This window comes from Leclercia sp. UBA5076 (assembly GCF_002416465.1).
In the GTDB taxonomy this organism is placed as follows: Bacteria; Pseudomonadota; Gammaproteobacteria; order Enterobacterales; family Enterobacteriaceae; genus Enterobacter.
Genome location: NZ_DIAO01000003.1, coordinates 344496 through 401368, shown reverse-complemented (window position 1 = coordinate 401368; position 56873 = coordinate 344496). Strand labels below are relative to the sequence as shown.

At 55.2% G+C, this 56873-nt stretch carries 53 protein-coding genes and 1 tRNA gene (2 of these 54 cut by a window edge); 27 read left to right on the top strand and 27 right to left on the bottom strand.

The features are described from left to right. The 4 genes from ridA to B3X29_RS03535 all read right to left on the bottom strand — a co-directional run. Positions 1–207, bottom strand: partial view of a 2-iminobutanoate/2-iminopropanoate deaminase gene (ridA, locus tag B3X29_RS03550; protein WP_103178039.1) — the 5' portion only. The gene continues 180 nt to the left of window position 1, outside the view; only the first 207 of its 387 coding nucleotides appear in the window; it begins with the start codon at positions 205–207; the stop codon falls past the left edge of the window. Positions 208–275: 68 nt separating this feature from the next. After that, positions 276–737: an aspartate carbamoyltransferase regulatory subunit gene (pyrI, locus tag B3X29_RS03545; protein ID WP_039030593.1), complete on the bottom strand. Its 462-nt coding sequence runs from the start codon at positions 735–737 to the stop codon at positions 276–278. Between the two features lie 12 nt (positions 738–749). Next, positions 750–1682, bottom strand: a complete 933-nt coding sequence (gene pyrB / locus B3X29_RS03540) for an aspartate carbamoyltransferase (protein WP_159340176.1) — start codon at positions 1680–1682, stop codon at positions 750–752. A gap of 34 nt (positions 1683–1716) precedes the next feature. Next, on the bottom strand, positions 1717–1821 hold the full coding sequence (locus B3X29_RS03535; RefSeq protein ID WP_103178041.1) for a pyrBI operon leader peptide: 105 nt from the start codon (positions 1819–1821) through the stop codon (positions 1717–1719). Positions 1822–2024: 203 nt separating this feature from the next. Here B3X29_RS03535 and B3X29_RS03530 point away from each other — a divergent pair, with 203 nt between their 5' ends. From B3X29_RS03530 to B3X29_RS03510, 5 genes are all read left to right on the top strand, one after another. Further along, complete coding sequence (locus B3X29_RS03530) at positions 2025–2477, top strand: YhcH/YjgK/YiaL family protein (protein WP_103178042.1); 453 nt, start codon at positions 2025–2027, stop codon at positions 2475–2477. A 188-nt stretch (positions 2478–2665) separates the two neighbouring features. Then, positions 2666–3574, top strand: coding sequence for a dihydrodipicolinate synthase family protein (locus B3X29_RS03525; protein WP_159340175.1), 909 nt, complete (start codon positions 2666–2668; stop codon positions 3572–3574). 14 nt (positions 3575–3588) lie between these two features. After that, positions 3589–5556, top strand: coding sequence for a YjhG/YagF family D-xylonate dehydratase (locus B3X29_RS03520; RefSeq protein ID WP_159340174.1), 1968 nt, complete (start codon positions 3589–3591; stop codon positions 5554–5556). A gap of 239 nt (positions 5557–5795) precedes the next feature. Next, positions 5796–7178 carry a glycoside-pentoside-hexuronide (GPH):cation symporter gene (locus B3X29_RS03515; RefSeq protein ID WP_290503562.1) on the top strand — a complete coding sequence of 461 codons (1383 nt, stop codon included), beginning with the start codon at positions 5796–5798 and terminating at the stop codon, positions 7176–7178. A gap of 12 nt (positions 7179–7190) precedes the next feature. Beyond that, positions 7191–8804, top strand: a complete 1614-nt coding sequence (locus B3X29_RS03510; protein ID WP_159340172.1) for a glycoside hydrolase family 43 protein — start codon at positions 7191–7193, stop codon at positions 8802–8804. A 4-nt stretch (positions 8805–8808) separates the two neighbouring features. Here B3X29_RS03510 and B3X29_RS03505 read toward each other — a convergent pair whose 3' ends face one another. Next, on the bottom strand, positions 8809–9567 hold the full coding sequence (locus tag B3X29_RS03505; protein WP_114316039.1) for an IclR family transcriptional regulator: 759 nt from the start codon (positions 9565–9567) through the stop codon (positions 8809–8811). A gap of 253 nt (positions 9568–9820) precedes the next feature. Between B3X29_RS03505 and B3X29_RS03500 the strand changes: the two genes are divergently transcribed. Beyond that, positions 9821–10180 (top strand): hypothetical protein, encoded by a 360-nt coding sequence (locus tag B3X29_RS03500; RefSeq protein ID WP_103178048.1) that lies wholly within the window; start codon positions 9821–9823, stop codon positions 10178–10180. A 64-nt stretch (positions 10181–10244) separates the two neighbouring features. Here B3X29_RS03500 and argF read toward each other — a convergent pair whose 3' ends face one another. Together argF and argL are read right to left on the bottom strand one after the other, a co-directional pair. After that, positions 10245–11249 carry an ornithine carbamoyltransferase gene (argF, locus tag B3X29_RS03495; protein ID WP_103178049.1) on the bottom strand — a complete coding sequence of 335 codons (1005 nt, stop codon included), beginning with the start codon at positions 11247–11249 and terminating at the stop codon, positions 10245–10247. Beyond that, a complete protein-coding gene (gene argL, locus B3X29_RS22565; RefSeq protein WP_371816481.1) occupies positions 11219–11524 on the bottom strand; it encodes a putative translational regulatory protein ArgL in 306 nt (101 codons plus the stop codon). Before argL ends, argF begins: the two co-directional genes overlap by 31 nt. On the opposite strand from argL, the gene rraB reads away from it, so the two are divergent. The 4 genes from rraB to B3X29_RS03475 all read left to right on the top strand — a co-directional run bounded on the left by rraB (position 11414) and on the right by B3X29_RS03475 (position 13595). After that, on the top strand, positions 11414–11836 hold the full coding sequence (gene rraB / locus B3X29_RS03490) for a ribonuclease E inhibitor RraB (RefSeq protein ID WP_103178050.1): 423 nt from the start codon (positions 11414–11416) through the stop codon (positions 11834–11836). The genes argL and rraB overlap by 111 nt on opposite strands. A gap of 45 nt (positions 11837–11881) precedes the next feature. Next, positions 11882–12640, top strand: coding sequence for a tRNA isopentenyl-2-thiomethyl-A-37 hydroxylase MiaE (gene miaE, locus B3X29_RS03485; RefSeq protein WP_114316036.1), 759 nt, complete (start codon positions 11882–11884; stop codon positions 12638–12640). Between the two features lie 34 nt (positions 12641–12674). Beyond that, positions 12675–13406, top strand: coding sequence for a topoisomerase II (locus B3X29_RS03480; protein ID WP_159340171.1), 732 nt, complete (start codon positions 12675–12677; stop codon positions 13404–13406). A gap of 104 nt (positions 13407–13510) precedes the next feature. After that, a tRNA-Leu gene (locus tag B3X29_RS03475) sits at positions 13511–13595 on the top strand. Positions 13596–14028: 433 nt separating this feature from the next. Here B3X29_RS03475 and B3X29_RS03470 read toward each other — a convergent pair. The 6 genes from B3X29_RS03470 to hsdR all read right to left on the bottom strand — a co-directional run bounded on the left by B3X29_RS03470 (position 14029) and on the right by hsdR (position 23707). After that, complete coding sequence (locus tag B3X29_RS03470) at positions 14029–14943, bottom strand: hypothetical protein (protein WP_159340170.1); 915 nt, start codon at positions 14941–14943, stop codon at positions 14029–14031. 928 nt (positions 14944–15871) lie between these two features. Continuing rightward, positions 15872–16609, bottom strand: coding sequence for a hypothetical protein (locus B3X29_RS03465; protein WP_159340169.1), 738 nt, complete (start codon positions 16607–16609; stop codon positions 15872–15874). Between the two features lie 208 nt (positions 16610–16817). Beyond that, positions 16818–17921 carry a nuclease gene (locus B3X29_RS03460; RefSeq protein WP_159340168.1) on the bottom strand — a complete coding sequence of 368 codons (1104 nt, stop codon included), beginning with the start codon at positions 17919–17921 and terminating at the stop codon, positions 16818–16820. A gap of 10 nt (positions 17922–17931) precedes the next feature. Beyond that, positions 17932–19722 carry a restriction endonuclease subunit S gene (locus tag B3X29_RS03455; protein ID WP_159340167.1) on the bottom strand — a complete coding sequence of 597 codons (1791 nt, stop codon included), beginning with the start codon at positions 19720–19722 and terminating at the stop codon, positions 17932–17934. Beyond that, on the bottom strand, positions 19722–21194 hold the full coding sequence (locus B3X29_RS03450) for an N-6 DNA methylase (RefSeq protein WP_134349499.1): 1473 nt from the start codon (positions 21192–21194) through the stop codon (positions 19722–19724). The genes B3X29_RS03455 and B3X29_RS03450 overlap by 1 nt, the downstream gene beginning before the upstream one ends. 71 nt (positions 21195–21265) lie before the next feature. Then, positions 21266–23707 (bottom strand): EcoAI/FtnUII family type I restriction enzme subunit R, encoded by a 2442-nt coding sequence (hsdR, locus tag B3X29_RS03445; RefSeq protein WP_159340160.1) that lies wholly within the window; start codon positions 23705–23707, stop codon positions 21266–21268. Between the two features lie 322 nt (positions 23708–24029). Here hsdR and B3X29_RS03440 point away from each other — a divergent pair, with 322 nt between their 5' ends. After that, a complete protein-coding gene (locus B3X29_RS03440; RefSeq protein ID WP_159340159.1) occupies positions 24030–24689 on the top strand; it encodes a hypothetical protein in 660 nt (219 codons plus the stop codon). A 141-nt stretch (positions 24690–24830) separates the two neighbouring features. On the opposite strand, the gene B3X29_RS03435 is transcribed toward B3X29_RS03440, so the two are convergent. Both B3X29_RS03435 and B3X29_RS03430 read right to left on the bottom strand, forming a co-directional pair. Next, positions 24831–25409, bottom strand: coding sequence for a class I SAM-dependent methyltransferase (locus B3X29_RS03435; RefSeq protein ID WP_159340158.1), 579 nt, complete (start codon positions 25407–25409; stop codon positions 24831–24833). Then, positions 25409–26422 carry an HNH endonuclease domain-containing protein gene (locus B3X29_RS03430; RefSeq protein WP_159340157.1) on the bottom strand — a complete coding sequence of 338 codons (1014 nt, stop codon included), beginning with the start codon at positions 26420–26422 and terminating at the stop codon, positions 25409–25411. Before B3X29_RS03430 ends, B3X29_RS03435 begins: the two co-directional genes overlap by 1 nt. Positions 26423–26651: 229 nt before the next feature. Between B3X29_RS03430 and B3X29_RS03425 the strand changes: the two genes are divergently transcribed. Both B3X29_RS03425 and B3X29_RS03420 read left to right on the top strand, forming a co-directional pair. Beyond that, positions 26652–27680 carry a hypothetical protein gene (locus B3X29_RS03425; RefSeq protein ID WP_114316028.1) on the top strand — a complete coding sequence of 343 codons (1029 nt, stop codon included), beginning with the start codon at positions 26652–26654 and terminating at the stop codon, positions 27678–27680. Positions 27681–28205: 525 nt separating this feature from the next. Further along, positions 28206–29876, top strand: coding sequence for a DnaJ-like cysteine-rich domain-containing protein (locus B3X29_RS03420; protein WP_159340156.1), 1671 nt, complete (start codon positions 28206–28208; stop codon positions 29874–29876). A gap of 105 nt (positions 29877–29981) precedes the next feature. Here the strand turns inward: B3X29_RS03420 and symE are convergent, their stop codons facing one another. Then, on the bottom strand, positions 29982–30314 hold the full coding sequence (symE, locus tag B3X29_RS03415; RefSeq protein WP_159340155.1) for an endoribonuclease SymE: 333 nt from the start codon (positions 30312–30314) through the stop codon (positions 29982–29984). A 219-nt stretch (positions 30315–30533) separates the two neighbouring features. Between symE and B3X29_RS03410 the strand changes: the two genes are divergently transcribed. Both B3X29_RS03410 and B3X29_RS03405 read left to right on the top strand, forming a co-directional pair. Further along, positions 30534–30866, top strand: a complete 333-nt coding sequence (locus B3X29_RS03410) for a DUF1493 family protein (RefSeq protein ID WP_159340154.1) — start codon at positions 30534–30536, stop codon at positions 30864–30866. Between the two features lie 100 nt (positions 30867–30966). Next, a complete protein-coding gene (locus B3X29_RS03405; protein WP_159340153.1) occupies positions 30967–31305 on the top strand; it encodes a helix-turn-helix domain-containing protein in 339 nt (112 codons plus the stop codon). 92 nt (positions 31306–31397) lie between these two features. On the opposite strand, the gene csiR is transcribed toward B3X29_RS03405, so the two are convergent. The 5 genes from csiR to glaH are packed head-to-tail and all read right to left on the bottom strand — an operon-like array spanning position 31398 to position 37142. Beyond that, positions 31398–32066 (bottom strand): DNA-binding transcriptional regulator CsiR, encoded by a 669-nt coding sequence (gene csiR / locus B3X29_RS03400; protein WP_159340152.1) that lies wholly within the window; start codon positions 32064–32066, stop codon positions 31398–31400. Between the two features lie 45 nt (positions 32067–32111). Beyond that, entirely contained in the window at positions 32112–33395 is a 1284-nt protein-coding gene (gene gabT / locus B3X29_RS03395) for a 4-aminobutyrate--2-oxoglutarate transaminase (RefSeq protein ID WP_159340151.1), read from the bottom strand. A gap of 17 nt (positions 33396–33412) precedes the next feature. Then, complete coding sequence (gabD, locus tag B3X29_RS03390) at positions 33413–34861, bottom strand: NADP-dependent succinate-semialdehyde dehydrogenase (RefSeq protein WP_159340150.1); 1449 nt, start codon at positions 34859–34861, stop codon at positions 33413–33415. Between the two features lie 23 nt (positions 34862–34884). Beyond that, positions 34885–36153: an L-2-hydroxyglutarate oxidase gene (gene lhgO, locus B3X29_RS03385; RefSeq protein WP_159340149.1), complete on the bottom strand. Its 1269-nt coding sequence runs from the start codon at positions 36151–36153 to the stop codon at positions 34885–34887. Between the two features lie 11 nt (positions 36154–36164). Then, positions 36165–37142 (bottom strand): glutarate dioxygenase GlaH, encoded by a 978-nt coding sequence (gene glaH / locus B3X29_RS03380; protein ID WP_103178071.1) that lies wholly within the window; start codon positions 37140–37142, stop codon positions 36165–36167. A gap of 347 nt (positions 37143–37489) precedes the next feature. Between glaH and B3X29_RS03375 the strand changes: the two genes are divergently transcribed. Continuing rightward, entirely contained in the window at positions 37490–38971 is a 1482-nt protein-coding gene (locus B3X29_RS03375) for an APC family permease (protein ID WP_159340148.1), read from the top strand. Between the two features lie 33 nt (positions 38972–39004). After that, the gene (patD, locus tag B3X29_RS03370) at positions 39005–40429 is read left to right on the top strand and encodes an aminobutyraldehyde dehydrogenase (RefSeq protein ID WP_159340147.1); all 1425 of its coding nucleotides are present in this window, start codon (positions 39005–39007) and stop codon (positions 40427–40429) included. A 96-nt stretch (positions 40430–40525) separates the two neighbouring features. On the opposite strand, the gene mcrC is transcribed toward patD, so the two are convergent. Continuing rightward, positions 40526–41629 (bottom strand): 5-methylcytosine-specific restriction endonuclease system specificity protein McrC, encoded by a 1104-nt coding sequence (gene mcrC / locus B3X29_RS03365; protein ID WP_103178074.1) that lies wholly within the window; start codon positions 41627–41629, stop codon positions 40526–40528. After that, positions 41626–43521 (bottom strand): AAA family ATPase, encoded by a 1896-nt coding sequence (locus B3X29_RS03360; protein WP_159340146.1) that lies wholly within the window; start codon positions 43519–43521, stop codon positions 41626–41628. The genes mcrC and B3X29_RS03360 overlap by 4 nt, the downstream gene beginning before the upstream one ends. Before the next feature lie 180 nt (positions 43522–43701). On the opposite strand from B3X29_RS03360, the gene B3X29_RS03355 reads away from it, so the two are divergent. The 5 genes from B3X29_RS03355 (at position 43702) to B3X29_RS03335 (ending at position 46180) form a co-directional block, all read left to right on the top strand. Beyond that, a complete protein-coding gene (locus tag B3X29_RS03355; protein ID WP_103178076.1) occupies positions 43702–43986 on the top strand; it encodes a hypothetical protein in 285 nt (94 codons plus the stop codon). Between the two features lie 11 nt (positions 43987–43997). Continuing rightward, positions 43998–44393 (top strand): hypothetical protein, encoded by a 396-nt coding sequence (locus B3X29_RS03350; protein ID WP_103178077.1) that lies wholly within the window; start codon positions 43998–44000, stop codon positions 44391–44393. 232 nt (positions 44394–44625) lie between these two features. Further along, positions 44626–45324, top strand: coding sequence for a hypothetical protein (locus B3X29_RS03345; RefSeq protein WP_159340145.1), 699 nt, complete (start codon positions 44626–44628; stop codon positions 45322–45324). After that, a complete protein-coding gene (locus B3X29_RS03340; protein WP_233210514.1) occupies positions 45321–45749 on the top strand; it encodes a hypothetical protein in 429 nt (142 codons plus the stop codon). Before B3X29_RS03345 ends, B3X29_RS03340 begins: the two co-directional genes overlap by 4 nt. 5 nt (positions 45750–45754) lie before the next feature. Beyond that, positions 45755–46180: a FosA8 family fosfomycin resistance glutathione transferase gene (locus tag B3X29_RS03335; protein ID WP_159340144.1), complete on the top strand. Its 426-nt coding sequence runs from the start codon at positions 45755–45757 to the stop codon at positions 46178–46180. Between the two features lie 81 nt (positions 46181–46261). On the opposite strand, the gene B3X29_RS03330 is transcribed toward B3X29_RS03335, so the two are convergent. From B3X29_RS03330 to B3X29_RS03315, 4 genes are read right to left on the bottom strand one after another with little or no spacing between them, the layout of a single operon-like run. Then, the gene (locus tag B3X29_RS03330; RefSeq protein WP_159340143.1) at positions 46262–47083 is read right to left on the bottom strand and encodes an alpha/beta fold hydrolase; all 822 of its coding nucleotides are present in this window, start codon (positions 47081–47083) and stop codon (positions 46262–46264) included. Between the two features lie 30 nt (positions 47084–47113). Further along, positions 47114–48724, bottom strand: coding sequence for an MFS transporter (locus B3X29_RS03325; RefSeq protein WP_159340142.1), 1611 nt, complete (start codon positions 48722–48724; stop codon positions 47114–47116). Next, positions 48721–49131, bottom strand: a complete 411-nt coding sequence (locus tag B3X29_RS03320; RefSeq protein WP_159340192.1) for a DoxX family protein — start codon at positions 49129–49131, stop codon at positions 48721–48723. The genes B3X29_RS03325 and B3X29_RS03320 overlap by 4 nt, the downstream gene beginning before the upstream one ends. A gap of 5 nt (positions 49132–49136) precedes the next feature. Beyond that, complete coding sequence (locus B3X29_RS03315; protein WP_159340141.1) at positions 49137–51008, bottom strand: amidohydrolase; 1872 nt, start codon at positions 51006–51008, stop codon at positions 49137–49139. Positions 51009–51242: 234 nt separating this feature from the next. On the opposite strand from B3X29_RS03315, the gene B3X29_RS03310 reads away from it, so the two are divergent. The 5 genes in view from B3X29_RS03310 to B3X29_RS03290 are tightly spaced (at most 59 nt apart) and all read left to right on the top strand, a layout consistent with a single transcriptional unit that may run on beyond the window. Beyond that, the gene (locus tag B3X29_RS03310) at positions 51243–51935 is read left to right on the top strand and encodes a hydrolase (RefSeq protein ID WP_103823317.1); all 693 of its coding nucleotides are present in this window, start codon (positions 51243–51245) and stop codon (positions 51933–51935) included. Between the two features lie 59 nt (positions 51936–51994). Further along, positions 51995–52204, top strand: coding sequence for a DUF1427 family protein (locus B3X29_RS03305; protein ID WP_032616311.1), 210 nt, complete (start codon positions 51995–51997; stop codon positions 52202–52204). Next, positions 52201–52458: a DUF1427 family protein gene (locus tag B3X29_RS03300; RefSeq protein WP_159340140.1), complete on the top strand. Its 258-nt coding sequence runs from the start codon at positions 52201–52203 to the stop codon at positions 52456–52458. Before B3X29_RS03305 ends, B3X29_RS03300 begins: the two co-directional genes overlap by 4 nt. Before the next feature lie 26 nt (positions 52459–52484). After that, positions 52485–52853, top strand: a complete 369-nt coding sequence (locus B3X29_RS03295; RefSeq protein ID WP_159340139.1) for a response regulator — start codon at positions 52485–52487, stop codon at positions 52851–52853. Between the two features lie 58 nt (positions 52854–52911). Further along, positions 52912–56873 carry the 5' portion of a trifunctional serine/threonine-protein kinase/ATP-binding protein/sensor histidine kinase gene (locus B3X29_RS03290; RefSeq protein ID WP_290503561.1) on the top strand. 1642 nt of this gene lie beyond the right edge of the window, so 3962 of the gene's 5604 nt are visible here — the first part of the coding sequence; the start codon lies at positions 52912–52914; the stop codon falls past the right edge of the window.

Below are 56873 nucleotides of genomic sequence, written 5' to 3'. Positions count from 1 at the left end.
GCCCACTTTCAGGCCAGCGGATTCAACGATCGCTTTGACGTTTTCCAGCGACTGGCGCGCCTGAGCGGAGACATCTTCTGGCACATCACCGGTTTTTGGGTTCACCGGGATCTGGCCGGAGGTGATGATCATGCTGCCAAGATCAACGCCCTGAACGTAAGGGCCAATAGCTGCAGGTGCATTTTCCGTCGCGAGTTCTTTGGTCATGATTTCTCCTGAATAAATACAAATAGTCCCGGCCATTATAGAAAGCCAGACATGCATTGCCACCTCAATTAGTTGGCCAGCACCACATTATGCGAAAACTCTTTTTCACAATATTTGCATTTAAGTGCGATATCATCCGCGCGTTTTTTCACTGCAAAACTGGAGTTTACCGGCTCAGCATGGCTGATGCAGTTGCTGTTCGGGCAGACCAGCACGCTTTCAATGCGCTCCGGCAGGCTGGGGCGCGATTTGCCCACCACTTCGTAGTCGTCAATGCGGTTAACGGTCGCTTCCGGGGCATAGAGGGAGAGCTGGTTTACCTGCTCGTCGGTCAGGAAGGTGTTCTCAATTTTAATCAGATCTTTGCGGCCCATCTCGCCGGAGGGCAGGTTCAGGCCGATGGTGATGCGCTGGTCGGTTTCGGTCAGTTTGAACAGGGTCAGCAGCTTAAAGCCCACCTGCGCAGGGATGTGGTCAATTACGGTGCCGCGCTTGATGGCTTCGACCTGGAGTTTGTTATCGTGTGTCATTGTCATTTCCCCTTACAGAGCTAAATCGCGATTCAGAACCAGTGCCAGTAACGCCTGACGGGCGAAGATGCCGTTTCCGGCCTGCTGGAAGTACCAGGCGTGCGGCGTCTTATCGACATCGGTGGTGATCTCATCGATGCGCGGCAGCGGGTGCAGCACCTTCATGTTGCTGCGAGCGCCTTCGAGGTCGCTGGCGCGCAGGACGAACTGCGCCTTCACGTTGGCGTACTCCGACGGATCCAGGCGCTCTTTCTGCACGCGGGTCATATAGAGAATATCCACGTCGCCCATCACCTCTTCGATGCTGGCGTGCAGGCTCCACTGAATCTTTTTCTCATCGAGCATATCGAGGATGTACTGCGGCATCGCCAGCGCGTCCGGGGCGATAAAGTAGAAGCGGTTGCCGTTGAACTTCGCCAGCGCCTGGGTCAGGGAGTGGACGGTACGGCCATATTTCAGGTCGCCGACCATGGCGATGTTCAGCTTCTCCAGGCGGCCCTGGGTCTCCTGAATGGTAAACAGATCCAGCAGGGTCTGGGTTGGATGCTGGTTGGCGCCGTCACCGGCGTTCAACACCGGAACACCGCCGGAAAACTCGGTCGCCAGGCGGGCTGCACCCTCCTGAGGATGGCGCATGACGATGGCGTCAACGTAGGTGCTGATGACCGAGATAGTGTCCGCCAGGGTTTCGCCTTTTTTGCCGAGCGAGGTGTTGCTGCTGTCGGAGAAGCCCACGACGCTCGCCCCCAGACGGTGGATAGAGGTCTCAAACGACAGGCGGGTACGGGTGGAGGCTTCGAAGAAGCAGCTGGCGATCACCTTGTGCTTCAGCAGCTCCGGTTGTGGATTGGCTTTCAGTTTTGCCGCGGTTGCCAGAACCAGCTCCAGCTCTTCACGGCTGAGGTCGTTGATGGAAATGATGTGTTTTTGATAAAGCGGATTCATTTTTATCTCCTGACGCCGGGCAAAAAAAAGCCCCTCAAATGAGGGGCTTCTGGAATAGGGATCGCAAAGGGAAGAAAAACAGCAGGCCAGCGTCTGCTTTAAGACGCGCTGGGGCACTCTGTCGAACATGTTTGAGCATGCTTCCTCCTGGCAAATTGTGGGGCATTATACGCAGCCTGACCCGCGGATCAAGCGAATAATGCACACTTTACGCAGCGAAAACGGTTGGGCGTGCATGGTTATGCGCAAGTGCAAATCCCGGGCAAAAAGTGGTGGTATGGCAGCTAAAATTCTCGTATAAAAGTTTAAAATGAAACGTTGTTTTATATTGAGGATTACATCATGATCGTTGGCAACATCCATAACCTCCAGACCTGGCTGCCGCAAGAGCTGCGCCAGGCGATCGAACACGTTAAAACCCATGTGTCCGATGCTACCCCGACCGGTAAACATGATATCGACGGCAACAACCTGTTCTATCTGGTTTCCGAAGATATGACCCAGCCCTTCGCCGAGCGTCGCGCCGAGTACCACGCCCGTTATCTGGACATCCAGATCGTCCTGAAAGGCCAGGAAGGGATGACCTTCAGCACCCTGCCAAACGGCACGCCTGAGACCGACTGGCTGGCGGATAAAGATATCGCTTTCCTGCCGGAAGGCGAGCAGGAGAAAACCGTGGTGCTGAGCGAAGGCGATTTCGTGGTCTTCTATCCCGGCGAAGTCCACAAGCCGCTGTGCGCGGTGGGCAACCCGGCGCAGGTGCGCAAAGTGGTTGTGAAGATGCTGGTGGCCTGACGCCTTTCCCCTCTCCCGTCGGGAGAGGGAGTTTCATCCTTTCATTCCGTTCTGTGATCAAGCTTAAAAAACCGACACACCCTCGTGTTACCTGATTGTCCTTCGCTTTCTTCGCGTTCTAGTATAAAAGTTAAATAAACGAACGCTGTTCTATAATGTAGAACAAAATGAATCAGCAAGGAGATCGCATGCAGCAGACTGTACAGTTCTCGGGCATTATTCCCCCTGTCTCCACCCTCTTCACCGCCGACGGCAAGCTGGATGAGCAGGGCAGCGCCGCGCTTATCGACCATATGATCGATGCCGGGGTCGATGGCCTGTTCTTTTTAGGCAGCGGCGGGGAGTTTTCCCAGCTCAACACCGCAGAGCGCAAAGCGATCGCCGAATTCGCCATCGCTCACGTGAACGGTCGTGTGCCGGTGCTGATCGGTACCGGGGGCACCAACGCCCGGGAAACCATCGAGCTGAGCCAGCATGCCCAGCAGGCCGGTGCCGACGGCATCGTGGTGATCAATCCCTATTACTGGAAAGTATCGGAAGCGAACCTGATCCGCTACTTTGAGCAGGTGGCCGACAGCGTTACGCTGCCGGTGATCCTCTATAACTTCCCGGCCCTGACCGGGCAGGATCTGACCCCGCAGTTGGTTAAAACCCTGGTGGACTCCCGGGCCAATATCGTGGGCATTAAAGACACCATCGACTCGGTGGCCCATCTGCGCAGCATGGTCCTCACCGTCAAAGCGGCGCACCCGCACTTTGTAGTGCTGTGCGGTTACGACGATCACCTGTTCAACACCCTGCTGCTGGGGGGCGACGGGGCAATCTCCGCCAGCGGTAACTTTGCCCCGCAGGTGTCAGTCAACCTGTTGCAGGCTTTCCGCGACGGTGACCTGGCCCGGGCGGCGCAGTATCATCAGACCCTGCTGCAAATCCCGCAGATGTATCAGCTGGATACGCCGTTTGTGAACGTGATCAAAGAGGCGATTTCCCTGTGCGTGCGCCCGGTCTCCACCCACGTGCTGCCGCCTGCCGGGCCGCTGGATGACGCGCGCAAGGCGCAGCTGAAAACGCTGCTGCAACAGCTCAAGCTCTGCTGAACCGGAAGGTCACGATGTCGATAGAAACCATTTTTACCCCGCAGGATGACGCCTTCTATTCGGTGATCACCCACGCGGCGGGGCCGCAGGGGGCGCTGCCCCTGACCCCGCAGCTGCTGATGGAATCCCCCAGCGGCAATCTGTTTGGCATGACGCAGAACGCCGGGATGGGCTGGGATGCCAATAAACTCACCGGCAAAGAGGTGCTGATTATCGGCACTCAGGGGGGGATCCGCGCCGGGGATGGCCGCCCGGTGGCGCTGGGTTACCACACCGGTCACTGGGAGATTGGCCTGCAGATGCAGGCGGCGGCGAAAGAGATCACCCGCAACGGCGGAATACCCTTTGCCGCCTTTGTCAGCGACCCGTGTGATGGCCGCTCCCAGGGCACCCACGGGATGTTTGACTCCCTGCCGTACCGCAACGATGCGGCCATCGTGTTTCGTCGTCTGATCCGCTCCCTGCCCACGCGCCGGGCGGTGATTGGCGTCGCCACCTGCGACAAAGGGCTGCCAGCCACCATGATCGCCCTGGCCGCGATGCATACTCTGCCGACCATTCTGGTGCCGGGCGGGGCCACGCTGCCGCCAACCTTCGGCGAGGATGCCGGCAAGGTGCAGACCATCGGGGCGCGTTACGCCAACCATGAACTCTCGTTGCAGGAGGCTGCCGAGCTGGGCTGCCGCGCCTGCGCCACACCGGGCGGCGGCTGCCAGTTCCTCGGCACGGCGGGCACCTCCCAGGTGGTGGCCGAAGCCTTAGGCCTGGCGTTGCCCCATTCGGCGCTGGCTCCGTCGGGGCAGGACGTGTGGCTGGAGATCTCCCGCCAGTCCGCGCGGGCGGTGATCGAACTGGATAATCGCGGCATCACCACCCGCGATATCCTCACCGATAAAGCGCTTGAAAACGCGATGGTGATCCACGCCGCGTTCGGCGGCTCCACCAATCTGCTGCTGCATATCCCCGCCATTGCCCACGCGGCGGGCTGCACTATTCCGGACGTGGAGCACTGGACGCGCATCAACCGCAAGGTGCCGCGGCTGGTGAGCGTATTGCCGAACGGGCCGGATTACCACCCGACGGTGCGGGCGTTCCTCGCGGGCGGCGTGCCGGAGGTGATGCTCCATCTGCGCGATCTCGGTCTGCTGCATCTGGATGCGATGACCGTCACCGGCCAGACCGTCGGGGAAAACCTCGACTGGTGGCAGGGCTCTGAGCGGCGGGAACGCTTCCGCCAGTGCCTGCGCGAGCAGGACGGCGTCGATCCGGATGAGGTGATCCTGCCGCCGGCGCGCGCGAAAGCCCGTGGACTGACCTCCACGGTGGCCTTCCCGGTGGGCAACATCGCGCCGGAGGGATCGGTGATCAAAGCCACGGCCATCGACCCGTCGGTGGTGGGTGAGGATGGCGTTTACCGTCATACCGGCCGGGCGCGGGTGTTCGTCTCGGAAGCCCGGGCGATCAAGGCGATTAAAAGCGGCGAGATCGCCCAGGGCGACATCATGGTGGTGATCGGCGGCGGGCCGTCCGGTACCGGCATGGAGGAGACCTACCAGCTCACCTCGGCGCTGAAGCATGTTTCCTGGGGGAAAACGGTCTCGCTGATCACCGATGCCCGCTTCTCTGGCGTCTCCACCGGGGCCTGTTTTGGGCATGTGGCGCCCGAAGCGCTGGCCGGTGGGCCGATTGGCAAACTGCGCGATAACGACATCATTGAGATTGTGGTGGACCGCCTTACCCTGACCGGCAGCGTGAACTTTATCGGCACGCCACTGGCGCCGCTCACCCCGGAAGAGGGGGCCATTGAACTGGCACGTCGCCAGCCGCATCCGGACCTGCATGCTCATGAATTTTTACCCGACGATACGCGTCTGTGGGCGGCATTACAGTCGGTGAGCGGCGGCACCTGGAAAGGGTGTATTTACGATACGGATAAAATTATCGAGGTTATTAACGCCGGTAAAAAAGCGCTCGGTCTTTAATTATATTTATCGCTCTTGTCGTCTACGGAAAATATTCCGTGGACGGCTTTTTCATGCCTGTAATTTATTTGTTTTTACGCTTTTAAAACAGTCATTTGATATATATCGAGCAGTGTCACAAAAGCAAAATAACGTAATTCAGAAATAAGATATGGCCATTGCTGATAAATTAATCAGCTTATTACACTCTATTAACACGTTGTTGTGAATTCAGCACACTAAATAAGGGTGTATTTCTGATGATGCCATTAACCATGAAAGATAAAATTGGCTACGGGCTGGGTGACACCGCCTGCGGCTTTGTCTGGCAGGCGACCATGTTCCTGCTCGCCTATTTCTACACCGATGTGTTTGGTTTATCCGCCGGGATTATGGGCACGCTGTTTCTCGTCTCCCGCGTGCTGGACGCGGTGACCGACCCGCTGATGGGGCTGCTGGTGGACCGCACCCGCACCCGTTACGGCCAGTTCCGCCCGTTCCTGCTGTGGGGCGCGATCCCGTTTGGCCTCGTCTGCATGCTCACCTTCTACACCCCGGATTTCTCGGTCAACGGCAAAGTGATTTACGCCTGCGTCACCTACATCCTGTTGACCCTGGTCTACACCTTCGTCAACGTGCCCTATTGCGCCATGCCGGGGGTGATCACCGCCGATCCGAAGGAGCGCCATGCCATGCAGTCCTGGCGTTTCTTCCTCGCCGCGGCGGGATCGCTGGCGATCAGCGGCATTGCCCTGCCGCTGGTGGGGATCATCGGGAAAGGCAACGAGCAGCTGGGTTACTTCGGCGCGATGTGCGTGCTGGGGCTTTGCGGCGTGGTGCTGCTGTTGGTCTGCTTCTTCACCACCAAAGAGCGCTACACCTTTGAGGTGCAGCCGGGATCGTCGGTGGCGAAAGATCTCAAGCTGCTGCTGGGCAACAGCCAGTGGCGGATCATGTGCGCTTTCAAAATGATGGCCACCTGTTCCAACGTGGTGCGCGGCGGGGCGACGCTCTACTTTGTGAAATATGTGATGGATCATCCGGAGCTGGCGACCCAGTTCCTGCTCTACGGCAGCATCGCCACCATGTTTGGCTCGCTCTGTTCTTCCCGTCTGCTGGGCCGTTTCGACCGGGTGAAGGCCTTCAAGTGGATCATCGTCGCTTACTCCCTCATCAGCCTGCTGATCTTCTTCACCCCGGCCGAGCATATCGCCCTGATCTTTGCCCTCAACATCGTGTTCCTGTTTGTCTTTAACACCACCACGCCGCTGCAGTGGCTGATGGCCTCCGACGTGGTGGATTACGAGGAGAGCCGCAGCGGCCGTCGTCTGGACGGGCTGGTGTTCTCCACCTACCTGTTCAGCCTGAAGATCGGCCTGGCGATTGGCGGCGCGGTGGTGGGCTGGATCCTGGCATACGTGAACTACTCCGCCAGCAGCAGCGTGCAGCCGGTAGAGGTGCTCACCACCATCAAAATTCTGTTCTGCGTGGTGCCGGTGGCGCTCTACGTGGGCATGTTCATCATGCTGTCGTTTTACAAACTCACCGATGCGCGGGTGGAGGCCATCAGCCAGCAGTTACTCAAGCATCGCGCGGCGCAGGGCGAAGCCATTCCCGCCGCGGCAACGGCAGCATCTCATTAAGGAGGAGGCTCTATGTACACCATTACCAACCCGATTCTGACCGGCTTTAACCCCGACCCGTCGATGTGTCGCCAGGGCGAGGATTACTACATTGCCACCTCAACCTTTGAGTGGTTCCCGGGCGTGCGCATTTACCACTCCCGGGATCTGAAGAACTGGCGGCTGGTAAGCACCCCGCTGGATCGCGTGTCGATGCTGGACATGAAGGGCAACCCGGACTCCGGCGGCATCTGGGCGCCGTGCCTGAGCTACGCCGACGGGCAGTTCTGGCTGCTCTATACCGATGTGAAGATTGTCGACTCCCCGTGGAAAAACGGGCGCAACTTCCTGGTCACCGCCCCCTCCATCGAAGGGCCATGGAGCGAGCCGATCCCGATGGGCAACGGCGGGTTTGATCCGTCGCTGTTCCACGATGACGATGGCCGCAAATATTACATCTACCGCCCGTGGGGGCCGCGCCACCACAGCAACCCGCATAACACCATCGTGATGCAGGAGTATGATCCGCAGACCTGCACGCTGTCGCCGGAGCGCAAAACCCTCTTCACCGGCACGCCGCTCTGCTACACCGAAGGGGCGCATATCTACCGTAAGGAGGGCTGGTACTATCTGGTGGTCGCTGAAGGTGGCACAAGCTACGAGCACGCCGTCGTGGTGCTGCGCTCAAAAACCATCGACGGGCCCTACGAGCTGCACCCGGAGGTGACGATGATGACCAGCTGGCACCTGCCGGAGAACCCGCTGCAAAAAAGCGGCCACGGCTCACTGCTGCAGACCCACACCGGGGAGTGGTACATGGCCTATCTCACCAGCCGCCCGCAGCGCCTGCCGGGCATTCCGCTGCTGGGCTCCGGCGGGCGGGGATACTGCTCCCTGGGGCGTGAGACGGGGATCGCGCGCATTGAATGGCGCGACGGCTGGCCATACGTGGAGGGCGGCAAGCATGCCCAACTCACGGTGCCAGGCCCGCAGATGACCGAGAGCCCCGCCGTGGCGCAGGCCGACTGGCGTGACGATTTTGACGGCGAGCGCCTCGACCCGGAGCTGCAGACCCTGCGCATTCCGTTTGATGACTCCCTCGGCTCCCTGCGGGCCCGTAAAGGCTTCCTGCGGCTGTACGGCAACGACTCGCTGAACTCAACCTTCACCCAGTCCACGGTGGCGCGCCGCTGGCAGCACTTCACCTTCCGCGCGGAAACGCGGATGGAGTTTGCCCCGCGTCACTTCCAGCAGAGTGCGGGGCTGACCTGCTACTACAACAGCAAAAACTGGAGCTACTGCTTTGTCGATTACGAGGAGGGGCAGGGCAGAACCCTCAAGGTGATCCAGCTCGACCACAATGTGCCGTCATGGCCGCTGCACGAGCAGCCCATCCCGGTGCCGGAGAGCGCAGAGAGCATCTGGTTGCGGGTGGATGTCGATCGTCTGGTCTACCGCTACAGCTATTCGTTTGACGGGGAGCAGTGGCACACCGTGCCGGTGACGTACGAGGCGTGGAAGCTGTCAGATGACTATATCGGCGGGCGCGGCTTCTTTACCGGCGCGTTTGTGGGGCTGCACTGCGAGGACATCAGCGGTGACGGCTGCCACGCCGACTTCGACTACTTCACTTACGAGCCGGTATAACGGCTCAGGCCGGGTAGCCCAGCGCGCGTGAGAGCTGGCGCCCGGCCTCCTGTAACTGCTCGCGGAAGCGGGCCAGCTCCTCGTCGTCCACCCGGGAGGTTAAGGTGGAGAGGCTCAGGGCGGCAATGACCCGGGATTCATGGTTACGCACCGGGACCGACACGCAGCGCACCCCCTGTTCGTTCTCTTCGCTGTCCAGGGCATAACCCTGCTCGCGGGTCTGCGCCAGCGCGGCCAGCAGCGCCTCGCGGGAGGCCAGTGTCGCCGGGGTAAAGGTGGTGTAGTGATAGCCTTCCAGCAGGGTATTAAGCTCGGCCTCGCTCAGCCAGGCGATCAGCACTTTGCCAATAGCGGTGGCATGCACCGGCAGGCGACGGCCAATGCGCGAGTAGGCGATGGCCGCCAGCTTGCCTTCGATCTTCTCGATATAGACCCCTTCGCGCCCGTCCAGAATGCCCAGATGGGTGGTCTGCCCGGTACGCTCCGACAGCGCCGTGAGGAAGTGCTTCGCTTTCTGGCGGATATCCATGGTGCTCACCACGAAGTGACCGCGCTCAACCAGCTTCATACCGGGGCGATATTTACCGTTCTCCGGGTTCTGATCGATATAGCCGTGCAGTTGCAGGGTTTTGAGGAGCGAGTGGAGCGTGCTTTTGCTCAGGCCCATCTGTTTACTGATGTCGGTGATTTTAAGTTCCGTCGCCTGTTCGTTAAACAGATCGAGGATCTGTAAGGCACGTTCAACAGATTGAATAATAGGCATAAGATCGGCATATCCGTGCTGGAATTAAGGCAAAAAAGTACCCTGTTTACGCTGAAAAATCAATCGACCGGGGAGGCGGGAGCGCTATTCCTCTCAGTATTCATGGCGGTTAAATTTGACTTAAGGGAATATTGAGGCTTATTGACCATCTTTGAAAGAATAGGCTGTACCTATTATCGCATTTTAATTGTTCTTTTACACTTATTGATCGTATGGCTTTCCGCTTTTCGCATAGTTCGTTAAAGGTATTTTGATGACCGCATCTAAAACATGGATCACTTTGGGTACGATTGCCAGTCCGGCCACAGGAACATTATTTTCAAAAATTCTTACGCAGCATAATCATAAATATATTCTCTGGTATAACGGAGAGCGGCTTTTTAAACCTGGCGATCAAATAAAAGTATTATATAACCGTCTATTCGTGAATGACGAGCTATGCGATATTCATATTCTGCAAATTGATAAATACAGCCACACCCTGTGGCGCGTGATGCACAACATGTCCAGATGTCCCGGCCATCGCGATCCGGAGAGCAAACAGTGCGATGCCCCGGTAAAATGTATTTTTAAAAAGTGCCCTTACGGTAAGGTGCGGGTAACAGCAAATTAATTTCCTGAACAGATAATTTGAAAAGCAGGAGGGCCAAAACCCTCCCGTTATTTAAACGCAATCGTTATTCACCCAGGGTCGCAACCATCACCGCTTTAATGGTATGCATTCGGTTCTCTGCCTGGTCAAATACAATACTTGCCGCCGATTCAAATACCTCGTCCGTCACTTCCATTCCGCCATGCAGATCGAATTCCTTCGCCATCTGCTGACCCAGCGTAGTCTGGTCGTCGTGGAACGCCGGCAGACAGTGCAGGAACTTGACATCCGGGTTACCCGTCAGCGCCATCATCTGGCTGTTCACCTGATAGCCACGCAGCAGGGCGATACGCTCGGCCCACTTCTCTTTGGCTTCGCCCATCGACACCCAGACGTCGGTGTAGATAAAGTCTGCGCCCTTCACGCCCGCCGCGACATCTTCGGTGAGGGTGATTTTGCCGCCGTTCTTTTCTGCCAGCGCGCTGCACTCCGCCACCAGGCGCTCTTCCGGCCAGCAGGCTTTGGGTGCCACCAGGCGCAGATCCAGCCCGGTCAGCGCGGCTGCTTCCAGCATCGAGTTACCCATGTTGTTACGCGCATCGCCGGTATAGACCAGCACCATCTCGTTGAACGCCTTGCCCGGCAGATGTTCCTGCATGGTGAGCAGGTCCGCCAGCAGCTGGGTGGGATGGAACTCGTTGGTCAGCCCGTTCCACACCGGCACGCCAGCAAATTCCGCGAGGGTTTCGACAACTTCCTGGCCATGGCCGCGATACTGAATGCCGTCGTACATCCGGCCCAGCACCCGCGCGGTATCTTTAATTGATTCTTTATGCCCAATCTGGCTGCCGCTCGGCCCGAGATAAGTGACGCGTGCGCCCTGGTCAAATGCGGCAACTTCGAAAGAGCATCGTGTACGGGTTGAGTCTTTTTCGAAGATGAGCGCGATGTTTTTGCCAGTAAGTTTCTGTACTTCTGTCCCTTTTTTCTTGTCGGACTTCAGCTGTGCTGACAGGGCAAGCAGAGAGGTGAGCTGTGCAGGGGTAAAATCGAGCAATTTCAGGAAATGTTTTTTATACAGTTCAGACATTTTATCCTCACATGGCAAAGGCCACTTATTGAATTAAAATTCACTTTATCTGTATCAATATTCACTTGCAACCCCGTTGCACAAATCTTTCTTACAAAGGTGGAGGCAAACACATCCGTGTGTGAAAATAGAAGTATCTGCCGCACTTTAAAGAGGAACGAGCCATGGCAAACCCAGAACTGCTGGAAGAACAGCGCGAAGAGACGCGACTGATTATTGAAGAACTGCTGGAAGATGGCAGCGATCCGGATGCGCTCTACACCATCGAGCACCATTTTTCTGCGGATGATTTCGAAGCGCTGGAGAAACTGGCGGTGGAAGCGTTCCGTCTGGGTTATGAAGTGACCGAGCCGGAAGAGCTGGAAGTGGAAGAGGGCGACACCGTCATCTGCTGCGATATCCTGAGCGAAGGCGCGCTGAAGGCAGAGCTGATCGACGCCCAGGTTGAACAGCTGATGAACCTGGCCGAGAAGTTTGAAGTGGAATACGACGGCTGGGGCACCTACTTCGAAGATCCGAACGGCGAAGAGGGTGACGAAGACGACGAAGATTTCATCGACGAAGATGACGACGGCGTGCGTCACTAAGTGTTATTTGCGGCAGCTTCGGCTGCCGCTATCTTAAGGCAGAACATGGATTACCCGCAGATACTTGCCCCTGTTTTAAACTTCCTCCAGTGCCCGACCCCGCAAGCATGGATTGATCAAGCCCGCGACCCGGCGAACCTGCCGCTGCTGCTCACCGACCATATGGTGTGCGAGCTCAAAGCCGCCCAGACCGCGCTGTTACTGGTGCGTAAATACGTCGCCGACGAGAGCGGGGCCGACGCGCTGCTCGAGTGGCTCAAGCCCTACGAAGCCTTCACCTTCCGCGAAGGGCCGGAACCGGACTTTGTCGCCCTGCACAAGCAGATTGGCAAAAGCGTGATGCCGAAGACCGACGACCCCTGGGGCCAGGCGCTCATCGACAGCATGGTGCTGCTGATTAAAGAGGAGCTGCACCACTTCTGGCAGGTGCGCGAGGCGATGCTGACCCGCAACATCCCCTACGTCAAAATCACCGCCAGCCGCTACGCCAAAGGGATGCTGAAAGCCGTGCGCACCCACGAGCCGCTAACGCTGATCGACAAGCTCATCTGCGGGGCCTATATCGAAGCCCGCTCCTGCGAACGCTTCGCCGCGCTGGCGCCGTTCCTCGACGAGGAGTTGCAGAAGTTTTACCTGTCGCTGCTGCGCTCTGAGGCGCGGCATTATCAGGACTATCTGACCCTTGCCCAACAGGTCAGCGACGAGGATATCTCTTCCCGGATACAGCTTTTTGGTGAAATTGAAGCCACACTTATCTCAACACCGGATAACGAGTTTCGCTTCCATAGCGGCGTGCCGGTGTAAACCGGCATAGCTAAAGGATTAAGGATGCGTAACGATGAGAAGAGCGTGGACACCTATAGTCGCAGTGGCAGTTATCTCCGCAGCAGTAGCCTTCTGGGTTTATTACGACAAGCAACGCCTGCAGAACACCCCCGATCACCGGCTTGATACCACCCTCAACGCCATGCCCGCCTGGCAGGTGCTGAAAGAGCAGGACCCCAGGTTTGTGACCCGTATCCGCGAGCAGATCCTCACTATGCAAAAAGCGGGCGATTCTGAGCAGGACATTATCGACGTGGTCCAGCCGCAGATCCTTAGCCTGCAGATGTCGCGCCTGCAATACGCCCCCGACGCGAATGCGGTGGCGTATATGAAGATCAACATGGAGCAGACGGCCGCCATTCAGAAGGTGAGTGACGACGCCTGTTTTCGTTTCCTGTTCCCGGGCGTGAAGGGGGGTATCAACCCGATGCGGGTGCTGGATAAAGACCTGATGCAGCGCCGCATGCAGGCCGACGCCGAAATGATGCGCGCAGGCTGGAGTAACGATCGCCACACCGTGACTCCGGAAGAACACGCCGCCGCGGTGGAGGATGTGCGCCCGATTATGCAGGAGCTCACGGTTCAATACGGCAAGGATATCCGATTGCTGGTGATGCCAGAGAACGCGGTGGGCAAAGAGAAGCTTGCCTGCGAGATGGTGCAGGCGATGTGGGGCAAGGTGCTGAAGCTGCCGGAGCAGAAGGCGGCGAGGGTGATTCGGATGGCGGTGACGGAACTGGATTGACGGGAGCGCTGGTTTTTTGGGCACTTAACGCGGTTTAGCGCGTCGCCGCTTGCATGGCGGCGCGCGACAGGTATAATCCACAACGTTTCCGCATCCCCTTCAGTGCCGAAGTGGCGAAATCGGTAGACGCAGTTGATTCAAAATCAACCGTAGAAATACGTGCCGGTTCGAGTCCGGCCTTCGGCACCAAGTCACTAAATTCATTACAATACAGCTGCTTAGACAATAGAATCTCTCTCTTTTGCCTGTAAGAAATGCTCTGTTATGTCCCTTGAAAAGCCGCTGTGGTTGATAGTGGTAATTGGGATGCTAACTCATAGCAGCGTGTAGTTCCAGGCGTCAAACACGTACTGACTCAACTTGAAAGCTACGACGTAGCCACCAGTTCTAAACAATCCAAAAAACTTTTAGTGAAGCGCATTTTAGCCTGATGCCCCTATTCTGTCGCCGTCCTGAGACGCCGCAGGGGATAAACAGGTTTATGGTGGTCACGGTACTTGCAGACCATATGCAAGCTCTGCCAGCGGTTCCGCTGTTGTTTTACCACTAATGGTGCTCTATGGATTCTATTGCGGTATGTTTCATGAAAGTGCGCGGGGGTCATTCCCGCGCATCCGGTGCTTTACGGTAAGTATTTAAGTATTTCTGCTGCCCAGTTTATACGATGGATGACACGGGCATGGTGTAAGTTTCCGTCCAGTATTTCGGCTTTGGTTAGCTGGGATAACTGCTGCCAATTATTGTTAAGTATATAAGTTGCGTTATTACATTGTGAGCTTTCTAGCACGTAAATGTTTTGGCCTGTGAACCCAAATATCACGTAGCCCTGGAACCCAGCTTGCCCAACCGCTACAAAATCTGGTTTTTTACTATTGATAAGTTCAAGTCTGCCTTCAACAACAGCGGTATTGCCCTTTCCCCTGATCTTAATAGCTGAAAGGATTTTTGAACCGATAGTACTCCAAGGCTGTTGACCCTGAGGCAGAAGGCTCCAGTTTAGTTTTATAGATTTACTTTTAACAATGGTATTAAGTTGGTCATCAACAGTTTCGCACAACCCAAAAAGCTCTAAAAAAAGATTAATGCAGTGGGCCACTAACTCTTTGTTGTCTGCTGTCAAAGTTAACTTTGGAGAGATGATCAACTTCTCCCCTTGCAGATTCTCTACAATCTTTAACTCTATGCTTGGTGGAGGGGTGAGGATTCTCTTGTAGCGCTTATATTCAATTTCACGAGTGTCAGTAACTTCTTGCGTGTCCCCCCCTCCGATCCACTGCTTTCTGGTCCATGAAATTTGTCTGTATGCAATTTCTTTAGGTGCCGTTTTGTCAGGTACTGATTTACCATTCGCATTGAATCTGGTTATTGGCCCTAAAATTTTGGGGAGGACTTCTTCACCTAAAGCTCTTTGACTTGAGAAACCAATAGAGTCCGTTTTCCTCGCGTCTGGCAAAGAGTGGGCAATGTAGATATCACGGCTATCAAAGTTAGGTATGTAATTATCAATATTTCGAATACGCTTTTTCTGAATAAGCATGGATCGTTCCTTTTGATTTTATCTTACTGTTTACATAACCAACCAGGCCGGGCACAATCGAGCCGTTAGAAACGATAGTGAGGCTAACAATCGTTATGAGTTTGCAGACTCATGGCGGTCATGCTTCATAGACCGGATTCACGCAGGTGAGTTCGGTTTTTTTATGCCCATCATTTATACATGAGCACAACATATAGAGTGTGTTAATAGTATAACCCCCTACATGTTCAGCATTCTAGATAGGATTCTTTGCAGTACAAGAGTTGATTTTAAGGTTAAATTGAGGTTGTTAAAAAGAAATTTCGACCAACCCTACGTGCCGTAAGGCTTAGACGATATGTCAATGTTTCAGAAAAAAAGATGAAAATTTGATCGAGTGCTGATTTCTTCAGCATGAGAACAGGAGATTGAACCAAAATATTGCAAAGTATTGAACAAAACGGGAACTGCCTCGTATCTTAATAACCAAGACGAATGCAGTTTAAATAATCTAAGTCAGCTCTCAAAAGTCCTTCATGAACCCGAACCAAAAATTGCACATCTTAAATACCCACCGCAAGTGGCTCTCAGGGGCTTGTACGCATGAAGTAATGTGGTTGTTCTGGTTGATGCAAGGTTCTGCAAGCCGGATTCTACTTTAAGCCCATAGCTGAATCCCCGGTTTGCATAGTTACACACTTATGGTTGCCCCTCCCTCAACGATTAAGGCTTCAACTTTCGCGGGCTGTATATCAATTTACCATCCTCAGTGGCGTTTATGACCCTGTTTCGCGTTCTGACCGTGAGGCTGCGGGTTAGGGTTACTCTTCTCTTTAAACGCTCAATCACTCCTGAATCTCCATTGTCAAAGCATTTTGCGTTAATGCTGGGTGCTGATCTTGCCGATGTTATTGTTTTGGTGTCATCAATCGTTCCATTATCTGGAGGGCTATCTGACTGAGTTACGAAAAAATCTAAGGGGGGATTGCATTTTTGATTTTTCAGACAAATATACTACTCCCCTTGCACAAAAAAATGAAATGATTGCGCTTGTAAATATAATTGAAATAATCAATTTATTTCCTGAAAATGGAATTGATAATTTAAAGTAAGACAGAATCCAACTTGGAACTATATATAAAAATATAACGGATGATGCGAAGCCAGCTATCATTCCTGTTTTAGCTAGTTCAATACGTTCATTTTTAGTTAACCCGGGTACTACTTCTGCATGACATCCTAGGCAAACAAATTTTCCTAGCCCCACAACTGTTCCGCAGAAAGGGCAAATCCATCCCTCCTCTTGATTATCGTGGAAGTGTGAATTGTTAAAGGGTGTTTCTTTTTTTGGAAGCCGTTTAACTTCGCATTCTGCTTCAAATTCAGCTTGGATTTTCCATTCATATAAACGTTTCACTGGATAATTTAAGTAATCAGTATCAATGAAATGAGCACAATTTTGGCATAACCAAATACCATTTTCGGCTGATCTCCGTTGTTCAGCTGTCAGTGATGGGTCAAATCTGGCACCACCTGGAGAAGCGGCAGTAATGTGAGCTGCAACGCCAGTCTTAGTTGATTTCTCTGGATGCGCATTAGGTCCAGAAGTTAGCACCCTACAATCAGGATTTGAACATCTGTTTCCAGCCCTGTCTTGTCTTGCTCTTTTTGTTTTCTCGATAAACACATCGCTTATTATTCCCCTCCATTTTGATACCAAAGACAAGTATGTATATCAGCATAATAACACTATCATTCAAGATAATCGATTGGCAATGTATTACTTTTATTGAATATTTCAAACGTTACCGTAACACTGCAAAGTAAGGCTTTCAACACACCTTACTTTGCAGTGTTAAGGTATTAAAAAAGGCTTTGCATATCTCTTTTACAACTTATTTCTCTCTGTCCCATTGCGTGAAATAGCGCTTCAATTTTTCCACGGTAAAACGCCATTTGGGAGTCGTTGGCTTACAGACCGTGTTTTGATTGCCAAAGAAACCTACCTCATTCACCGCTTCGAGATCGGATCGGGTTTCCAGCCATTTTACAGGAACAAAATATTCTGACTTGTCGGGATCGTCTGCATTCTGGCGATACAGATCACTGTATTTAAGAACATCTATTGCCGGCATTTCGCCGTGTTCCGTTTTGATCGTAAAGCTGCTGGCTGGTTCGACCGCGCTCTGAACCATGCCGACGCCTACGTAACCCGTTGCTGGGATTTTTACCCAAACGCGGTCGCCCGGCTGAAGCTGTTTTAAAGTCTGACTATACCAGCTTCCACCACCCGCACTGATAAAGCCATATCGACGTGCCTCTTCCCAGACGCGGCTTTGCGGATCGCCGAACGAGACATAAAACTCGCCATTCCAGGGTTCCTTAGCATTGGCGCTTGTTCCGGCAGTGGCCTGCGCGGCATTGGTTTGCGTTTCACTAGGGTCGATAAGCCAGGCACGACTCAGGAACTGCTCGTCACCATGTTGGAATACTTTGAAGAAGAGGACGTTAATCGAAATACCATTCTTACTCAGATAGTCGACGATACGCTCAGTGGAGGGATCCAGCTCTGCCGCCACGATAATGATTTGATGCGACTGGTTGAGCGACTCTTCTTCCAGTGCAGCATTAAAGCGTTGCTTAAATGCCTCACCGAGATTTCCGCCACCAGAAAATTTTTCATAAATCTGCGACAGGCGATCGGCGGTTAAATCATCCACCCAGGAGGCGTAATCCAGCGCTTGGGCAACGACTTCACGCGGTGTGCGGTCGCGTTTAAGCTCAATCAGGATCAGTGAGGCATCCGGCGCAATCGCCAGCAGATCGATACGCCCTTTATCGAGCGTATTTTCCTGATGGCCGATGATCATCCACTGGTCAGAGAGGATAGTGGGGTCGTTTAAAATCATCTTCTCCAGCAGTTGTTCACTGGCGAGTTTGCTGATGGTTAACGGCTGGGGAGTCTCTCCTACCCGCCAGATAGCATGATGAACCGGCATCGTCTGTTCCTTAGTTTAATGCTGCGTGGATGAGGGCATCCGCCAGGTGGAGCTGGGTTTGTTGGGCGGATTGCAGGCGGGATTGAAGGGATTCGCAAAAACTCAAAAGAATATCAGTCTTTTCTACAATCTCCTTCTGCATTGATAAAGGTGGAAGGGCTAATTTTAAATTTGATAATTCAGAAGAATTAATATTCTTTACGCCCGTAGTTGTTCTGATCGGCTTCTCTATTTGATCGCGGATAAAGAAGGTCTTCATCATTAGTGATATATATTCAGCACATACCGAATCACTAAACATCCTTGCACGGATTAAATAACCAGCATAAGCATGATCAACTAAAGTTTGTCGTAATAAAGTACACTGACCAACGATGCTTAGACTTCCATTTGAACGAATGAAAATTAAATCGTCTTTTTTTAATGATAACTCTTTCACTTCATGCTTTGATAGCTTACCAAACTTCATATCTTCTAAAGATATTTCGCCTCCAACCACGTTGGGAATTCTCAGGACAGGATATCCATTAGTTGAATAATCACATTTCTGAGAAGTTCCATACTTTAACTCTGCTAAAATTTCACCAAATCGAATCCACACCCATCCCTGTGGCAACTCAAACGGTTTCTCAACATCACTAATCGGCGGCAAAGGTTTTTGCTTTTTAATTTTGCCTTCTTTAACCAGTTGCGCTTTTTCCTGCTCAATGCGTTTAAGCAGCTCAGAAGCCGGTTCGTCGTTAGGATCTTGCGGCACCAGTTTACCCATCACAGCCAGTTGCAGAATAGTCTGCTTAAGCGCACCGATACTCGCTTCGGTGGTAAATAACGTATCGAAATGCTGGCTGATTCGCGCCCAGTTTTCGGCAAGTTCTTTGGCATTTTGGCTATCGGTCAGCGTTACCAAAAGCGTCTCAACCAGCTGCTGATGGGCTTCCAGACTGGTCAGAGATTGTTGTTCCAGTTGGTCGCAGAGGGACATAAGCTCTGCTGCTTTGTCGTTTATCCTTTCCTGTTCATTTTGCGGAGGGAATGGAACTAAGAAAGAAGTAACAACGGAAGAATTTAATTCTGCCTGATTTGTTGTACCAGATAATAATGTTTTCGAGTGTTTTGGATCGAAACGCTGCTGTACCCCATAAGTGGATATATAGTTACTAATAAACTGTCCGTTATCTCTAACTGTTCGAATTAACGTAACATGGCTATCGATAACAAGTTTTCCTTTAACTATAGGGAGATAAATAACTCTACCAGCCGTACCACCAGCACCAGTTGAGTTCCAAAGGACATCCCCATCTTTCAAAAAGCGCTCTTCAGTGTATGAATGAATAGATTCATCCGTTATCCAACGAGATTGTTCTAATTTAAAACCACTCCATTGTACACATTTCTGAGATACAACTTTTACAGAACCGTGTTCAGCATACTTTGGACCTTTTCCTCGTTGTATGTACTTACTGATATCACTCAACCTTGCCCACTTCCACCCCACCGGCAACTCAAATGGCTTCTCATCTTCACTAATCTCAGGCAGCGGTTTCTGTTTTTTAATTTTACCCTGCTTCACCAGCTCGGCTTTCTCAGCAGCAATACGCTTTAACAGCTCAGACGCCGGTTCATCATTCGAGTCCTGCGGCACCAGTTTGCCGCGCACCGCCAGCTCTAGAATCAGCTCGCGCAGTTTCTTAATGCCATAGAGGTCGATTTTGCCGTTACTGCCACGCCCGGCCGTGGAGCGGGTTTGCAGCGCAGAGGACCAGATATCGATATGGTCGGTGATCAGCTTCTCTACGGTCATCAGTTCGCCCCCTTGTTGCCCGCCAGAGCTGCACCAAGAATATCGCGCAATTGGTTACGCAGCTCGCTGATGTCTGCCTGCTGTTTCTGGTACTTCGCCAGCAGTTCATCCGGATCGTGGCTGATGGTTTCACCCTGGTACGGGTTCTTGATATCAAGGTTGAAGTTACGGGCGATGATGTCACCGATGCCCACTTTCCACGCCTGGTTGTTTTCTTCGCGGCTGGCAAAATCGTCAGCTTCATTCCCCCACCAGTCGATTTCCGCCTGGAACTCTTCAAACTTCATCGGTTTGGTTTTGCTGTAGTTCTTCACGCCGTCCGGGTACGGATGCTCGTAGAACCACACATCTTTGGTTGGCTGGCCTTTGGTGAAGAACAGAATATTGGTTTTGATACCGGTGTACGGGTTAAACACGCCGTTCGGCAAGCGCACAATGGTATGCAGGTTGCACTCTTCGGTGAGCAGCTTTTTGATTTTGGTTTTTACACCTTCACCAAACAGCGTGCCGTCTGGCAATACCACCGCCGCGCGGCCTTTGTCTGCCAGCACTTCGATAATCAGTTGCAGGAACAGGTCGGCGGTTTCGCGGGTCTGCATCTCTGCCGGGAAGTTCTTCTCAATGCCGTCTTCTTCAGTGCCGCCAAACGGTGGGTTGGTGACAATCACATCAATCTGCTCATCCCAGGAAGAGAGAGGCTTGTTGAGCGTGTTGTCATGACGGATTTGCACCGGTACTTCAATGCCGTGCAGCAGCATATTTGTGGTGCACAGCAGGTGTGGAAGCTGTTTTTTCTCGACACCGTGAATTTGCTGTTGCAGGGTTTTATGGTCTTCGGTGGTTTTAACGTAGTTGTCTTTTACATGGTCGAACGCGCAGGCCAGGAAGCCGCCGGTTCCGCACGCCGGGTCCATAATCGACTCGCCGAGTTTCGGGTCTATACGGTTGACCATAAAGCGCGTCACGGCACGCGGGGTATAGAATTCGCCCGCATTCCCGGCGCTTTGCAGGTCACGCAGGATCTGCTCATAGATGTCACCAAACAGATGGCGTTCCTGGCTGCTGCTGAAGTCAATTTCATTGAGCTTGTTTATCACCTGACGCAACAGCGTACCGTTTTTCATGTAGTTGTAGGCATCGCTGAACGCCTGCTTGACCACAAAGCCACGCGGGTTCTTATCGATCGGTGCGGTGAGGTTTTTCAACGTAGGGAACAGATCGTCATTCACAAATTCCAGCAACGCATCACCGGTGATGCCCTCGCTGTTCGCCGCCCAGCTACGCCATAGGTAGCGCTGCGGAATAGGGAACTGGTAGTCATCCTGCTCCAGTTCCAGCTCTTCTTCCTGAGTATCAAAAATCTTCAAAAATAGCAGCCATGAAAGCTGCCCCAGACGCTGGGCATCGCCGTCCACACCGGCGTCTTTACGCATAATGTCCTGAAGAGATTTAATGACTGAACTAATCGACATGTTTTCTTTCCATACTTAAAAAGGATGCCACCGGTCGCAGTTGCGGCCAGTGGCAATAAATTTACGTGTTATTAGGCTGAGCGCGGCGGAAGCTGGTAGATTTCGTTTTCCAGTTCGTTAACGGCTTGCTCATACGCCTTTTTGTCGCCAAAGCGGGTTTTGATGATTTCTATCGGACGCCCCAGCGTATCGAATGGCTTCAGTTTGAGTACCTGAACGTCCTCAATTTCCTGAACGCCTTCATCGGCGTACTTATCCAACAACGTGTTAAGTACCTGCTGTGCTGGCTCGGCGTATTTGGTGAAGTAATTGCGCTTACGCACATTGGCCACGCGTTCCTGACGGGTTAACGGCGGCTGACCGTACACCACATGGCAGAGCAAATCAAACGGGTCGAGATCTTTACCCACCTCTTCGGCCAGCACGTCCCACAGAATCCCCAGTTGCTCCAGTTCTTCGATGATTGCCTGCTTGCGAGGTGCCTCCTGCCATTTGCGCACGAAGCTATCCAGCGAGGCGTACTCGTTGTCTTTCAGCATCGTTTTGCGAGTGTAATCCTTGAAGGATTCAGTGACCAACTTGCCGTCAGAATCGTAATATTGAACGCGCTTCGCCAGTACTTTCACCGCTACGCCATTCACATAGAATTTGCGGACTTTGTCTGCATCATCGCTATGAAACTCACCATTTCCGGAATGGTTGTCGCGGCTAACGTGATACTCAGCGGCGTCTTCTCGCACTTCACTGGCAGGATTATCCCCATCATCGTTAGTGTTTTCTTCGTCCAGCCGCTCATTGAAGTCGGAACTTTCATCGGAGATATCGTCAGGTTTTACCACCAGCACTTTTTCTGGCAGGCCATCAAAGCGTGGGTCGGCAAACAGCTCGGTCGCCTTTTTGAAGTCGAGAATAGTGAACCACAGCTTGGCGTGTTTTTCGTTGATGCGTGTGCCGCGCCCGATGATCTGTTTAAACTTGGTCATCGACTGAATGTTTTGATCCAGTACCACCAGCTTACAGGTCTGCGCATCAACGCCGGTAGTCATCAACTCTGACGTTGTCGCAATAACAGGGTAAGCTTTCTTAGGATTAATAAAGTTATCGAGTTGCGCCTTGCCGATGTCATCGTCGCCGGTGATCTTCATCACGTACTTTTCGTTCTTCAACACCTGCTCGGGGTTGAGCATCACCAGCGCGTGGCGCATGCGGTCGGCATGATTGATGTCGTTGCAGAAAACAATGGTTTTATCCATAGGATTGGTGCGTTTCAGGTAATCGGTGATGGTCTGCGCTACCAGCATGGTGCGTTCATCAATGACCAGTTTGCGATCAAAATCTTTCAGGTTATAGATTCGGTCTTCAATCTCTTCGCCGTACTTATCCAGCTGGCCTTTGACGGGTCGCCATCCCTGGACATCAACATCGATGTCAACGCGCACGACTTTATAGGGGGCGAGAAATCCGTCTTCTATACCCTCTTTCAGCGAATAGGTGTAAATCGGCTCACCGAAGTAATCGATATTGGAGACGTCTTCCGTTTCTTTTGGCGTTGCCGTCAGACCGACCTGAGTGGCACTGCCGAAATACTCCAGTATTTCTCGCCAGGCGGAATCTTCGGAGGCGCTGCCACGGTGGCATTCGTCAATGACAATCAGGTCGAAGAAATCAGGCGCCACCTGTTTATAGGCTTTCTGATGTTCTTCTGGTCCGGTAATGGCCTGGTACAGCGCCAGATGCACCTCATAGGCGGGATCGATAGTGCGTCCGGAGACTTTGGTCATTGCCGCGCCGAAAGGCTGGAAATCATTGTTTTTAGTTTGATCGACAAGAATATTGCGGTCCGCGAGGAAGAGGATGCGTTTTTTGTTTTTGGCCTTCCACAGCCGCCAGATAATCTGGAATGCGGTATACGTTTTACCCGTACCGGTTGCCATGACAAGCAGAATGCGATTCTTTCCAGCTGATACAGCATCTACCGTTCGGTTGATCGCCTGCATCTGATAATAACGGGGTGATTTTCCGCTGCCGTCGTCGAAATAGTCCTGGCTGATAACCGGCAACTGCTCCTGAGTGAACCCTTTCCAGACACAGTATTTTTGCCAGAGCTGCTCAGGCGTTGGGAAGTCACTGAGGGCAATTTCGGATTCGAGCTGCTGCGTATTGGTTTTATCGTGGAAGATGAACCCGTCACCGTTGGAGGCAAATACAAAGGGAACATCGAGCAGGCTTGCGTAGTCCATTCCCTGCTGCATCCCTTTACTGATGGCGTGCTTGTTAGCCTTGGCTTCGATAACTGCCAACGGCAAGTTCGGCTTGTGGTACAGCACGATATCGGCAGATTTAACTTTGATACGTGAGGCCAGTTTGCCACGCACTACAATTTTGCCATCACGCAGTTTTACTTCCTGCCGGATTTGTGTCAGGTCGTTCCAGCCAGCATCCTTAACGGCAGGAAGAATAAATTTGGTGATAATGTCCGTTTCAGTCAGATGTGCTTTGTTAACGCCAGCCATAGCAGAGCTCTCAACAACATAGGATTAGCTCTGATTTTACACAGATTAGTGAGTCAGGTAATGACCTGGAACGATGTTTTGGGCTGATATCGACAAAATCATTATGCTTTCCACGACCATACCTGAAATCTCACCAATGACACAAGCAAGTAAGCTAAAAGCAATTGCCTTTACATAGCAGAAAGGACTGGCATAGTTCGAATGTACAAATCATTCTGCGGAATAATGATATTAGCGCTGTCAAAAATTAATGAATTGGCTGTGGTGATCAAGAAATATTATCAAATTTCGTGGTAATGTTTATTTTTTTATGGAGGATGTCATGGATAAGGTTTTCGATATTTTAAATGGATGGTTGGTGACAGCAGTGTCTAGTGGCGTCATTCAGGTTACACAGGTTTTGCTTTTTATCGCTATTATCAGTGTGTTAGCCCTTTTGTTCTGGAAAATACGTAGCATAACTGCACTTTTTAATGCCGTTAGAAACTCAAAAATTAATGAGTATCAACGTTTGCTGAATCAATATGAATTGCATGATAAGGATCGTGAATGTTTAAATAACGAAATTAAAAGGATAATACGGTACCGCACCTCTGGGATCTCAGATGTTGCAAGGCAGAAAATAGTATGGATGCTTCTGGATAAAAATAAAGATATAATACCAATAAATTTCTTTAAAAAGTTCAGGTCGTTTTTAGAGATAGAAAATAATGTATTAGTATTCAAGAAAGGGGTTTCATATTGGATTGAAAATGGAATTTATTTCTTTTATTCATTGCAATTTCTGTTTCTTTCAATTTTATGCATTGTGTTGGCTGTATATAGAAGTGAGCAAATTCCTGTGTGGGGACAGCTGATATTATACTCAGGAGCAGGTGTGACGTTAACGTTCTTTATTGCATATGCGAAAATGATACCTCGTGCTAAAGAATGTACCTTGCTAAATGAAATTTTAAACACTCAGCATGACATAACTGAGTAAGTTTTTTCCAAGGGAGTCAGCAGTAATGTTATGAACACTACTTGTCATGACTCCCGCGATAAAAATTATTTATTAAATAAAATAGATATTCAGATTTTACTAAATTTATTATTACTAAATAAAAGACTATTTTATAGATCTTCATCTCTTCCCTAAAATTCCATTAACCCAAACCTCAGTCCTGTGAGGACGCTTATCCTTTGTCGTCCATAGCTCAAAAATCTCGATTTTCTTTATTTCCCGTATCAGTGCCTGCAACCCCACCTCATCCATATCCGTAAACCTCCTCCCATCCACCTCCCGCTCCCCATCCCCATACTTAAACGACACATACCAAACCCCGCCCGGCTTAAGCGCATCCGCAAGCTTCCGCATCACGTCCGGCAACTCCACAGCCGGAACATGCAAAAGCGAAGCACAGCACCAAATCCCGTCAAACTCTTCCTTCCAGTCCACTTCTGCAAAGGTCATCAACTGAACCGGCAACCCGGTATACTCCCGCGCCAGCTCAACCATCGCCGAAGACGCATCAAACGCCTCCACCTGATACCCCATCTCCAGAAACGCCTTTGCATCGCGCCCGGAGCCGCACCCCGCATCCAGCACCCGAGCCCCAGGCGCAAGATGTTTGGTAAAGGTCTCGTAGAGTGAGGACATATCGACATTCACCGTTCCGTCGAAGAAGGTCTGTGCATTGTCCTGATAGTATTTAAGCGTCATTAGAATGTGGCCTCGCCTTCGGCTTTCGGTTCCCAGGTATGGAATAGCCTCACTTTGGCAGCGTTCCAGTTATTTTCAAGAAAGTTTTTCCGCGCGGCGGGTTGCTTTCCGGTCTGCTGGACAATGGTTTCATGCAGCGGAAGTTTGCTCTGGATAAAATACTCGTTGCGGGCATTCAGCCGTTCCAGGAGTCTGCTTCCCGGCAGGCGAGCAGATTTGCCCTCAACGCCGCGATTGCAGCATTTGCAGGCTAGGACCAGATTCCACACCCCATTGATATTGGCTACCGTATCGCGTGCCGCCCAGGGAATAAAGTGGTCAACGTCGGCCAGGTCAGGATCGCCCGGTGTCAGGCTGATGGGTTTGAAGCAGTAGAAGCAGCGTCCTTTCTGATAGCCGTTAAGGCTATCGCGACAGCTGGTGATATTTACCCGACGCGCGTTCACATGGCTAAACAGCAACTGATTATCTTCGTCGAACTCTACGCCAATAATGTTGCGGGAAACCCCCATCGCCCAGGCCTGTTCGACCAGATTCCAGCGCGCAGTGGTTTCAAAAGCCAGGTTCTGGTACTGCTGGCGTTCGCCCAGATGAAAGAAATTATCCGTCAGGCGGATGCCGTTATGGGTCTTACGCTCATCAATGAAAAAGCGTTTTTCGATCTCGCCGCCATTCACATTGTGAAAGGCATCAATCACGTTGGCAAAACCACGCCGTACCGTAGTTTCAATCAGTTGGTTATGAGAAACCTCGGCGTTATTAAACTGCGCGCAGGTATCCAGAAACTGGCTGCGGCTCGAGGTGATCTGCTTTGGAGCGTGTTTCAGATGTTCGCAAAGATGGCGGCTGAACGGCACGGCGAGTTCGTCAAGGGTGATGATGTCGCTGCCCGTTTTATCAATCTCATACAGAGCATGGGCAAGCGCGAACTTGTACGATGCGACGTTCTTTCCAAAAAGAATCACCCCGCGCCAGTAGTTCTCCAGCGTAGGGTCAGCCTGGTAAAATTCCATCAATGAAATCCTGTTACGGTGGGTGAGGTAGCTAACTACCGAAACCTGTAACAGGATCACACAATAAATGAATGGTGATGTAAACGGTGAATCTATGTATTTGGTGAATTTGTGACGTTTTACAGTTGAAGGGCGAACTCCAACACCTTTAATCAGGTGACCAAATTTACTCTGCTATTCCCATCACCTATATTTTAATGCTCTGCAAGCCGCTCTCAGGCAAGGAAAAATGACGCAATACTGGTGGAAAGATTTATTGGATCGGAACAATCGCTGGCAGGGGCTGGAGCTGACGGTTCGGGCTGAGCAGCATCCCGGTCATGCCATGGAGATGCTCAGCGGCCACCATGGGCGCATGGCATTGCAGTTTCAGGGCGAGACGCTGTTCTGGGCCACAGTGTTGAAAGATCTTTCCGGCGTCTGGCTGGTCTTTAACGCCGACCATCCCGGTCAGCAGGCGCTATTACCGTCAGTGACCTCGGCAGATGTGGAGTCGGTTAAAGCGCAGGGCGCGCAGGCATGGACAGGCGAATGGTGTCGCTACTTTGCCCGGCGGTTGATGGATTCGCCAGCGCCATTGCTGACTGCCGGCCGGTGGCTGTTAAGGCCTATGGCACCGGTAAGTCGCTCCGTGCAACCCTCTGTACCCATCGCAGACTGGCGTTTTGATTCCCCTGCCAGCGCCGGAAACATGGGCTGCAACTGGGTGCTCTATGGCGAGGACTTCCCTGATTTAGCGGATCCGCAAAAAGTCAGGCACGTAGACTGGTGGTGGGGCGGCAATTTGCTGTTGGGACGTTACCCGATAAACACCGATGCGGGGCGGCTGAAATGGTGGCGTAAAAAATGCCGTGAAGGCGCATTACCGCCAGTGTTGGTCCGGCACATTGCCGGGCTGGCGTCTTTTGTAATCCTTGATGGTCATTATCGTCTGCAGGCGGCCATTGCAGAAGGGATCCCACCGCAGTTTTTGGTGCTCAGTGAACTGCATGAGAGAGAGTTTCCCTCCGATCCGCAGCATCAGGAACGTATTGTCCGTGCGCTGGAGCTACAGCAACGTAAAAACCCCGCATGCAGCGTTGAGGGTATAAATCAGACGCTGATTAATCTCTATGATACCCGCTATCTCTATGCTGCTACCCATAGTCGCGCCCTGCTTGGCGACGGAGAAAACTGGGCGCGGGAAGTTGAGGCTTATTTGCATAAACATCAGCTTGGGGAATATCTGGGAAGGATCCTTGAGCGGGTGGAGGTTTAGAATCGCAGGGAAGGTGCAATCCTGGGCATTGAGCCTCAAAGTTAAATTCCAGAAGAAAAAGCCATCTTCAAATCGGAGACAAAGATTTCCCATCTTGTCGCATACCAGACGGGGAGAATCATGGTGAACCTGAAAGGGTGTTCGTTGGCGATCATGAAGTGAAGAATACAGGCTTTCACCAGCGGATTAACCTAGGGTTCAGTGTCGTTTACGAAATCACATCCCCTTTGCAGGCGGCTGCTCTGAGGCTAAGAGCGCTGGCTCCGGCTTCAGTCCATCAGCAACCTTTAATAAATTGAGGTTATGCGTTTTTTAGGACTTTCAGGCGTGGGATGACATTTAATAAAAATGAATTAAATATTGGCTGTACGCGAGGCGTTAATTCAGTCCGATTTCCACTCACTTTGTTTTATATATGCAAGATGCGTCATGCTTAATGCCCCCAACTCCGTTTATTAGTAGTTGCCTAACCCGGGCGAAGCCATATCATTCTGCCGATAACAACTCTCAATTCAGGTAATAAAGATGAAAGACGCGTGGCTGGATACGTGCTCTACCACCATTCAAAACTTCGTGGAGCGTTCTACGAGGCTACAGCCAGATAATCTTGACCTGGAACTGGTCGAAAAAATTGATTTCGACTACCAGATTAACTTAAGTCTCCATTTTCGCATTGAGAAGACAGATCACACGCAGGTAGGAAGAGTCAGCGCCGGGAGCGGCACCCGCGTTTTTACCAGTAATTTCCAGTACGCCGAGGCGCTTCAGGCTGAAACCAGCGCGGTCTTGTCCCGTGCAGAAACACTGCGTGAAGCTCAGGCGCTGGTGCTTTCCCAGCCGTACGGGGCACTTGAAAAAGAGCAAGAGATCTATTCCCACCCAACGCGCCTCTGTTTAACTGAGAACTGCACTAACTGTCATGGTCGCGGACAGGTCAATTGCTCCTGGTGCTATGGCACTGGACGCGTGAGCTGCACCACCTGTGGTGGAAGCGGGCAGGTACTGGAACAGCGTAGCCATTTCGATCACTACACCAATCAGTATCGCACGGAGAGCCACTACCGGATGTGTTACACCTGCACAGGCGGTAAGGTGAACTGCGGCCACTGTAGCGGATCGGGAAACCAGCGCTGTTCACCCTGTGAGGGAACAGGCGAAACAACCCGCATTACCCGGCTTTCCAGCGTTGCCGTGCCCCAATACCAACTGATCTACCATCGTGAGGATGTGCCGAGGTTCATCAAAGATGGTCTCTACAAAGCGGGCATCCCGGAACTGGCGGATTATGGCGCCGTTGAGCTGGCAGATTCCAGTATTGATGAGGGGTTGCGTAACGTTAATTTTCTCTACAACGCCAGCGTACCCTTTGCCCGATTTACGAGTCAGCTGCGCCAGGCCCAGCTTGCTGCGCAGCCTGTTAACTGGATCGTTTACGGTCGTCGTCCGCAGATACTGGATGCGGGACATGTCGTTGAGTTGATGCTGAAAAACGATCTTAACGAGCTTGTCTATCGAACCACCAGAGTGAAATTGCTGAATCCGCTTGTTGCGGCGTGCAGCCGTAAAACGGTGGCCACCTTTATGGAATCGGAAGCCCATCAGGAGATGCTGGATGCGAACCGCAAGGGTAAATCCGGGGATATGCTCCGCGAAGCGATGAATCGTGGGGTTACGACGACCTATATTGATGAAGCCCTGACCAGCCTGCAAGCCATTACGCAGGCTGTGCAAAACTGGTCGGTGGTGAAGTGGGCAATCTTCAGCGCTGTCATTATCTATCTGTTTATGCCGCTTTATACCGCTTATGGCGATATCTGGTTCAGCGACATTGCGACAGGACGGGTCTATCTTACGCCGTTCCTGCGCTGGGATAATCAGCATAATTTACTCGCATCCCTGGAGGTACTGGCGCGTTACTGCGGCCTGTTTATTGCCATCGCTGCCATTGTTATCTCTTTCCTGGGGTATTTATGGCGCAGGGGCTGGGTCCGCTGGCGAATGGGCCAGCATCTGGCTAAGTGGGCGGTTAATCAGAAGATTTTACGTAGCGGTTGGTTTGTGAGTCTTCTTCTCACCAGCCTGCTTACTGTTTGCCTGCTGCTGTTTTTCCCGATCTGGGTGACAAATGAGGGAGAACTCTTTGGGCAGTACTCCTTAATTGAATTACTTCGCTGGGTTGCTCAGTTCTTAAGATAATACATCCAGGGCTCCCGGTATGTTTTCAGGGAGCCTTTCGTTTTATCTGTTTTCGTAACCAATAAAAAAGGCGCCCACCGGCGCCTTTCTCATTCAATCGCTGTCTTAAGCCTTTCGAAGCTTCCCGGATATCACCCCAACAAAGTCCATCACCTGCTGTTGCTCATGATCCGACAGTTGACTCACCTCACGCATCAGCGTCTCTATCTCCGGCTCTCCCTGCCGGGACGTCAGGATCATGCAGCCCTTCATTACCTTTACATCTACCTTCGTTCCGGTGCTGAACCCGGCTTCATTGAGCCACAGGCCTTTCATGATAAACGCCGGGATGCGGGTATAATCTCCATACCGCGTCGCATAACTTACGGTAAATACCCGGTCGTCAGCGGCAAAGACTTCTGGTTGCAGTGATTCTGCAATACAATCGATATCAGTCATGGTTACTATTCTCTTTCAATAGTGATTGTGATGAGCGATACGGGCATGTTGGCGCATGCCCGTATTGCGTTAAATAACACCTGTAAATCTAACCAGTGAATAAAAATAAGTCCAGATTAATATAAAACGTAATAAGCGTTATTCGGCTGCTTTCGAATATCCATTAAATATATAAATTCGCTGTGATTTATAATTTTACGCATAAGGAAATGATAAGTTATGACCGGGAATATCGAACAACGTATCTATGCGCTTGCCAGACATTATAACGGCGTGTACCTCATCAATAACGAGAAAAACCAGGAATTACTCAATGCCAGTACAGACCTCGATACGGATATGTTGCTGGATGTCGACGAAGCAGAAGAACTCATGGAGGAATTTTTTAGAGAATTTAACGTTGATAGAGGAAGCTTTAATATAAAGATTTATTATCCCGACGAGTTTTTTTCCTGGAATCCATTTAAGAAAACTGCCCCTGTTCCTGTTCCCGATTTTACGATTAGCATGTTGATCGAATCAGCCAGGGCTGGGAAATGGTTGTTCGACTAATCACAACCCATAGGTATCGCTAAAGCAAAGAAGTTTTATTGTTCCATAAACGGATTATAATTGCCTTATATGACCTGTTAATGGAACAAAGAGGCCTGTGATGGCAAAACCCTCTACCCGAACTTATTCCCGCCATAGCCGCGACGCTGCACGACTGCTGGGGTTAATGCTTCGTACTGCGCGTATTGAACGTCAACTTACCGTTGAAGAGCTGGCTGAGCGTGCGGGTGTCTCACGCGGGCTTGTTTATCGTGCTGAAGAGGGAGACATGGGGTGTGCAATTGGCGCGGTATTTGAACTGGCTACCATTTTAGGCGTTCCACTTTTTACCCCTGACCCGGCATCAATGGCATTACATACCGCAAACGCGGAGAAAACCTTATTGCTGATGCCGCGTTTAGTGCATCGTTCCAGAAAGGTGATAAATGATGACTTCTAAACAAACATGATCAGGCAAACGTGTGGATCTGGTTGCCTGGTGATTGGTGGGCAAAAAGGGAAAATCTGGATTTAGAGTCGACAGCAAAATCTTCAGCCCATCGCCCCCCTAATTATCGGAATCGGCGTCAACAAGTGCTGATACATCAGTTCCCCCGCCTTATCCGCATCGCGCGCCAGCACCGCGTCCATCAGCTTCTGATGCTCCACATTCTTCTCCTCCAGCATCGCAACAGACAAAACAGTCTTGCGCAGCCACACATACCGGTACCGCGCCGCCAAATCAAACAGCCGCTCCCGCATCTGCATCAAATAGCGCGACCCACACCCCGCCACAATCGCGGTATGAAACGCCTGATGGCGCTGGTCCCACTCGTCCAGCATCGTCTCGCTGGCATCGCGGGATTCCAGCTTGTTCAACAGGTGTGCCCGGGCGAGCAGCTCCGCTTCCCACTCTTCGCCGCCGCGTTCGATGGCAAGGCGGACCAGCATCGCCTCCATGTTGGCGCGTGCATCAAAGATATCGAGCAGCTCCTGTTCGGACATGGGTGCCACCCGGTAGCCTTTCTGGTTGATGACCGTCACCAGCCCTTCGGCAACCAGCTGCGACAGCGCTTCGCGCAGCGGGCCGACGCCCAGCTCATACCGGGAGGTCAGCAGGCTCATGCGCAGCTTCTCATCCGGGTGATAGACGCCGCGGATAATGTCGTTCTTCAGCCAGCGGTAGCCGTCGATGGCCGTCGCCTGGGAAATGATGGTCATGGTCCTGCTCCTTGAAGACTGCCCGGCCTGCACCGGGCATAAAGATTAACCCTGCTTCGCCTCGTCAAAACACTCGGCGATAATCGCCAGCCCCTGCTGAAGCTGCGCCTCTTCCACGGTCAGCGGCACCAGGATGCGCAGCACGTTATGGTACGGGCCGCAGGAGAGCAGGATCAACCCCTTGTCCCGCGCCCGGGCCACAATCTGCGCCGTCAGCGCAGCGTCCGGTTTATGGTGGTCGCCCTCTTCAAATAGCTCGATGGCGATCATCGCCCCCAGGCCGCGAACGTCGCCGATCTCCCGGTGTTTTTCAGCGATAGCCAGCAGGCCTTCACGCAGGGTGTTGCCCAGCTTATTGGCTTTGCCCAGCAGATCTTCCTGCTCGAACACCTTCATCACCGCCAGCGCGGCGGCGCAGGCGATGGGGCTTCCGGCGTAGGTGCCGCCCAGCCCGCCCGGGGCGATGGCGTCCATCACCTCGGCGCGGCCGGTAACGCCCGCCAGCGGGAAGCCGCCGGCAATCGATTTGGCGAAGGTGGTGATATCCGCCGCCACGCCCATCTGCTCCATGGCGAAGAAGGTGCCGGTGCGGCCTGCGCCGCTCTGCACTTCATCGGCAATCAGCATGATGCCGTGCTCGTCGCACAGGTCGCGCAGGCGCTGCATAAAGGCCGGGGAGGTGGCATAGAAGCCGCCTTCACCCTGGACGGGTTCGATCACGATGGCGGCGATATCTTCCGGGGCAGCATCGTTCTTGAAGATGCGATGGATGCTGGCGATGGCGTCGTCATCGCTGATGCCGTGCAGGGCGCACGGATAAAGCGCGCGATAGACGTGGCCCGGCATCAGCCCCATTCCCGCCGAGTAAGGGTTCACTTTCCCGGTCAGCGACAGGGTGTAGTGGGTGCGGCCATGGTAGGCCCCGGTAAAGGCGATGGTGCCGTTGCGCTTCGTGGCGGCGCGGGCGATTTTCACCGCGTTCTCCACCGCTTCGGAGCCGGTGGTCACCAGCAGGGTCTTTTTCGGGAAATCCCCCGGCACTTTCTGGTTCAGGGTTTCGCAAAGCTCCAGATAAGGTTCATAAGCCAGCACCTGGAAGCAGGTGTGCGACAGCTTTTTCAGCTGTTCTTCCACGGCGCTCACCACCTCCGGGTGCAGATGCCCGGTGTTCAGCACCGCAATCCCCCCGGCGAAATCAAGATATTCCCGGCCTTCGACGTCCCATACCCGGCAGTTCTCGGCGCGGGCGGCAAAGATCGGGTGGATCTGGCCCACGCCGCGGGGGATGGCATTGCTACGACGCTGCATTAACGCTTTATTGCTGCTCATTGAAATCTCCTGAAAGATTAAAGGCCGATGCACATATATTTGATTTCTAAGTAATCTTCGATGCCGTATTTGGAACCTTCCCGACCCAGGCCAGAGGCTTTAATGCCGCCGAACGGGGCCACTTCGTTAGAGATAATGCCGGTGTTGATCCCGACGATGCCATACTCCAGCGCCTCGCCGACGCGGAACACGCGGCTTAAATCGCGGGCATAGAAGTAGGCGGCGAGGCCGAACTCGGTGTCGTTAGCCATATGGATCACGTCCGCCTCATCCTTAAAGCGGAACAGCGGGGCCAGCGGGCCGAAGGTCTCCTCTCTGGCGACTTTCGCATCACCGGACACATCTACAAGAATAGTCGGCTGGAAGAAGTTGCCGCCGAGTTTATGCTGCGATCCGCCGGTGATAATCCGCGCGCCTTTCTCCACCGCGTCGGCAATGTGTTCTTCGACTTTCTCCACCGCCTTGCCGTCAATCAGCGGCCCGATGGTGACGCCCTGGGTCAGGCCGTCGCCAATCTGCATTTTTTCCACCGCCTGCTGGAGTTTTTCGGCAAAGCGATCGTACACGCCCTCCTGCACGTACAGGCGGTTGGCGCAGACGCAGGTCTGCCCGGCGTTGCGGAACTTGGAGGCCAGCGCCCCTTCCACGGCCTTATCCAGGTCGGCATCGTCAAAGACAATAAAGGGGGCGTTGCCGCCCAGCTCCAGCGAGACCTTTTTGATGTCCTTCGCGCACTGGGCCATCAGCTGGCGGCCAATCTCGGTCGAGCCGGTAAAGGAGAGCTTGCGCACCAGCGGGTTGCCGGTCAGCTCGTTGCCGATGTCGGATGCCGAACCGGTGACGACGTTAAACACACCCGCCGGAATGCCCGCGCGGCTCGCCAGTTCGGCCAGCGCCAGGGCGGAGTAGGGGGTCTGGCTGGCGGGTTTGAGGACCATGGTGCAGCCTGCCGCCAGCGCCGGGCCCGCCTTGCGGGTGATCATCGCCGCCGGGAAGTTCCACGGGGTGATGGCCGCCGTCACGCCAATCGGCTGCTTAATCACAATCAACCGCTTGTCCGCCTGATGGCCCGGAATGGTGTCGCCGTACACGCGTTTCCCCTCTTCGGCGAACCACTCTATAAAGGAGGCGGCATAGCTAATCTCGCCTTTGGCTTCCGCCAGCGGTTTGCCCTGCTCGAGGGTCATCAGTTGGGCCAGATCGTCCTGGTTCGCCATCATCAAATCGAACCAGCGGCGCAGAATGTTGGCGCGCGCTTTGGCGGTGAGCGCGCGCCAGGCGGGCAGGGCGCGGTTCGCCGCCTCAATCGCCTCGCGGGTCTCACCGGCACCCATTTTCGGCACGCTGCCCAGGGTCTGGCCGTTCGCCGGGTTGGTCACGGCAATCGTCTCGCCGCTGTGGGCGTCGCACCACTCTCCTTCTATATATGCCTGCTGGCGGAATAAGCTGGGATCGTTGAGTTGCATGATGGCTTCCTGTCTCAGAATGATTAACGGGTATACGCGGCGTGTAGTGGCTCTGCGCGACTGGCCGCCCGCAGCGCACGGCCGGGGTTGTGCTGGCTGGCGAGCAGGGTCTGCACCTTGCTGACAATATGCGCCCCGATGGGGATCGCCGAGGTCGCCGCCGGTGAGGGCGCATTACAGGTATGGATGGTGCGCGGCGTGGTGACAAATAAAAAGTCGTCGATCAGCTTCCCTTCTGGCGAAACTGCCTGCGCCCTCACACCCGCAGGCCAGGGATGCAGATCCTTCAGGGTCAGGCTCGGGCAGTATTTTTGCACCTGGCGCAGGTAGCCGCTTCTGCACAGGGAGTTTTTCATCTCGCTTAAACCCGAGAGAAGGTTGTTTTGCAGCACCCGGCGGATGCCCGTTGAACCCAGAATTTCCAGCATATCGGTGAAGGAGAGATCGCTCTTGCGATAGCCCTCGCGCTTAAAGGCGAGCACTGCGTTGGGCCCCACCGTGACGCTGCCGTCGATCATCCGGGTGAGGTGCACGCCCAGGAACGGCATGGCCGGATCCGGGATCGGGTAGATAAGGTGGTTCACGATCTGATTGTGCTCCGGCGCCAGGCGGAAATATTCTCCGCGGAACGGACAGATAATAAAGCCGGGATCGATGCCGAGCATTTTCACCAGCCGATCGGCCATCAGCCCGGCGCAGGCAATCAGGGTAAGGGCTTCAAACTCGCGCCCGTCGCGGGTATGAATGACAACGCCGCTGGCGTGCTCCTTCAGGGCGCTGACCTCGGCGTTGAAGATCACCTCCCCGCCTTGTTGCTGGAAGCGTTTTGCCATCGCCGCTGCCACCTCGCGATAGCTGACGATCCCGCTGGAGGGGACAAAAATCCCGCCCAGCCCGGTGATATTGGGTTCGCGCTCGCGCAGTTCGGCACCGCTCAGCCACTCGCGCTCGATCCCGTTGGCGGCGGTGCGATCCCACAGGGCCTGCATCCGTTCCATCTCCAGCGGGGAGGTGGCGACCAGCATCTTGCCGCAGGTGTCATAGCGAATAGCGTTCTCATCGCAGAAGGCTTTGGTGGCCCGGTTCCCCGCCAGGCAGAACTGCGCCTTCAGGCTGCCGGGGGTGTAATAGACCCCGGCGTGGATCACCCCGCTGTTGCGCCCGGTCTGGTGGCAGGCGGGGCCCGCCTCCTTCTCCAGCAGGGCGATGCGGGCGTCCGGGTAGAGCGCAATCAGCTGCATGGCGGTCGACATGCCGATAATGCCGCCGCCGGTAATGACAAAATCATACATCCGCGCCATCCCTACTGATGAGTCTGATAGTGAGTGGTGGCATAGCTGATATACCCGCGCTGACGCATCAGCTCCCGACGCAGATCTGGGTGCGGGGTAAAGCGATCCCGGCCATGTAGCCAGAACATATTGTTAATCAGCAGGAACTTACCCACCGGGACCGGAATGGAGATGATGTGCCTGCTGCTCTCCAGCGCGTCTGAAAGTTCACTCAGCCAGACACCCTCTTCAAAGTCCTTCGGCTGTACGAACTGGTCGATATAGCGCATCACCGGACGGCCCTGCTGGTCAACATCGAACACCGGGTGGAAGACATCCTGAGAGACGTTTTTGCTCGGCGGCGCCGTCCAGCGCAGCGGGCGACGGGCCAGCGGATGGCTGAAGAATTTATCCAGCGCTTCCCAGTCGTCGAGGTGCAGCAGCAGGGAGTTGCCGCCCTGCATGTTCTGCTCGTCGATCTTCATCATCAGCACGTAGTCGGTCACTTCATCCACGAAGGTGCCGTCGTTGTGCAACTCCAGCACGCGGTGGGGCTGGCGCAGGTAGCTGTCTGAGTTATCGACGTTTTTCACCGTAAAGCGGGCGTAGTACTGGCCGCTCATGGCGTCGTAATTGGAGCGGCCGATCAGGTGCGCCACGGCGGTGGCGATCTTCACCATCTCGTCAGCCTGGGCGACGTTATCCACCCCGTCGGCGGAGATCAGCAGGGCACCCTGGTCACGGCTGAGAAGGGTGTTCAGCAGCAGAGGCTGAAGCTGGTTGCCGCACAGGTCGTCGAGGATCTTCGCCACCCGAAAGCGCAGGAAGGATTTGTACTCCAGCGCCTGGATGGGCCACTGCTCCACCTCCCGCAGGAACTGCTGCGTGACCTCCGCGGAGAACGTCAGCTCCAGCAGGCGCGGAGACTGCGCGGAGGGCGCAATGCTAAAACCGGTGATGGTCCGGGCTAACGCCTCGTCGGGCTGTTGTACGGCGGTCAGTGCATTCATCAGAATCAATCCTCTCAGAAAGTATTCAGGGAACGGGGTGTTTCGTAGCCATAAATTAAAAATATCTACGTTTTGGCAAAATGGATTTATTCAGGGGGGATTGTTTGAATTCTGTGATGCAGGCAGGAAAAACAGGCGAAATAGTCGGCAAAAAGCGCGATCAGGTCGCGATCTCACCGCGCAGGCGTGATGCGCCTCACGGAAAATGCGGGTTAACCATAACAAAAACGTGACATATACATACAAATCTTAACAAATCGCGAGAGTGGTGCTGTACGGCTTTCAGGCGCTCTTCTATACCTTGATTCGTGTTACCTGCGGCCTAATCACTACACAGAGAAAAACGTATGGAACAGACTTCTGGCAAGAAAAGTGAAGCAATTCATAGCGATAATACACAGCAATTTCACCGCTCCATCGGCCTTATCTCTAACTTTTCGCTCGGATTCACCTACCTCTCGCCGCTGACGGCGGTCTACTCCCTCTTTGCCCTGGCGGTGACGCTGGCGGGGCCACCGGCTATCTGGTGGATCCCAATTGTCGCCTGCGGACAGCTGCTGGTGGCGCTGGTATTTGGCGAGGTGGCGTCGCAGTATCCCATTACTGGCGGGCTGTACCCGTGGGCCAGACGCCTGTGGGGCAAAAAATATGCGTGGATCGCCGCCTGGATCTACCTCTGGGCACTGGTGGTGACCATCACCTCGGTAGCGGAATATACCGCCACCTTCGTCGGGTCACTGTTCGGTTTTGAAACCTCGGCAGGCAACATGCTGATCACCTCGGTGGTGCTCCTCCTGATGATGATGGCGGTGAACATGTCGGGCACCAGAAACCTCGCCCGGGTGGCCCGAATTGGCTTCTGGTGCGAGATCGTCAGCGTGATTGCGCTCGGGATCTACCTGCTGATTTTCCATCGCGCGCAGCCCTTCTCGGTGGTCTTCGACTCGATGGGCGTGATCGCCAAAGATGGCAGCTACCAGCCGGCGTTTATGGCGGCGGCGCTGATCGGCCTGTTTATGTTCTTCGGCTTTGAAGCCTGCGGCAACGTGGCGGAAGAGGTGAAAAACCCGAGCAAGAAGATCCCGGTGGCGATGATCCTGAGCATCGTCTTTGGTGCCATCTCGGCGCTGATCTCGATCCTCGGCTACCTGCTCGCCTCCCCGAATCTGATGAACATCGTCAACGGCCAGATTGCCGATCCCATCCCGGCGATCCTCAACGAAGCCCTGGGGGAAACCGGCGCCACGGTATTTATCATTATCGCGGTGATCGCCATGCTGTCGTGCATCCTGTCGCTACAGGCCGCCCTGAGCCGCCTGATCTTCTCCTTCTCCCGCGACCAGATGCTACCGGGTAGCGCCTGGATGGCAAAGCTGTCGAAAAACAGCGTCCCGGACAACGCGATGATCGTCAGCTGCCTGCTGCCGGTGCTCATCTGCGTGTGGGTTTACTTCCAGCCGGATAACCTGGCGCGCATCACCGCCTTTGCGGTTATCGGTATCTACATTTCGTTCCAGATGGTGGTGCTGGCGGCGCTGCGCCAGCGGCTGAAAGGCTGGAAACCCGCCGGGGAGTGGAGCGTCGGCGGCTGGGGGATGCTGGTCAATATCCTGGCGCTGGCCTACGGCCTGTGCGGCATCTGGCTGCTGGCGCAACCCGCCGAGAGCGTAAGTTTTATCGACCGCTGGACGGTGCTGGTGGGGCTGTCGGTGGTGGTGATCTCCGGCCTGATTTACATGGCGCTGGCCCGACCGTTTGGCCGCTCAAACGCGCCGGAAAACGACGCGATCGAGCATGCAAAACGTCTTAACGCGGGACAATCTCTGTAATTCACTCAGACCATAAAAACAATGGAGTCGGCTATGCAACACAACTTACTGATTAATGGCGAACTGGTTGCGGGTTCAGGTGAGATGCAACCCGTGTACAACCCGGCCACCGGCGAGGTCCTGCTGGAGATAGCCGAAGCCAGCCCGGAGCAGGTGGATGCCGCAGTGCAGGCGGCCGATCGTGCCTTCCGTACCTGGGGCCAGACCACGCCGAAAGCGCGCGCTGAATGTTTGCTGAAGCTGGCGGATATGATTGAGCAGAACGCCGATACCTTTGCCCGTCTGGAGTCGCAGAACTGCGGCAAGCCGCTGCACTGCGTGCTGAATGACGAAATCCCGGCCATTGTCGACGTGTTCCGCTTTTTTGCGGGTGCCACCCGCTGCCTGAACGGCTTGGCCGCCGGGGAGTATATGGAGGGGCACACCTCGATGATCCGTCGCGATGCGGTGGGCGTTGTCGCCTCCATCGCCCCGTGGAACTATCCTCTGATGATGGCGGCCTGGAAGTTGGGCCCGGCGCTGGCGGCGGGCAACTGCGTGGTGCTTAAACCCTCTGAGATCACCCCGCTCACCGCCCTGAAGCTGGCCGAGCTGGCGAAAGATATCTTCCCGGCCGGGGTGATTAACGTCCTGTTTGGCCGGGGGAAAACCGTGGGCGACCCGCTGACCGGCCACGACAAGGTGCGCATGGTCTCCCTGACCGGCTCCATCGCCACCGGGGAGCACATTATTTCCCATACCGCGCCGTCGATTAAGCGCACCCATATGGAGCTCGGCGGCAAAGCGCCGGTGATCGTCTTTAACGACGCCGATATCGATGCGGTGGTGGAGGGGGTACGCACCTTCGGCTTCTACAACGCCGGGCAGGACTGCACCGCCGCCTGCCGTATCTATGCGCAAAAAGAGATCTATAACACGCTGGTGGAAAAACTGGGCGTCGCCGTCGCCAGCCTGAAAATGGGCGCCCCGGATGATGAGACCACCGAGCTGGGCCCGGTCAGTTCCGCCGCCCATCTGGCCCGCGTCAGCGAGGCGGTAGAGCGCGCCAAAGCCCTGCCGCACATTCACGTGGTCACCGGCGGCAATGTGGCAGGCGGCAGCGGGTATTACTACCAGCCCACCCTGCTGGCCGGGGCGAAACAGGAGGATGAGATCGTCCAGCGCGAGGTCTTCGGCCCGGTGGTGAGCGTGAGCATGTTTGACGACGAAGAGCAGGTGCTGGAGTGGGCCAATGACTCCCGGTACGGGCTGGCCTCATCGGTCTGGACCCAGGACGTGGGTCGCGCGCACCGCATGAGCGCCCGCCTGCAATACGGCTGCACCTGGGTGAACACCCACTTTATGCTGGTCAGCGAGATGCCGCACGGCGGGCAGAAGCTCTCCGGCTACGGCAAGGATATGTCGATGTACGGGCTGGAGGATTACACCGTGGTGCGGCACGTAATGGTGAAGCACTAACCGGCATTGCCCGGCGGCGCTGCGCTTGTACGGGCCTGGGGTGTTGTAGGCCGGGTAAGCGCAGCGCCACCCGGCGTAAATGTGCCCACGCTTGCTTTATGGCTGCGCGCAGTCGTAAGCCAAATCCAGGAGCTGATTTTTTATCGATCGTGCATCCGCCGCCATATCGACTGTCGCAAAATGGATCTTATGCCCTTGGGTGACAATGTATTCATTCATCATGTACCCAACAGCAGGGTGCAACAGCATGCCTGCGGCGTGAAGGGATAACGGATCGGCATCGCTCTCCTGCGTGCGCAGATAGGTATACAGCTGATAAATATAGCCGCTGCGCAGAGTCGTATCACGATGCCAGCCCTTAGTGACGATCGCATTAAATTTAGTATCAATAATGATGCGCTTCGCATTCACCCGATGTTCAAGAATGATATCTGACTGCATCGTCGGGAAGATATCAGCACTGCCTGGGCTTTGATCGCTCAATGCCCATTTCAGCTCTTTCCCGGCAGATACCTGCCAGATCCCTTTTTTGAGGTGGACGCGATAAAAACCGGCAATGCCTTTCTCAAACAGCTTTCGCATCCAGGAGAGATTATCTGAAGGGGCGGGTAACAGATGATGACCTTTATCCTGAGTGGGTAACAGCAACTGAAAGGCCAGTTGCGCAGCATCCACCATCGGTTTATCGGCCGCATCATGGCGGCCAAAGCGTGTCACCGAGGGCAGTTCGCGGTTGTCAGGGAACTCGCCGTTAATGCCCTCACGACGCAGCGCCATTGCCGCATAGCGGCACTCTGCGGCCAGTGCAGGTTTAGTGATGAGCGAGGTGAGGCGTTCTAACGCACAGCGAACGTAGCGATTTCGCGGCGTATCGAGAGTCATCTCCTGGAACTGGCAGGCAACCCGGCCCCGATCCAGCAGCTGATGGCTGGCGGTATGCAGAATATCAATTCTTCCCCGTACCCGGTTCAGACTGGCATGCCGGGTTTGATAGCCCATGCTTAAATTGCGACGGCGGCGCAGCGCAATCTCATGGAGCAGGATCTTCGCCACCAGATCGGGGATCTCATCCGGATTATCTTCCACGGCAACGTAGCTCCGCCCCAGCTCGCGAAACAGATCGGAAGCGTACAGCATCAATAACCAGAGATTGCGCACGGGAATGCGCGACGTCTTAAGTTGCTCTTCGCCGGAAGTCATTGTGCTAATAACACTTTTCTTGCGTCGTTGACTTTGTTCGGGGCATCGAACCAGTATTCGGCGAGCAGCGGACAAATTTCCGTTTCGACAACCTGTTCATACCAGGCAATAGCCTCGCCAATCTGCTGGCCGGCTGCTGGGGTGACATAGCTGTGCCCGACGCAGAACTGCGGCCCCAGGGCGAGGTCATTTGCCAGCATCTCATTCAGTGCCGTCAGACGCGATTCGATTAAATTCAGAACATCCGGATCGACCGCAAATTTTTGGTTCACCCAGTTTTTCCACGCCTCATTAAATACCGGCTTCAGGTCGATAAACGCGAAACGGCGGCGCAGGGCTAAGTCGAGGAGCGCCAGGGAACGGTCGGCAATATTCATGGTGCCGATGATGTATAAGTTCTCGGGGATATAGATTTTTTCATCCGGAGCCGTGCGATAGGAGAGTTCCAGCGCCTCAGTCGGGGTGCGTTTATCAGCTTCCATCAGCGTAAGCGTTTCACCAAAAATTTGCGCCGGATTGCCACGGTTGATCTCTTCAATAATCACCACATATTTCGCGGCGGGGTTATTAAGCGCTTTGTTGATGGCATTTACGAATGGCCCGTCGATAAGCTCTAAACGTCCCTCTTTGCCGGGGCGCCAGCCACGAATAAAGTCTTCATAAGAGAGGTTCGGGTGGAACTGTACCGCGCTGATCCGCTCAGGGGCTTTTTCACCCGTCAGGCAGTAAGCCAGACGGCGCGCCAGCCAGGTTTTGCCGGTGCCGGGGGGGCCCTGAAGGATCAGGTTCTTTTTGTCTTTTAGCCGCTGAAGGATGAAGTGAATCTTCTCTTCATCCAGGAAGCAGCCTTCTTCAATCAGATGGCTAAGAGTGTAAGAGGCGTTATTTTTGCCGGGCACGGCAGCATTATTGAAGTGAATATATTGATATTTTCCATTACCATGGAACGTTAGCTCTCCATCCTTACGTAATTTCTGCAGGTAATGAGAAATGGTATGTTCAATCGTATTATTATCAGGATGCTCGGCCTGAATTTCTTCCCGGTAGGTTTCAATAAACTCAGTGCGTGTTAAGTGAGGACTGTTTTTCGCCAGACATAATTTTTTTACTTTGTCCAAAAGGGATACTTTCCACCCCTTTTGTTCCTTATCATCGGCCCTGTTCCATGCCATCAGAGAAAGTTCAGGAAAAGAATGAACAGGGCAGTCTGGTTGACTGAATAGATTATTAATATCGGATCTGATATTCAGGTAGTTTCGCCCACTGCTGCGACCTTTTTTTCCATCCCGTAGAATCGTAATATTGAGCACATTCTGAATATAAGATTTCGACTGGCTATCCAGGGTGGGGTAAAACCACGGGCAACACCAGTACAGCCCGATGGTCAGATTCCAGCCTACATTACGCACACCAGATGCGTTATCGTAGCTATAAATGAAATTTGCCGAATTTGTTGGGTTATCCGCATAATTCAGGGCCTGAGCGAACATCTCCCACAGCTTATCGATGTCAGCGGTATGACGTTTTCCTTCACTACTAAAAAACCATGATTTCTGGTTGTTAAGAACTGGAACTCCGGCAAACGAATCGGGCACGGTTTCGCTAACGCCTATTAATTTCGCCAGATGACCGGCGATATTGCTCCGATTGGCGTCCGTGAGAGTGCGATTGAATAAACCTATTGTCGTAAATGGACAAATATCTTTTAACGGGTAAGGCTCGCCCTGGGCTGGTTTGTCTTGCAGATGAGACATCCCGGCGACCTCGGTGGTGATCTGATGAATGCCTGCGACCAGTTCATCTCGCCTGCTTCGCCATGTTAGTAGCTGTTTGGCAAAAGCCTGATAAAAATTCGCCCACGCAAATCTGCCATCTTTTTCAGCCGCGTCCATATGTTCTCCAGTCAAGATTTTCAGTTAGTTATCCTTCTTTTGCTGGCATTTTACGGGAACATCAAGTGCAATGCCTAACTACCTAAAACAAGGATCACCGAAAGGTGTATATACTTTCTATATGGATCATATTTATCTCTCCCTATATACTTTGCATATAGTTTTATAGAGAGGTTAATCATGCCCACCCCAACACGTACTCCTCCGAAAAAATTCCTGTTCCAGCTTCGTTCTGTCGATAACGAATTTGGCGTCAGCGAGGAGACTTTTGCCCGTCTGATGGCGGAGCTCTCGCTGAATCAGACCGAGTTAGTCCATAAGGCGTTACGCAACCTTGCTAAAGAGGTGCTTCCCGCTTACGAACAGGACGACGGCCCGCTGACCGACGCGCAACATGCCGCCGTTAAGAAACTGTCAGGCCTCGACATCTCAGAGGACGATCTGGACTCTCCATTATTTAAATAAGCAGGATGCTTATGGCTAATAATTACAACCCGTTACCTGCAATCGGTGACATTATCTGGTGCAAGTTTCCTCAACATGAGGATCTGGGCCATCCGGGGCCGAAAGCGCGTCCCGGGCTGATTCTGAACGTCTTCCCGGATCTTCATGCCGTCCTGATCGTCTATGGAACCTCACGGACGGACCACGTTTATCAGGGCGAGTTCGTCATCGACGATCAGCTTGATACGGCAGGGCTAAGCTGGCCGACAAAGTTTGATCTTAATCGCCTGCAAAAATTGCCGTTTAATACGGAGTGGTTCGCGGTTGCGCCGGGCGTGGAGATCAATACGCCGTTACCCAAAATGGGGGTAATTCCACCTGTGTTTATTCCTGTGATGCGTGCCGCCTGGGCTAAAAGAGAACAGTAGGCATTGCCCGGCGGCGCTGCGCTTGCACGGGCCTACAACACCGTAAGCCGGGTAAGCGCAGCGCCACCCGGCGTAAAGGTTGATGAGTAGGGAAAATATATTCCATCCCCTTCTTAATTCCAGAACAATTAAGTAATACATTACAATAAATTCCGAATAATTAAGTCTGATATAGACAACGATAAAATATCTTACTTACTATCAGAGCTTTACTCATATAAGGATATATATTGTGAGCTCAAGACAAGATATCAGGGATGGTGCTGACTTCGAACATTCATTAAGAGGGCTTATTTATACCGATGTGCTGGGTTGGATAGATATGGGCCATGCCCGTGGCGATGATGTCGAAGAACTCAGAAGACAGTTTGTGCAGGGTGAGGGAAGTGGGCGGAATTACTATGTCGTTATGTATCGTCAGGATATGAGCGTAGCAAAAGTTAGCTCTCGACTGGGTATTGGACGGTTTGCCAAATGGGAAATCAGACGTGGCCGTGATACGCACGAAATTAATCGTATGATGTTGGCGATGATGATGAGTACCGCATTCAATTTCGAAGATTTACAAAGCCTTCGGCTATTTACCTGGTATACAGATAGCGGCTTTAGCGGAGAAGATTTAGTTTCTGATTTGTTTGGATTCTATCGTGCTATCAGACCCGGCTTCTATGCTGACCTGGTGAAGCCTGTAAGCTATGAATCTGCATTACGGCGATGGGATTATTATGGAGCTATTGGCTCTTTTAAAAATCGTGGCTTTAAACCCATCATTTTTCCTGATCCAGACGACCCTTGTATTAAGCATGAGCCTTACATCGCTGAGCTTCCCATGTTTATGAGATGGTTGTATCCCTGGGATGATTTTACTTCTGGCGTCGTTAATGTTCTTACCGAAAATGGCACAGCATTTGGATATACAGGGGTTAGATGATGCGCTTTACCTTTATCAGATACCTCATTGTTTTTTTCCTCACAGTCTTAATTCTCTGCTCGCTGTTTATCTACCTCATCGCATCTGACATAAACGAGATGACGGTCTACAAAGAAACCGATCGCTATCGTTATTACACTCTCACCTATAATAAAATTCAAAACGCGCCGAGAATTTCCCAAAGTTACTACTTTGAATCTCAACCCGGTGACGGATATCCTCCTTCGAATGCCATCATTTTCAAAGATACGACTAATGCCGAACCGCTTCGGGTCTACCTCGCCGATTTAGGCTATATCAAAGAAAAGCGAACACAGCGTGAAATGGAAATGTGGTGCCAGCCCAAAAAAGCGTGCAAGGATCGCTTCTATTTATACGTCGATAAACATGCTAAAGAAGTGAGGTTAACCTCTATCCAGGAGTGAACCTCATGATCAACGCCCTCAACCACCTGACCCTCGCCGTCAGCAACCTGCCTGCCAGCATCACCTTCTGGCGCGATCTCCTTGGCCTGCGCCTGCACGCCGAATGGCACACCGGGGCGTATCTCACCTGCGGCGATCTCTGGCTCTGTCTGTCCTATGACGACTCGCGCAAATTTATTCCGCCGCAGGAGAGCGGCTACACCCACTACGCGTTCTCTGTCGCACCAGAACAATTCGGCACCTTCACGCAAAAGCTTAAAGACGCAGGCGTCACAGTCTGGAAAGAGAACAAAAGCGAAGGGGCGTCGTTCTATTTTCTCGACCCGGACGGGCACAAGCTGGAACTGCACGTGGGGGATTTGGCCGCCCGGCTGGCGGCATGTCGGGAGAAGCCTTACGCGGGGATGGTTTTTACCTCAGAAGAAACGTAATCTGCCCGGCGGCGCTGCGCTTGCACGGGCCTACAAACCATGTAGGCCGGGTAAGCGAAGCGCCACCCGGCATTTAAACACTTACAGCGATTTCACAAACGTCAGCAGGTCTTCATTCAGCTGGTCCTGATGCGTCAGCGCAAAGCCGTGCGGCGCGTTGTCATACACCTTCAGCTGGGCATTGCCGATCAGCTCCGCCGCCACTTTACCGGTGGTTTCAAACGGTACGATCTGGTCGTTGCTGCCGTGGATCACCAGTGTCGGGACGTCGACTTTTGCCATATCCGGGCGGAAGTCGGTCTCGGCAAACGCGGTCACGCAGTCCAGGGTCCCTTTCAGCGAGGCCAGCAGGGCGATGTTCAGGGTCTGGGTCAGGGCGCCCTCAGAGACTTTCTGCCCGGCGTTAAGGCCGTAGAACGGGGTGGCGAAATCGCTGATGAACTGGGCGCGATCTTTCAGCAGGCCGTCACGAATGCCGTCGAAGACCGACTGATCCACACCCTGCGGGTAAGAGTCAGACTTGCCGAAGATCGGCGTTACCGCCCCAAGCAGCGCCAGGCCAGCCACGCGATCGGTGCCGTAGGTGCCGATATAACGGCTCACGTCGCCGCCGCCCATGGAGAAGCCCACCAGGGTCACGTCGCGCAGATCCAGGGCGGTGATCAGGTCGTTGATGTCGGAGGCAAAGGTGTCGTAGTCGTAGCCGTTCCACGGCTGATCCGAACGGCCAAAGCCGCGACGGTCGAAGGCGATAGCGCGAAAGCCGCGCTCGGCCAGATAGTTAAGCTGGTTGTCCCACATGTCGGCATCCAGCGGCCAGCCGTGGCTGAACAGCACCGGTTTACCTGCACCCCAGTCTTTGTAGTAAATCTGCGTGCCGTCTTTCGCTTTGATCGTAGCCATAGTCTCTTCCTCAAAAGGTTGTTTCAGGTTTTAAACCGGCGCCACCAGATAGCGGGTTGCCGGGGGTGCATCGCCCTGATGAAAAGCCAGGACGCGGCTTTGCAGCAGGTGGTCATTCATGGTGTGCCGCTCCTGCAGGCGCAGGTGTTCCACCCACGATCCCAGCAGGAAGGTCTCGATATACAGGCCCGGCCGGTCGATATCTTCATACACCGCCCAGCTCATGGCTCCCGCCCGGCGACGTACCCGGCGCAGCTCGTGTACCGCCTGCAGAAAATCGGGTACCGCTTCGGGATCGACAAGGTACTCGCAGGAGACCAGCACCGGCCCGCGTTCGTTGGGGATGTTCTCCCGGGCGTCGTCGGCGATAAGCCCGCTGGTGTCGAGGTTCAGATTGGGATCTTTCTCAAGCCGCCAGCGCAGCACCGTGGCGCTCGCCAGTAGCATCCCGATCGTCGCCACGCAGAGCGAGGTGGCGGTGTTGACGTGCGAGGCGATCTGCCCCCACAGGGCGCTGCCCGCGGTCATCGAGCCGAAGAAGACCGTCAGATAGACCGCCAGCGCCCGGGCCTTCACCCAGCGTGCGGCGCTGCGTTGCGCCCCGAGGTTGAGGGTGGAGAGCACCGCGATCCACGCAAAGCCGGTGAAAAACTCAAACAGGTTCAGCAGCCAGAAGTGACGCACAAAGGCCAGGGCCAGCATGGTGATGGCGAAGACCAGGCTTGCCGCCACCATCAGTTGATCGGCATTGAGGCGCTGACGCAGACGCGGCAGTAGCACCGCCCCGGCAATTGCCCCCAGCCCGATGCAGGCCAGCATGATGCCGTACCCCGCCGGGCCGAGGCCCAGCTCCCGGCGCGCCACCAGCGGCAGCAGCGCCCAGCCCGCGCTGGCGAAGAGAAAGAACGCCACGGTACGAATCAACACGTTACGCAGCACCGGGGCGGCGTGCACATAGCGCACCCCGGCACGCACCGCCGAGAAGAAGTGCTCCGGCGGCAGGCGCTGCACCGATGCCGCAGGTTTCCAGCGCCACAGCACCCAGGCCACGCCCAGTACCGACAGGGCGTTGAGCAGGAATACCATCCACGGCCCCGCCAGCGAGAGCAAAAAGCCCCCCAGCGCCGGACCGATGGCGCGGCTGATGTTCACCCCCAGCGAGTTCAGCGCAATCGCCGGGCCCAGCTCCGCCTTGCTCACCAGGTCCGGCACCACCGCCTGGAACGGCGGCGAGCTCATGGCGCTGCCCACGCTCAGCAGAAAGGCCGCCACCAGCAGCACCGTCGGGGTCACCTGGCCGGTAAACGACAGCACCGTCAGCCCCGCCGCGGCAATAAACACCCACAGCTGGGAGAAGAGCAGGTACTTGCGACGATCGACGATGTCCGCCATCACCCCGGAGGGCAGGGCGAAGAGGAACATCGGCAGGCTGCTTGCCGCCTGCACCAGGGCGATATCCAGCGGATCGGCGCTCAGGGTCAGCATGCTCCAGTTCACGCCGACGTCGCTCATCCACGAGCCGACGTTGGAGACCACCGTGGCGATCCACAGCATGCGGAACACCCGCTGGTGCAGCGGCTGCCACGTTGAGATCGCCGGGGCAGGGGGGTGTTCGATGTGCGCGTCGGTCACCTGGGTCATGCGAATCTCTCCGTAGCACGTGTACGCAGCCGCCAGCCACCGGGGCCGGTGATGGCCAGGGTGGTGAAGATGATCAGCAGCAGCCAGCCAAACTGGCCTTCGGCGATCGACCAGCCCGGATGCACTACCAGCATCGCCACCAGCAGCACGGCGATGATTGGCACGCAGGCCAGCCGGGTCGCCACGCCGAACAGGATCAGGATCGGGCAGATCACCTCGGCGACGATCGCCGGGATCAGGCTGAAGTACGGCCCGAAGCCAAAGGGATCTTCGATCCGCGTCAGCTCTTCGCTGAAGTGCAGCACTTTCGGCAGGCCATGCACGTAGAGCAACAGCAGGCTGCCGGTGAGGCGCAGGAAGAACAGCCCCAGGTCAATCCGGGGCAGGTTGGGTTGGGTTGAGTTCATCATGATCAGAACGCGAAGCAGCTGCAGCCCAGCGCTCCCCAGAAGGCGTTATCGTCGGCCACCGGCATCTCTGCCGTGCGGGCAAAGTCGTGCGAATGGTTGTGCACCCCGCACGGACCACTGCAGTGGTGCGCAGGCTGCATCCCCACGCGGGCGGCCTGCGGTGGCGTGCTGCGGTAGTGACCCGGCACCTTGACCACCGGGGACCACTCCGGCAGGACCGGGATGGCAGGCGGCGCCAGCGGACCGAAGCTGCCTGCGGCGTAGACGATATCGCCATCCACCACCGTCAGCACCGACTCGATGCCCTTGATCTCCTCTTCCGGCACGCGGAAGTAGTCTTTGCTCAGCACCGCCAGATCCGCCAGCTGGCCCTTTTTGATCTGGCCTTTCTGGTTCTGCTCGTTCGAGAACCACGCGCTGCCCTGGGTCCAGAGCATCAGGGCGGTGTCGCGATCCAGACGGGCGCTGTGATCGTACATCTGCATTCCGCCGACGGTACGGCCAGAGACCAGCCAGTAGAGGGCGGTCCACGGGTTGTAGCTCGCCACGCGGGTGGCGTCGGTCCCGAGTCCTACCGGCACGCCGGTCTCAAGCATACGGGTGACCGGCGGAGTGTGGCGAACCGCCTCCATCCCGTAACGCTCGGCGAAGTACTCGCCCTGGAAGGCCATGCGGTGCTGCACGGCGATGCCGCCGCCCAGCGCCTTGATGCGGTCGATGTTGCGCTGGGTCACCGTCTCGGCGTGGTCAAAGAACCAGTGCAGGCCGTCGAACGGGATCTCGCGGTTCACCTTCTCAAAGACATCCAGCATCCGGCTGATGGACTCGTCGTAGGTGGCGTGCAGGCGGAACGGCCAGCGGTGCTCCACCAGATGGCGCACCACGCGCTCCAGTTCGTCCTCCATGCCGGGGGCCAGATCCGGGCGCGGCTCAAGGAAATCTTCAAAATCGGCGGCAGAGAAGACCAGCATCTCCCCCGCGCCGTTATGGCGGAAGAAGTCGGTGCCCTGGCCCGGCTTGAGCATATCGGTCCACTTCTCGAAATCTTCCAGCTCGTGGCCAGGGCGCTGGGTGAAGAGGTTGTAGGCGATGCGGATAGTCATCTGCTTTTTCTCGTGCAGCTCGGCGATCACCTCGTAGTCTTCCGGGTAGTTCTGGAAACCGCCGCCGGCGTCGATGGCGCTGGTTAAGCCCAGGCGGTTCAGCTCGCGCATAAACTGGCGGGTGGAGTTCACCTGCTGCTCCAGAGGCAGCTTCGGCCCTTTGGCGAGAGTAGCGTAGAGGATCATGGCGTTCGGACGGGCGATCAGCATCCCGGTCGGGTTACCGTTGGCATCGCGCTGGATCTCACCGCCCGGCGGGTTCGGGGTCTCTTTGGTGTAGCCCACCACCTTCAGCGCCGCGCGGTTGAGCAGGGCGCGGTCATACAGGTGCAGGATAAAGACCGGGGTGTCCGGCGCAGCCTCGTTGATCTCGTCCAGGGTCGGCATGCGGCGCTCGGCAAACTGGAACTCGCTCCAGCCGCCCACCACGCGCACCCACTGCGGTGACGGGGTGCGCAGGGCCTGCTCTTTGAGCATCCGCAGGGCGTCAGCCAGCGAGGGCACCCCCTCCCAGCGCAGCTCGAGGTTGTAGTTCAGCCCGCCGCGGATCAGGTGCAGGTGCGAGTCATTAAGACCGGGAATGGCGGTGTGGCCTTTCAGATCCACCACTTTGGTAGCGTCGTCGTGGTACTGCATCACCTCGGCAGCGGTGCCCACCGCAAGGAATTTACCGTTACGCACGGCCACCGCTTCGGCGAGGGGATTTTCACGATCGACGGTATGAAACTGGCCATTCACCAGAATCAGATCTGCTTTGGCAGAGGAAGTCATAATTGCTCCTGACTGAGAGGGGGAATGGTCAGGATTATTGGAACCGGTTACTGAAAAAAAACAGTTATACAAAGGGATAGGTATACCAAAGTATAACTATACCTGCGTATACCTATACGAAAGGTTAATTATACAAAGAGATAATTACCGCCGGGGCCTGAGAGGCATAGGATGCACTCAACGCATCGTCAACGCGTGGTGCGATTTCACCTGTTAACCTCACTGGATACCATTATGTCTAACTCAAAGCTCGAAGTGTTAACCCCGGATAACTGTCAGATTATCTTCATCGACCAGCAGCCGCAGATGGCGTTTGGCGTGCAGTCTATCGACCGTCAGGTGCTGAAAAACAACGTGGTAGCGCTGGCGAAATCGGCCAAAGTGTTCAACATCCCGACCACCATCACCACCGTTGAAACCGAAAGCTTCTCCGGCAACACCTTCCCGGAACTGCTGGATGTTTTCCCGGGCAAAGAGATCCTTGAGCGTACCTCCATGAACTCCTGGGATGACCAGAAAGTGCGTGACGCGCTGGAAGCCAACGGCAAGAAGAAAGTGGTGGTCTCCGGTCTGTGGACCGAAGTGTGCAACAACACCTTCGCCCTGTGCGCGATGCTGGAAGGCGACTACGAGATCTACATGGTGGCGGACGCTTCTGGCGGCACCTCAAAAGAGGCCCACGACTTCGCCATGCAGCGCATGATCCAGGCGGGCGTGATCCCGGTAACCTGGCAGCAGGTGATGCTGGAGTGGCAGCGTGACTGGGCGCGCAAAGAGACCTACAACGCGGTAATGGATATCGTGCGTGAGCACTCCGGTGCCTACGGCATGGGCGTGGATTACGCCTACACCATGGTGCACAAAGCACCGTCTCGCCAGAAGAGCGAGCACGAAACCCTGGCGCCGGTTCCGGCCCCGGTCCGCTAAGTTAACAGCGGCAGGCTGGGCCCTCATCCGGCCTGCCGCTGACCTCTCTGGAGTACATCATGAGTACTGGGTTAATTTCCCTCGCGGCAGGCGTGCTTATCGGCCTGCTCTACGCGCTGTTGAAAGTCCGCTCTCCGGCGCCGCCCGCGCTGGCGCTGATTGGTCTGCTGGGCATGCTGGCAGGCGAACAGGCCACCCGCCATTTTTTGCATGCTGACGACACCGCGCAAAAGGCGCCCGTCACCCTCTCCACAGGAGCCTCCTCATGAAAGCCTGGGTCGTTTCGCTGAGCTGCGGAATTCTGGCAGGGGTTATTTATGCCGCAATTGATGTACACTCGCCCGCGCCGCCCGTTGTTGCGCTGATGGGGCTGTTTGGCATGCTGGTGGGGGAGCAGTTGATCCCGATTGGCCGCCGCCTGTTCAGCCGTCAGCTGACGATGACCTGGTTTCGCCACGAATGCGTACCCAAAATCAGCGGTACTCCGCCTCCACCCCGTCCCGGCGACGGCAGCGAGGTTTAATCACGTCCATATTGAGGAAAGAGAGCATGCCGCAGCGCATAGCCATCATTGATGATGAACGGTCTGTTCGCAGCGGGTTAAGCAACCTGCTGCAGTCGGAGGGGTATGCCACAGAAGCCTTCGACTCGGCGGAGGGGTTTCTCAGCCACCCCACCGCGCTGACAGACGCGGCGCTGGTGATTGCCGACATCCGCCTGCAGGGGATGAACGGTCTGGAGATGCTCGACAGGCTGCACCTTATCGCCAGTTCACCGCCGCCGCTCATTTTTATCTCAGGTCATGCGGATGACAACATAGAGCGCTACGCTGTTGAGAATGGCGCCGTTGCTTTTTTGCGCAAGCCGATAAACGTCGATGTGCTGCTGGCGCACATTCAGCGCGCGCTCGCCACCTGACACCACCTGCACCGTTATCCCACGAGAACCATTAATGAAGAAAAATAAGGAAACGTGGATGAACACCCCATCGCTGCCTGCACTCTGGCCCGCCCCCGGAAATTTATCCGAAGGGCGGGCTTTTGTGCTTAAAGAAGATGTCATTTTTACCCCGCTGGGCCAGGAGGGGAGCCTCTGCTGGCTGAATGCCCGCCTGCCCAGCTCCGGCGGGTCGTTTATTATCGCCACCGCCGTGAGCGATGAAGAAGAGGCCAACGCAACGCGCCTGCTGCGTAATGAGTTTGCCCTGCGGGAGTACCTGAGCGACGACTGGGCTATCCGTCCGGTCGCCACCACGCAGTACCACGGGCGATTTGCGCTGGTTTACGCCCCTTTTTCCTTTGTGCTGCTGACGCGCATCGTTGGTGCGCCGATGGCCTGTATCCAGAGCTTCCTGGAGCTGGCGATCCGCATCAGCCTGCCTCTGCGTCTGATGCATCTGCGCAACCTGGTACACGGGGATATCAAGCCCGGCAATATCTTTATTCATGACGACAACAGCTGTCGGCTGGGGGGCTTTGGCCTGTCGTCCGGTGCCTCGGAAGAGCTACAGCAGTCGCGACTGGCCATCGTGGGCGGCACACCCGCCTACATGTCGCCGGAGCACACCACCCGCACCCACCGCTCGGTGGACAGCCGCAGCGATCTCTACAGTCTCGGGGTGGTGCTCTACGAGCTGCTCACCGGCAGCCTGCCGTTTGAGCTGGGCGGCCAGGATCAGGGCAAGTGGGCGCACTACCACATCGCCTCGGAGCCGCGCTCCCCGGGAGCGGTCTGCCCCGGCGTGCCCGCTATGATCTCGGCCATCATCCTTAAGATGCTGGCGAAAAAACCGGAGAACCGTTACCAGACCATCGACGGCCTGATCGCCGACCTGCGCCGCTGCCAGGCTACCCTGAGCGACGAGGGCGATATTGCCGCCTTTACCCCCGGCTTGCAGGATCGCTCCCCGGCGTTTCATCTCACCGATACCCTCTACACCGCCCATCCCCAGGCAACGGATCTGATCCACGCCTTTGACCGGGTATGCCGCGACAACCTTGCCGGATTTGTGGCGATCAGCGGCCCGTCGGGGATCGGCAAATCGTCCCTTATCGCCTCGGCACTAAAGGCGCTACAGCACCGCAACGTGCTACTGGCGGTAGGAAAGGTGGATCAGTTTTCCCCCACGCTGCCCTATGCCGCCCTGAGCTCAGCCTTTCGCACCCTGGTGCTGCACCTGCTGGGACTGTCGGCAACGGAGGTGGCGCAGTGGAAGATCCGCCTGTCGCGGGAGCTGGAGGGGTATGACGAGCTGGCCGTCAGCCTGGTGCCGGAGCTGCGGCTGCTGCTGGAGAACAAGCCGCGCTTCTCCAGCGACAGCTTCTCCCTTGACGCCCGGGCGCGCTTCAGCCATATGGTGCTGGCGCTGGTGAAAACCTTCGCCAGCGCGGGCTGCCCGCTGGTGTTGCTGCTGGATGATATCCACTGGATCGACGCCGCCAGCCTGCAAATTCTGGCGTACCTGCTGACCAACGCCAGTAACGTGCCGCTGCTGCTGGTGGTGGCGCACCGGGATGTCTGCCCGGTGCCGGACAGCATCCTGCATCAGCAGCTGGCGAACCTGCACCGGATCTCGCGCAATACCACCGAGCTGTGCCCGGAGCCGCTGTCGGTGAAGGCGGTGTCGCGCTGGCTGGCGAGCATCTTCCATACCCGATCCGCCAGCACCGCGGATCTGGCCGGGCTGATCCACGAGAAAACCGGCGGCAACCCGCTGTTTGTCCATGAGTTCTTCCGCCGCATCGTCGATGACGGGCTGGTGACGCACAACAAATATCAGGATAAGTGGCACTACGATCTGCACGCTATCCGCACCCGGCACTACACCGAAAACGTGGTCACGCTGGTGCTCCAGCAGCTGGAGGAGATGCCCGAAGAGACCCGTCGGCTGCTGGGCAGCATCGCCTGTCTGGGCGGCAGCGGCGAGCTGGAGATGGTCTGCCGGGTGGCATCAATGTCGGTGGCGGAGATCCGCTACGCCCTGCATCCGGCGGTGACGGCGCAGCTGATCACCCTCAGCGACGAAGGCTATGCCTTTACCCACGACCGGGTTCAGGAGGCGGCCTTCGCCCTGCTGGATAACGCCGAGCGCAGCCGCCTGCATCTTACTACCGCCAGCCTGCTGGCGGAGTCGGCCCGTCAGGCGGCGGGTAACGAGATCCTGTTCCGCGCCGTCCACCACGTGACGGCGGCGCTGGACAGCATTCAGCCTGCGCCCCAGCGCCAGATGTTCCGCGAGCTGAGCCTGCTGGCCGCCCGCCGCGCCCGCCGCTCGGGGGATTATCTGTCGGCCCTGAGCTATATCCAGACCGCCCGGGCGCTGGGCAACGCCGGATCGGCGCCCGAGAGCGCCAGCGACTTTATTCTCGACAGCGAAGAGGCGGGCTGCGAGTTTGCGCTGGGCAATCTTGAGGCCACCCGCAGGCTGTGCGACCGCATTCTCGGCTCCCCCGGCGGGCTGGCGGAGAAAGCGCTGGCGGCCAACCTGCTGGCCGAAGTCTACATGCGCCAGTCCGACAACCGGCTGGCGCTGGAGGCAGCCCTCTGCTGGCTGGCGGTGTTTGGCATTCACGTCAGCCGCTTCCCGGAGAACGCCGAGTGCGACGAGGCCTGGCAGAGCCTGTGCAACCGCGTTGGCGAGAACCCGCAGGACCATTTTAGCCGCCTGCCGCTGATGAAAGATGGCGACACCGAGGCGGTGATGAACCTGCTCAACAGCGCCAGCCTCTTCGCCAGCTTCACCAGCTCGCGCCTGCATTTCATTCTGCTGTGCCGGATGATGCACCTGACCCTGGATCACGGCATCACCGGCGCCTCCACCTCCGCGATGGCGTGGTTCGGGGTGCTGATTGGTCACCGCTACGCCGAATACCGGCTCGGCTTCCAGTACGGCACCCTGGCCCGGGAGCTGGTCAACCGCCACGGCTACGACGCCTTCGAAGCCAAAACCCTGCTGGCGCTGGATCAGCTTAGCGTCTGGACCCAGCCGCTGGGCTACACCATTGAGTGCGCCAGGGCCTGCTTCACCTCCGCCGTGACCCACGGCGATATGACGGTGGCCTGCTTCGCCGCCTGTCACCAGGTGATCAACTTCCTCACCCGGGGCGATCATCTCGACGCGGTGCTGATGAGCATCGAGCGCGGACTGGCCTTCGTGCGTAAAACCCATTTTCAGGACATAGAGACGATCCTGCTGATGCAGCGCCACTACGTGGAGCACCTGCGCACCCCGGTGAACGGTCAGTGGAGCGCCAGCGAGGCGCTGCCGCAATCCCTGCTGCCTGCCGCCCCGGAGCAGGCTCCGGAGCAGACCTCCACCATGCTGTTCTGGTTCTGGCTCTACCGCGGCATGGCCCACTTCGCCTGCGGCGAGTTTCCCCAGGCGGCAGATAATCTGGCCCAGGCCGGGCGCTTTGCCTGGTCCGCGCCGGGCCATATCCACCTGCTGGACTACCACCTTTACAGCGCGCTCACCCTCTCGCAGCAGCTGACCCCGGAGACGTTTTCCGCCGATCTGCGCCGTCAGATCCACCTTCATTACGACAAGATCGCCCTCTGGGCGCGGGTTAACCCCGGCACCTTTGCCGATAAAGAGGCGTTGATCTACGCCGAGATCGTGCGCCTCGACGGCATGAACAGCATCGCCCTCGAACAGTACGAGAAGGCGGTGCGCCTGTCGCGCGAAGGGGGCTTCAACCCCTTCAACGCCCTGGCCCACGAGCTGGCGGGGCGCTTCGCCCACGCCTGCGGCTACACCACCGCCGCCGAGGCCCACTTCCGCGGGGCGATGACCGCCTGGGGTCGGGCCGGGGCGCAGTCCAAAGTGCGCCAGCTGGAGCGGGATTTCCCCTATCTGCTGGCCCCCGGCCAGGCCAACGCCTGGGACACGGTGGCCTTTGCCCGTAACGAGGAGATCCGCGACTTACAGAGCGTGATCAA

What these genes read in the sequence shown, in the direction of transcription:
- pyrI (WP_039030593.1), bottom strand. Translation starts at nt 737, where the DNA reads ATGACACACGATAACAAACTCCAGGTCGAAGCCATCAAGCGCGGCACC.
- pyrB (WP_159340176.1), bottom strand. Translation starts at nt 1,682, where the DNA reads ATGAATCCGCTTTATCAAAAACACATCATTTCCATCAACGACCTCAGC.
- B3X29_RS03535 (WP_103178041.1), bottom strand. Translation starts at nt 1,821, where the DNA reads ATGCTCAAACATGTTCGACAGAGTGCCCCAGCGCGTCTTAAAGCAGAC.
- B3X29_RS03530 (WP_103178042.1), top strand. Translation starts at nt 2,025, where the DNA reads ATGATCGTTGGCAACATCCATAACCTCCAGACCTGGCTGCCGCAAGAG.
- B3X29_RS03525 (WP_159340175.1), top strand. Translation starts at nt 2,666, where the DNA reads ATGCAGCAGACTGTACAGTTCTCGGGCATTATTCCCCCTGTCTCCACC.
- B3X29_RS03520 (WP_159340174.1), top strand. Translation starts at nt 3,589, where the DNA reads ATGTCGATAGAAACCATTTTTACCCCGCAGGATGACGCCTTCTATTCG.
- B3X29_RS03515 (WP_290503562.1), top strand. Translation starts at nt 5,796, where the DNA reads ATGATGCCATTAACCATGAAAGATAAAATTGGCTACGGGCTGGGTGAC.
- B3X29_RS03510 (WP_159340172.1), top strand. Translation starts at nt 7,191, where the DNA reads ATGTACACCATTACCAACCCGATTCTGACCGGCTTTAACCCCGACCCG.
- B3X29_RS03505 (WP_114316039.1), bottom strand. Translation starts at nt 9,567, where the DNA reads ATGCCTATTATTCAATCTGTTGAACGTGCCTTACAGATCCTCGATCTG.
- B3X29_RS03500 (WP_103178048.1), top strand. Translation starts at nt 9,821, where the DNA reads ATGACCGCATCTAAAACATGGATCACTTTGGGTACGATTGCCAGTCCG.
- argF (WP_103178049.1), bottom strand. Translation starts at nt 11,249, where the DNA reads ATGTCTGAACTGTATAAAAAACATTTCCTGAAATTGCTCGATTTTACC.
- rraB (WP_103178050.1), top strand. Translation starts at nt 11,414, where the DNA reads ATGGCAAACCCAGAACTGCTGGAAGAACAGCGCGAAGAGACGCGACTG.
- argL (WP_371816481.1), bottom strand. Translation starts at nt 11,524, where the DNA reads ATGGTGCTCGATGGTGTAGAGCGCATCCGGATCGCTGCCATCTTCCAG.
- miaE (WP_114316036.1), top strand. Translation starts at nt 11,882, where the DNA reads ATGGATTACCCGCAGATACTTGCCCCTGTTTTAAACTTCCTCCAGTGC.
- B3X29_RS03480 (WP_159340171.1), top strand. Translation starts at nt 12,675, where the DNA reads ATGAGAAGAGCGTGGACACCTATAGTCGCAGTGGCAGTTATCTCCGCA.
- B3X29_RS03470 (WP_159340170.1), bottom strand. Translation starts at nt 14,943, where the DNA reads ATGCTTATTCAGAAAAAGCGTATTCGAAATATTGATAATTACATACCT.
- B3X29_RS03460 (WP_159340168.1), bottom strand. Translation starts at nt 17,921, where the DNA reads ATGCCGGTTCATCATGCTATCTGGCGGGTAGGAGAGACTCCCCAGCCG.
- B3X29_RS03455 (WP_159340167.1), bottom strand. Translation starts at nt 19,722, where the DNA reads ATGACCGTAGAGAAGCTGATCACCGACCATATCGATATCTGGTCCTCT.
- B3X29_RS03450 (WP_134349499.1), bottom strand. Translation starts at nt 21,194, where the DNA reads ATGTCGATTAGTTCAGTCATTAAATCTCTTCAGGACATTATGCGTAAA.
- hsdR (WP_159340160.1), bottom strand. Translation starts at nt 23,707, where the DNA reads ATGGCTGGCGTTAACAAAGCACATCTGACTGAAACGGACATTATCACC.
- B3X29_RS03440 (WP_159340159.1), top strand. Translation starts at nt 24,030, where the DNA reads ATGGATAAGGTTTTCGATATTTTAAATGGATGGTTGGTGACAGCAGTG.
- B3X29_RS03435 (WP_159340158.1), bottom strand. Translation starts at nt 25,409, where the DNA reads ATGACGCTTAAATACTATCAGGACAATGCACAGACCTTCTTCGACGGA.
- B3X29_RS03430 (WP_159340157.1), bottom strand. Translation starts at nt 26,422, where the DNA reads ATGGAATTTTACCAGGCTGACCCTACGCTGGAGAACTACTGGCGCGGG.
- B3X29_RS03425 (WP_114316028.1), top strand. Translation starts at nt 26,652, where the DNA reads ATGACGCAATACTGGTGGAAAGATTTATTGGATCGGAACAATCGCTGG.
- B3X29_RS03420 (WP_159340156.1), top strand. Translation starts at nt 28,206, where the DNA reads ATGAAAGACGCGTGGCTGGATACGTGCTCTACCACCATTCAAAACTTC.
- symE (WP_159340155.1), bottom strand. Translation starts at nt 30,314, where the DNA reads ATGACTGATATCGATTGTATTGCAGAATCACTGCAACCAGAAGTCTTT.
- B3X29_RS03410 (WP_159340154.1), top strand. Translation starts at nt 30,534, where the DNA reads ATGACCGGGAATATCGAACAACGTATCTATGCGCTTGCCAGACATTAT.
- B3X29_RS03405 (WP_159340153.1), top strand. Translation starts at nt 30,967, where the DNA reads ATGGCAAAACCCTCTACCCGAACTTATTCCCGCCATAGCCGCGACGCT.
- csiR (WP_159340152.1), bottom strand. Translation starts at nt 32,066, where the DNA reads ATGACCATCATTTCCCAGGCGACGGCCATCGACGGCTACCGCTGGCTG.
- gabT (WP_159340151.1), bottom strand. Translation starts at nt 33,395, where the DNA reads ATGAGCAGCAATAAAGCGTTAATGCAGCGTCGTAGCAATGCCATCCCC.
- gabD (WP_159340150.1), bottom strand. Translation starts at nt 34,861, where the DNA reads ATGCAACTCAACGATCCCAGCTTATTCCGCCAGCAGGCATATATAGAA.
- lhgO (WP_159340149.1), bottom strand. Translation starts at nt 36,153, where the DNA reads ATGTATGATTTTGTCATTACCGGCGGCGGCATTATCGGCATGTCGACC.
- glaH (WP_103178071.1), bottom strand. Translation starts at nt 37,142, where the DNA reads ATGAATGCACTGACCGCCGTACAACAGCCCGACGAGGCGTTAGCCCGG.
- B3X29_RS03375 (WP_159340148.1), top strand. Translation starts at nt 37,490, where the DNA reads ATGGAACAGACTTCTGGCAAGAAAAGTGAAGCAATTCATAGCGATAAT.
- patD (WP_159340147.1), top strand. Translation starts at nt 39,005, where the DNA reads ATGCAACACAACTTACTGATTAATGGCGAACTGGTTGCGGGTTCAGGT.
- mcrC (WP_103178074.1), bottom strand. Translation starts at nt 41,629, where the DNA reads ATGACTTCCGGCGAAGAGCAACTTAAGACGTCGCGCATTCCCGTGCGC.
- B3X29_RS03360 (WP_159340146.1), bottom strand. Translation starts at nt 43,521, where the DNA reads ATGGACGCGGCTGAAAAAGATGGCAGATTTGCGTGGGCGAATTTTTAT.
- B3X29_RS03355 (WP_103178076.1), top strand. Translation starts at nt 43,702, where the DNA reads ATGCCCACCCCAACACGTACTCCTCCGAAAAAATTCCTGTTCCAGCTT.
- B3X29_RS03350 (WP_103178077.1), top strand. Translation starts at nt 43,998, where the DNA reads ATGGCTAATAATTACAACCCGTTACCTGCAATCGGTGACATTATCTGG.
- B3X29_RS03340 (WP_233210514.1), top strand. Translation starts at nt 45,321, where the DNA reads ATGATGCGCTTTACCTTTATCAGATACCTCATTGTTTTTTTCCTCACA.
- B3X29_RS03335 (WP_159340144.1), top strand. Translation starts at nt 45,755, where the DNA reads ATGATCAACGCCCTCAACCACCTGACCCTCGCCGTCAGCAACCTGCCT.
- B3X29_RS03330 (WP_159340143.1), bottom strand. Translation starts at nt 47,083, where the DNA reads ATGGCTACGATCAAAGCGAAAGACGGCACGCAGATTTACTACAAAGAC.
- B3X29_RS03325 (WP_159340142.1), bottom strand. Translation starts at nt 48,724, where the DNA reads ATGACCCAGGTGACCGACGCGCACATCGAACACCCCCCTGCCCCGGCG.
- B3X29_RS03320 (WP_159340192.1), bottom strand. Translation starts at nt 49,131, where the DNA reads ATGAACTCAACCCAACCCAACCTGCCCCGGATTGACCTGGGGCTGTTC.
- B3X29_RS03315 (WP_159340141.1), bottom strand. Translation starts at nt 51,008, where the DNA reads ATGACTTCCTCTGCCAAAGCAGATCTGATTCTGGTGAATGGCCAGTTT.
- B3X29_RS03310 (WP_103823317.1), top strand. Translation starts at nt 51,243, where the DNA reads ATGTCTAACTCAAAGCTCGAAGTGTTAACCCCGGATAACTGTCAGATT.
- B3X29_RS03305 (WP_032616311.1), top strand. Translation starts at nt 51,995, where the DNA reads ATGAGTACTGGGTTAATTTCCCTCGCGGCAGGCGTGCTTATCGGCCTG.
- B3X29_RS03300 (WP_159340140.1), top strand. Translation starts at nt 52,201, where the DNA reads ATGAAAGCCTGGGTCGTTTCGCTGAGCTGCGGAATTCTGGCAGGGGTT.
- B3X29_RS03295 (WP_159340139.1), top strand. Translation starts at nt 52,485, where the DNA reads ATGCCGCAGCGCATAGCCATCATTGATGATGAACGGTCTGTTCGCAGC.